Source organism: Rhizobium jaguaris (genome assembly GCF_003627755.1).
Taxonomy (GTDB): Bacteria; Pseudomonadota; Alphaproteobacteria; order Rhizobiales; family Rhizobiaceae; genus Rhizobium; species Rhizobium jaguaris.
Map to the genome: position 1 here is coordinate 130,172 of NZ_CP032694.1, position 42,329 is coordinate 172,500.

The 42,329-nt window shown below is 60.4% G+C and carries 42 protein-coding genes, 1 other RNA gene and 3 pseudogenes (1 of these 46 cut by a window edge); 18 read left to right on the forward strand and 28 right to left on the reverse strand.

Annotation, left to right across the window (positions count from 1 at the left end; genetic code table 11):
* A protein-coding gene (locus tag CCGE525_RS00605) for a trimethylamine methyltransferase family protein (RefSeq protein WP_120702592.1) crosses the window boundary here: on the forward strand, positions 1 to 96 show its 3' portion. 1,473 nt of this gene lie to the left of the window's left edge; the window shows 96 of its 1,569 coding nt (coding positions 1,474–1,569); the start codon falls outside the window, past its left edge; the stop codon is at positions 94 to 96.
* A gap of 130 nt (positions 97 to 226) precedes the next feature.
* On the opposite strand, the pseudogene CCGE525_RS00610 reads toward CCGE525_RS00605, so the two are convergent.
* Both CCGE525_RS00610 and recR read right to left on the reverse strand, forming a co-directional pair.
* Positions 227 to 1,487, reverse strand: a pseudogene (locus CCGE525_RS00610) (lytic murein transglycosylase).
* Between the two features lie 14 nt (positions 1,488 to 1,501).
* Positions 1,502 to 2,107 carry a recombination mediator RecR gene (gene recR / locus CCGE525_RS00615; protein ID WP_120702593.1) on the reverse strand — a complete coding sequence of 202 codons (606 nt, stop codon included), beginning with the start codon at positions 2,105 to 2,107 and terminating at the stop codon, positions 1,502 to 1,504.
* Between the two features lie 57 nt (positions 2,108 to 2,164).
* On the opposite strand from recR, the gene CCGE525_RS00620 reads away from it, so the two are divergent.
* The gene (locus tag CCGE525_RS00620) at positions 2,165 to 2,791 is read left to right on the forward strand and encodes an MOSC domain-containing protein (protein ID WP_245472066.1); all 627 of its coding nucleotides are present in this window, start codon (positions 2,165 to 2,167) and stop codon (positions 2,789 to 2,791) included.
* Between the two features lie 2 nt (positions 2,792 to 2,793).
* On the opposite strand, the gene CCGE525_RS00625 is transcribed toward CCGE525_RS00620, so the two are convergent.
* Both CCGE525_RS00625 and CCGE525_RS00630 read right to left on the reverse strand, forming a co-directional pair.
* Positions 2,794 to 3,405: a LysE family translocator gene (locus CCGE525_RS00625; protein WP_120702595.1), complete on the reverse strand. Its 612-nt coding sequence runs from the start codon at positions 3,403 to 3,405 to the stop codon at positions 2,794 to 2,796.
* 99 nt (positions 3,406 to 3,504) lie between these two features.
* A complete protein-coding gene (locus CCGE525_RS00630) occupies positions 3,505 to 4,041 on the reverse strand; it encodes an RBBP9/YdeN family alpha/beta hydrolase (protein ID WP_120702596.1) in 537 nt (178 codons plus the stop codon).
* Positions 4,042 to 4,153: 112 nt separating this feature from the next.
* Between CCGE525_RS00630 and CCGE525_RS00635 the strand changes: the two genes are divergently transcribed.
* Positions 4,154 to 4,630 (forward strand): Lrp/AsnC family transcriptional regulator, encoded by a 477-nt coding sequence (locus tag CCGE525_RS00635; RefSeq protein WP_120702597.1) that lies wholly within the window; start codon positions 4,154 to 4,156, stop codon positions 4,628 to 4,630.
* Between the two features lie 23 nt (positions 4,631 to 4,653).
* Here the strand turns inward: CCGE525_RS00635 and CCGE525_RS00640 are convergent, their stop codons facing one another.
* From CCGE525_RS00640 to ffs, 3 genes are all read right to left on the reverse strand, one after another.
* A complete protein-coding gene (locus CCGE525_RS00640) occupies positions 4,654 to 4,977 on the reverse strand; it encodes a YbaB/EbfC family nucleoid-associated protein (protein ID WP_120702598.1) in 324 nt (107 codons plus the stop codon).
* Positions 4,978 to 5,080: 103 nt separating this feature from the next.
* On the reverse strand, positions 5,081 to 6,964 hold the full coding sequence (locus CCGE525_RS00645) for a DNA polymerase III subunit gamma/tau (protein WP_120702599.1): 1,884 nt from the start codon (positions 6,962 to 6,964) through the stop codon (positions 5,081 to 5,083).
* Between the two features lie 47 nt (positions 6,965 to 7,011).
* Positions 7,012 to 7,108: signal recognition particle sRNA small type (ffs, locus tag CCGE525_RS00650), an RNA gene on the reverse strand.
* Between the two features lie 91 nt (positions 7,109 to 7,199).
* Here ffs and CCGE525_RS00655 point away from each other — a divergent pair.
* From CCGE525_RS00655 to CCGE525_RS00675, 5 genes are all read left to right on the forward strand, one after another.
* Positions 7,200 to 7,610 carry an HIT family protein gene (locus tag CCGE525_RS00655; RefSeq protein ID WP_120702600.1) on the forward strand — a complete coding sequence of 137 codons (411 nt, stop codon included), beginning with the start codon at positions 7,200 to 7,202 and terminating at the stop codon, positions 7,608 to 7,610.
* Positions 7,607 to 8,566 (forward strand): NAD(+) diphosphatase, encoded by a 960-nt coding sequence (gene nudC / locus CCGE525_RS00660; protein WP_120702601.1) that lies wholly within the window; start codon positions 7,607 to 7,609, stop codon positions 8,564 to 8,566. The genes CCGE525_RS00655 and nudC overlap by 4 nt, the downstream gene beginning before the upstream one ends.
* Positions 8,567 to 8,575: 9 nt before the next feature.
* On the forward strand, positions 8,576 to 9,262 hold the full coding sequence (locus tag CCGE525_RS00665; protein WP_120702602.1) for a helix-turn-helix transcriptional regulator: 687 nt from the start codon (positions 8,576 to 8,578) through the stop codon (positions 9,260 to 9,262).
* Positions 9,263 to 9,346: 84 nt separating this feature from the next.
* On the forward strand, positions 9,347 to 9,583 hold the full coding sequence (locus tag CCGE525_RS00670; protein WP_120702603.1) for a hypothetical protein: 237 nt from the start codon (positions 9,347 to 9,349) through the stop codon (positions 9,581 to 9,583).
* A 120-nt stretch (positions 9,584 to 9,703) separates the two neighbouring features.
* Positions 9,704 to 10,072, forward strand: a complete 369-nt coding sequence (locus CCGE525_RS00675) for a VOC family protein (RefSeq protein WP_120702604.1) — start codon at positions 9,704 to 9,706, stop codon at positions 10,070 to 10,072.
* Between the two features lie 177 nt (positions 10,073 to 10,249).
* Here the strand turns inward: CCGE525_RS00675 and CCGE525_RS00680 are convergent, their stop codons facing one another.
* Both CCGE525_RS00680 and CCGE525_RS00685 read right to left on the reverse strand, forming a co-directional pair.
* Complete coding sequence (locus CCGE525_RS00680) at positions 10,250 to 11,104, reverse strand: prephenate dehydratase (RefSeq protein WP_120702605.1); 855 nt, start codon at positions 11,102 to 11,104, stop codon at positions 10,250 to 10,252.
* Between the two features lie 27 nt (positions 11,105 to 11,131).
* On the reverse strand, positions 11,132 to 11,887 hold the full coding sequence (locus tag CCGE525_RS00685; RefSeq protein WP_120702606.1) for a 3-deoxy-manno-octulosonate cytidylyltransferase: 756 nt from the start codon (positions 11,885 to 11,887) through the stop codon (positions 11,132 to 11,134).
* A gap of 151 nt (positions 11,888 to 12,038) precedes the next feature.
* Here CCGE525_RS00685 and CCGE525_RS00690 point away from each other — a divergent pair, with 151 nt between their 5' ends.
* On the forward strand, positions 12,039 to 12,620 hold the full coding sequence (locus tag CCGE525_RS00690; RefSeq protein WP_120702607.1) for a c-type cytochrome: 582 nt from the start codon (positions 12,039 to 12,041) through the stop codon (positions 12,618 to 12,620).
* A gap of 68 nt (positions 12,621 to 12,688) precedes the next feature.
* Here CCGE525_RS00690 and CCGE525_RS00695 read toward each other — a convergent pair whose 3' ends face one another.
* Together CCGE525_RS00695 and CCGE525_RS00700 are read right to left on the reverse strand one after the other, a co-directional pair.
* Positions 12,689 to 13,852 carry a patatin-like phospholipase family protein gene (locus CCGE525_RS00695; RefSeq protein WP_120702608.1) on the reverse strand — a complete coding sequence of 388 codons (1,164 nt, stop codon included), beginning with the start codon at positions 13,850 to 13,852 and terminating at the stop codon, positions 12,689 to 12,691.
* 129 nt (positions 13,853 to 13,981) lie between these two features.
* Positions 13,982 to 14,926, reverse strand: coding sequence for an AEC family transporter (locus CCGE525_RS00700; RefSeq protein ID WP_120706178.1), 945 nt, complete (start codon positions 14,924 to 14,926; stop codon positions 13,982 to 13,984).
* Positions 14,927 to 15,338: 412 nt separating this feature from the next.
* Between CCGE525_RS00700 and CCGE525_RS00705 the strand changes: the two genes are divergently transcribed.
* Entirely contained in the window at positions 15,339 to 16,331 is a 993-nt protein-coding gene (locus tag CCGE525_RS00705) for an adenosine kinase (RefSeq protein WP_120702609.1), read from the forward strand.
* A gap of 63 nt (positions 16,332 to 16,394) precedes the next feature.
* Here CCGE525_RS00705 and CCGE525_RS00710 read toward each other — a convergent pair whose 3' ends face one another.
* Together CCGE525_RS00710 and CCGE525_RS00715 are read right to left on the reverse strand one after the other, a co-directional pair.
* Entirely contained in the window at positions 16,395 to 17,009 is a 615-nt protein-coding gene (locus CCGE525_RS00710) for a cadmium resistance transporter (RefSeq protein ID WP_425375880.1), read from the reverse strand.
* A 93-nt stretch (positions 17,010 to 17,102) separates the two neighbouring features.
* Positions 17,103 to 17,642, reverse strand: a complete 540-nt coding sequence (locus CCGE525_RS00715; protein ID WP_120702610.1) for an SH3 domain-containing protein — start codon at positions 17,640 to 17,642, stop codon at positions 17,103 to 17,105.
* 181 nt (positions 17,643 to 17,823) lie between these two features.
* Here CCGE525_RS00715 and CCGE525_RS00720 point away from each other — a divergent pair, with 181 nt between their 5' ends.
* Entirely contained in the window at positions 17,824 to 18,825 is a 1,002-nt protein-coding gene (locus tag CCGE525_RS00720) for a 2-hydroxyacid dehydrogenase (RefSeq protein WP_120702611.1), read from the forward strand.
* A 102-nt stretch (positions 18,826 to 18,927) separates the two neighbouring features.
* On the opposite strand, the gene CCGE525_RS00725 is transcribed toward CCGE525_RS00720, so the two are convergent.
* The 4 genes and pseudogenes from CCGE525_RS00725 to CCGE525_RS00740 all read right to left on the reverse strand — a co-directional run bounded on the left by CCGE525_RS00725 (position 18,928) and on the right by CCGE525_RS00740 (position 21,943).
* A complete protein-coding gene (locus tag CCGE525_RS00725) occupies positions 18,928 to 19,407 on the reverse strand; it encodes a GNAT family N-acetyltransferase (protein ID WP_120702612.1) in 480 nt (159 codons plus the stop codon).
* Positions 19,404 to 20,233: pseudogene (locus CCGE525_RS00730) on the reverse strand (molybdopterin-synthase adenylyltransferase MoeB). The gene CCGE525_RS00725 and the pseudogene CCGE525_RS00730 overlap by 4 nt, the downstream one beginning before the upstream one ends.
* On the reverse strand, positions 20,211 to 21,338 hold the full coding sequence (recF, locus tag CCGE525_RS00735) for a DNA replication/repair protein RecF (RefSeq protein WP_120702613.1): 1,128 nt from the start codon (positions 21,336 to 21,338) through the stop codon (positions 20,211 to 20,213). The pseudogene CCGE525_RS00730 and the gene recF overlap by 23 nt, the downstream one beginning before the upstream one ends.
* Before the next feature lie 128 nt (positions 21,339 to 21,466).
* Positions 21,467 to 21,943, reverse strand: a complete 477-nt coding sequence (locus tag CCGE525_RS00740) for a MarR family winged helix-turn-helix transcriptional regulator (RefSeq protein ID WP_120702614.1) — start codon at positions 21,941 to 21,943, stop codon at positions 21,467 to 21,469.
* A 210-nt stretch (positions 21,944 to 22,153) separates the two neighbouring features.
* Between CCGE525_RS00740 and CCGE525_RS00745 the strand changes: the two genes are divergently transcribed.
* Entirely contained in the window at positions 22,154 to 22,837 is a 684-nt protein-coding gene (locus tag CCGE525_RS00745; RefSeq protein ID WP_120702615.1) for a glutathione S-transferase family protein, read from the forward strand.
* 113 nt (positions 22,838 to 22,950) lie between these two features.
* Here the strand turns inward: CCGE525_RS00745 and dnaJ are convergent, their stop codons facing one another.
* The 3 genes from dnaJ to CCGE525_RS00760 all read right to left on the reverse strand — a co-directional run bounded on the left by dnaJ (position 22,951) and on the right by CCGE525_RS00760 (position 28,765).
* Complete coding sequence (dnaJ, locus tag CCGE525_RS00750) at positions 22,951 to 24,099, reverse strand: molecular chaperone DnaJ (protein ID WP_120702616.1); 1,149 nt, start codon at positions 24,097 to 24,099, stop codon at positions 22,951 to 22,953.
* Positions 24,100 to 24,183: 84 nt separating this feature from the next.
* Positions 24,184 to 26,100, reverse strand: coding sequence for a molecular chaperone DnaK (dnaK, locus tag CCGE525_RS00755; RefSeq protein ID WP_120702617.1), 1,917 nt, complete (start codon positions 26,098 to 26,100; stop codon positions 24,184 to 24,186).
* Between the two features lie 292 nt (positions 26,101 to 26,392).
* Complete coding sequence (locus CCGE525_RS00760) at positions 26,393 to 28,765, reverse strand: transglycosylase domain-containing protein (protein ID WP_120702618.1); 2,373 nt, start codon at positions 28,763 to 28,765, stop codon at positions 26,393 to 26,395.
* A 441-nt stretch (positions 28,766 to 29,206) separates the two neighbouring features.
* Here CCGE525_RS00760 and CCGE525_RS00765 point away from each other — a divergent pair, with 441 nt between their 5' ends.
* Complete coding sequence (locus CCGE525_RS00765; protein ID WP_162950099.1) at positions 29,207 to 29,467, forward strand: DUF982 domain-containing protein; 261 nt, start codon at positions 29,207 to 29,209, stop codon at positions 29,465 to 29,467.
* Here CCGE525_RS00765 and CCGE525_RS00770 read toward each other — a convergent pair.
* Complete coding sequence (locus tag CCGE525_RS00770) at positions 29,449 to 29,685, reverse strand: hypothetical protein (RefSeq protein ID WP_120702620.1); 237 nt, start codon at positions 29,683 to 29,685, stop codon at positions 29,449 to 29,451. The genes CCGE525_RS00765 and CCGE525_RS00770 overlap by 19 nt on opposite strands.
* A gap of 706 nt (positions 29,686 to 30,391) precedes the next feature.
* Between CCGE525_RS00770 and CCGE525_RS00780 the strand changes: the two genes are divergently transcribed.
* The 3 genes from CCGE525_RS00780 (at position 30,392) to CCGE525_RS00785 (ending at position 31,486) form a co-directional block, all read left to right on the forward strand.
* On the forward strand, positions 30,392 to 30,580 hold the full coding sequence (locus CCGE525_RS00780) for a hypothetical protein (RefSeq protein ID WP_120702622.1): 189 nt from the start codon (positions 30,392 to 30,394) through the stop codon (positions 30,578 to 30,580).
* A gap of 78 nt (positions 30,581 to 30,658) precedes the next feature.
* Positions 30,659 to 30,781 carry a hypothetical protein gene (locus CCGE525_RS39505; RefSeq protein ID WP_281024639.1) on the forward strand — a complete coding sequence of 41 codons (123 nt, stop codon included), beginning with the start codon at positions 30,659 to 30,661 and terminating at the stop codon, positions 30,779 to 30,781.
* A gap of 462 nt (positions 30,782 to 31,243) precedes the next feature.
* The gene (locus CCGE525_RS00785) at positions 31,244 to 31,486 is read left to right on the forward strand and encodes a DUF982 domain-containing protein (RefSeq protein ID WP_120702623.1); all 243 of its coding nucleotides are present in this window, start codon (positions 31,244 to 31,246) and stop codon (positions 31,484 to 31,486) included.
* Between the two features lie 221 nt (positions 31,487 to 31,707).
* Here CCGE525_RS00785 and CCGE525_RS00790 read toward each other — a convergent pair whose 3' ends face one another.
* The 6 genes from CCGE525_RS00790 to CCGE525_RS00815 form a co-directional block, all read right to left on the reverse strand.
* The gene (locus tag CCGE525_RS00790; RefSeq protein WP_120702624.1) at positions 31,708 to 32,562 is read right to left on the reverse strand and encodes an SH3 domain-containing protein; all 855 of its coding nucleotides are present in this window, start codon (positions 32,560 to 32,562) and stop codon (positions 31,708 to 31,710) included.
* Between the two features lie 747 nt (positions 32,563 to 33,309).
* Positions 33,310 to 34,764, reverse strand: a complete 1,455-nt coding sequence (locus tag CCGE525_RS00795) for an efflux transporter outer membrane subunit (RefSeq protein ID WP_120702625.1) — start codon at positions 34,762 to 34,764, stop codon at positions 33,310 to 33,312.
* 355 nt (positions 34,765 to 35,119) lie between these two features.
* The gene (locus CCGE525_RS00800) at positions 35,120 to 36,064 is read right to left on the reverse strand and encodes a phosphoribosylaminoimidazolesuccinocarboxamide synthase (protein ID WP_120706180.1); all 945 of its coding nucleotides are present in this window, start codon (positions 36,062 to 36,064) and stop codon (positions 35,120 to 35,122) included.
* 130 nt (positions 36,065 to 36,194) lie between these two features.
* Positions 36,195 to 37,940, reverse strand: a complete 1,746-nt coding sequence (locus CCGE525_RS00805; protein ID WP_120702626.1) for an SLC13 family permease — start codon at positions 37,938 to 37,940, stop codon at positions 36,195 to 36,197.
* A gap of 78 nt (positions 37,941 to 38,018) precedes the next feature.
* Entirely contained in the window at positions 38,019 to 38,702 is a 684-nt protein-coding gene (locus tag CCGE525_RS00810; protein WP_120702627.1) for a phosphoribosyltransferase, read from the reverse strand.
* Positions 38,689 to 39,525 carry a pseudouridine synthase gene (locus CCGE525_RS00815; protein ID WP_120706181.1) on the reverse strand — a complete coding sequence of 279 codons (837 nt, stop codon included), beginning with the start codon at positions 39,523 to 39,525 and terminating at the stop codon, positions 38,689 to 38,691. The genes CCGE525_RS00810 and CCGE525_RS00815 overlap by 14 nt, the downstream gene beginning before the upstream one ends.
* 336 nt (positions 39,526 to 39,861) lie before the next feature.
* Here CCGE525_RS00815 and CCGE525_RS00820 point away from each other — a divergent pair.
* A pseudogene (locus tag CCGE525_RS00820) lies at positions 39,862 to 40,580 on the forward strand (response regulator).
* A 3-nt stretch (positions 40,581 to 40,583) separates the two neighbouring features.
* Positions 40,584 to 41,936 carry an ATP-binding protein gene (locus CCGE525_RS00825; RefSeq protein WP_120702628.1) on the forward strand — a complete coding sequence of 451 codons (1,353 nt, stop codon included), beginning with the start codon at positions 40,584 to 40,586 and terminating at the stop codon, positions 41,934 to 41,936.
* A 62-nt stretch (positions 41,937 to 41,998) separates the two neighbouring features.
* Here the strand turns inward: CCGE525_RS00825 and CCGE525_RS00830 are convergent, their stop codons facing one another.
* On the reverse strand, positions 41,999 to 42,205 hold the full coding sequence (locus tag CCGE525_RS00830) for a hypothetical protein (RefSeq protein ID WP_120702629.1): 207 nt from the start codon (positions 42,203 to 42,205) through the stop codon (positions 41,999 to 42,001).
* Positions 42,206 to 42,329 lie beyond the last annotated feature (124 nt).

The window sequence follows — 42,329 nt, forward strand, 5'->3', positions numbered from 1 at the left end:
AATTATGAAGCACCGCCGTTGGACAACGCTGCCGATGAAGCCCTGTGCGATTTCATGGCAAGACGCAAAGCGTCGATGGCGGACGGCTGGTATTGAATTACGTGATCATATCGCCCGACGTCGGGGGTTACGGCTTTTGGATAAGATCCGAGCCCTTTACGCATACCTTTGACGGCGAGTAGCCGTATGTCCGCTTCGGCCCGAAGCTACCACTACTGAATTCCGCCTATTTCAGCAGGCCGAGCATCGAGCTATCGGGATAGCAGGTGGGCTTGCGGCCGCTCTTTTCCTGCCATTGGCCGATGGATCGCCGGGTCTTGTAGCCCGGCAATCCGTCGGTGCCGCCGACGTCGTATCCCTTGCGCTCCAAGGTCACCTGCATGCCGGCGACGTCGGAGCGCAGCATCTTGCCGACATCGCCCCATTGGCCCTGGAAGGCGCCGGAACCATAGGCGATGCGGTCGGCGAGATTGCCGATAAAGAGGCCGTAGAGGTCGGAATTATTGTATTCCTTGATGACGTAGAAATTCGGCGTGACGATAAATTCCGGCCCGTCGCGGCCGGCCGGCACCACATCATACCGCCGGCCTTGAGTTCGTCGGACGGAAAAGCCTTGCCGGAAATCCTGACGATCCCAGCGAGTTCCATTGCGAAATCGGCTTGACGAGATCCGGTCCTTCCTGCGCGCAGGAAACGTTTTCCGGGATCGTGACTTCGTAGCCCCAGCCGCGGCCGCGCTGCCAGCCCTTCTGCGTCAGAAAATTGGCTATGGAGGCAAGGGTATCGGGCACCGAGGTCCAGATGTTGCGATGGCCGTCGCCGTCGAAATCGACCGCATATTTCAGATAGCTGGTCGGCATGAACTGTGGTTGGCCGAGCGCGCCCGCCACGGATCCCATGAACTGGCCGGGCGTGACATCGCCATGTTCGAGAATGCCGAGTGCGGCGATAAGTTCGGTGCGAAACATATCCTTGCGGGTCGACATGAAGGCTTTGGTCGCCAGCACCTGGACCGCCGAATTCGGCAGCTTCGCCGCTCCGTAGCCGGTCTCGCGACCCCAGATGGCAAGCAGGATCGGGCCGGGCACGCCGTAAACTTTTTCGATCTTTCTCAGCGTCGGCCCGTATTGCGACGCGAAACTGCGTCCGGTCGCTGCCAGCTTCTGCAGTCGTGCCTCGTTGAAATAGGGAGCGGGAGAAGAGAATTCCGCCTGCGTCTGCGGCTGCTCTTTGGGCTTCGGAAAACCCGGCGGCGCCAGATCCGGCAGATCCCAATTCAGTGTCACGCCCGCAAAGGCGGCCTGGAAAGTCTTGTCTGAAACGCCGTCCTTCTTCGCTTCCGGCCAAAGGTCCTGTTGCACCCAGGCCTGGAACTGCGCTTCGACATCGGCCTTTGAGGCAGCAAGGGCGGGAAGGGGAAGGAGGGCGAGGAGGAGGATAAGCAAGCGCAGAATGTTCCGCGCCACCGATATGTGCACTCTCCTCATACTCCTTCTCTCCCTCAAATCGCCGTCCGTGCCCGCAACGCCGCCGTTAGCGTGCCCTCGTCCAGATAGTCGAGTTCGCCGCCGACCGGTACTCCATGGGCGAGGCGGGTGATTTTCACCTCAAGGCCGGCAAGCTGGTCGGTTATATAGTGTGCTGTGGTTTGCCCCTCGACCGTCGCATTCACGGCGATGATGATTTCGCTGACGCCGCCTTCGCTGACGCGTTCGATCAGCCCGCGGATGTTGAGATCGTCAGGTCCGACACCGTCGAGCGGTGACAGTACGCCGCCAAGCACGTGATAGGCCGCGTTCATCGCGCCGGCGCGCTCCAGCGCCCAGAGATCGGCGACATCCTCGACAACGATGATGACAGATTGATCGCGGCGGTCGTCGGTGCAAACGGTGCAAGGGTCGACGGTATCGACATTGCCGCAGCGCGAGCAGATCTTCACCTTGTCATAGGCCTCGCCCATGGCATGGGACAGAGGGCCGAGCAACTGATCCTTCTTCTTGATCAGGTGCAATGCGGCGCGCCGCGCCGAGCGTGGGCCGAGGCCCGGCACCTTCGCCAGAAGCTGGATGAGTTTTTCAATTTCGGGACCGGTAACTCGCTTTGCCATGGGAGGCTTTTAGCTCATATGCTTGAGGAACGAAATCGCGGAAGGGATGATCGCCCCATGAAAATTCTGGCCGTCTGCATCGGCGACGCCGAAATATTGCCCGGCAAGAGCTACAGGACCGGCATCAACAAGCACGCGGTCGGCGGTACGGTCATGATCGACACCGAGGGCATCATCGGCGACGCCGTCTGCAATGGCGAACATCACGGTGGACGCGACCAAGCCGTTTATGTGGAAGGTTCGCTGACGCTGGATTGGTGGTCTAATGAACTGGGCCGCAGGCTGGAGCCCGGCACATTCGGCGAAAATATCGTTATCGAAGGGCTCGACAACCGTGAGGTCGCCGTCGGCGACAGATTCATAGCAGACGATTTAGTCCTCGAAGTGACCTCGGCCCGCATCCCCTGCTCGACGTTTTCCGCGAAGATGGGCGATCCGAAATTCGTCAAGCGTTATACGCAAGCAGGCCGGCCGGGCATCTATTGCCGTGTCATCCAAAACGGAACCGCCACCGCCGGAACGCCGGTGACCTACCTTCCCTATGCCGGCGCCAGGGTCACCATGCCGGAATTGATGGCGACTTTCGGCAGACGTTTGTCGCCTGAGGACCGGGCGCGCTATCTCTCCGCGCCTATTCACTACAAACTCAGAGCGCTTCTCGACGAGGAGTTCGTCGACCCTTGAGTTTATCGCATGGCGATGGCGACGGCCGCGCCTGCCATGGTACCGGCGCTGGCGCGGTTGGCCATCCGCACGGCGCGGCGGCTTTTCAAGAAACCGCGCGCCTTGGCGGCGAAAAAGGCCCAGCTCAGATCGATCACCGCCAGCACGACGAACATCGTCGCCACCAGCTCGACCCAGCCGACCAGTGTGACGGCATGGATATCGATGATTGACGGCAGCAGCGCCACATAGAACATCATGATCTTCGGATTGCCCATCGTGACGGTCAGGCCCGCGAAGAAGAGGCGGAGCGGCGATTGCGCATCCGGCAACTTTTCCTCCGTCGTATCGGCCGCGGCGAACCACATTTTCCAGGCGAGATAAAGCAGATAGGCGACACCCAGCCATTTGATGGCGACGAACGCCCAATGGAAGGTTTCGGCAATGGCCGCCAGTCCCGCGACCGCGCAGGTCAGCCAGATCGCTTCGCCGATCCACATGGCGGCCAGGAACGGCAACACGTCGTGCGCGCCCTTGGTCAGTACGCGCGCGACCAGCGCAGCAACGCTCGGCCCGGGCGAACCGGCAGCCACGAACAGCGCACCGGCAAAAACAAGCAATGTCGTTAGGCTCATGACGTTCTCTTAGATGTCAGGATGGTCTGGGCGAAAACGTTGCCCAATGTGTTTCCACATAGCATCCCATGGCACATTTTCCAATCAGGCCGCATTCCATCAGGCAAGAGTAGCGTGGAAGGATTCGAATAACGCGCGTCCTTCCGGCCAATCGCCGATTCCGGAATTCGCATTGATATGGCCAAATGGGCCGACATCAATCAACTTGCTGCCCCAGACCGCGGCGCTTTCCTTCGCATAGTCGAGCGAGCCGAAGGGATCATCGGTGCTGGCAACGAGGAGCGACGGAAACGGCAGTCGCCGGCGCGGCGGATTGGCGAAGCTCGGGGCCTCGGCCAAATAGATATCGCCTGTGGGATCGGGCGCCGAGACGAGGAAGCCACCGCGGATTCTTGTCGGCGTCAACGCCGCCCAATGCGCGACCAACTGGCAGGCGAGGCTATGGACGACGAGGACCGGCGGCGTCTTGGAGCGGCCGATCTCCCGGCTGAGCGCGGCGATCCAATCCGCTAATTCCGGCCTGTCCCAGCTCGCCGGCTGAAAGCGGCGCATCTCGGGATTCTGCCGTTCCCACAGGGTTTGCCAATGACCTTCCCCCGAGCCGCCAAGGCCGGGCAGGACGATGATATCGCGCATGTCTTTCCCTTCGTGCTGTGTTGACGGAGGGAGATTGGCACGCTGCATCGCAGGTTGACATCGCAATCCATCGGATAAAACTTGCGTCGGCCGATGAATTCAAGGTGCGAGAATGGAAAGCTTTGAGAAGGACCTGGACCCGACGGATCTGTCGATGATCGAGATCCTGCAGGAGAATGGGCGGATCTCCGTCTCTGAACTTGGTCGCCGGGTAGGGCTTTCGCAGCCTGCCGCGTCCGAACGTCTCAAGCGGCTTGAGGAGCGCGGCATCATCGCCGGCTACCGAGCCGTCATTGATCCCACCGCGGTCGGCCTGGGCATGATGGCCATCGTCCGGCTGCGGACGACCCATGAGCATATACGCCCCTGCCTTAAACAATTTTCGGAAATGCCGCAGATCATCGAGGTCCTGCGGTTGACCGGCGAGGATTGCTTCCTGCTCAAGGTCCTGGTGCCGACACCATCAGACCTTGAAACCATCGTCGATTCCATCGCCCGCCATGGCGCGGTGACCACATCGCTGGTGTTGCGGAACCAGCCGGCGAAACCGATCGGCCGCGAGCTCATCCGCAAGACGATGGTGCGTTGACCGCCCGCTTGTGGAAGCGCTTCTCAAAAAGGCAGCTTGAAGCCCGGCGGGATCGGCAGGCCGGCGGTCAGTTCCCGGGTCTTTTCGGCGGCCAATGCCTCGGCCTTTTCCTGCGCGTCCTTGTTTGCAGCGACGATCAGGTCCTCGAGAATTTCGACGTCATCTTCCTTGAAGAGCGACGGATCGATCTTGATGGCTAGCATCTGGCTCTTGCCGTTCACAGTGACGGAGACGAGGCCGCCGCCGGCTTTGCCTTCGGCCCGGATGTCGGCGATTTCCGCCTGCATCTTTTCCATCTTGGCCTGCATTTCTTTCACTTTGCCCATCATGCCCATGATGTCGCGCATCGTCGTTCGTCCTTCTTCTCGTCTCTTTGTCTTGCTGGATATAATCTACTTCGAAAACCGCTTGCGTCTTTTACCATGCGGCCTGTCGATCGGTATCATATCCCTAGAATTCGATATCATCGCCCGGCAGGATGTCGCCATCATCGGATTCGGCGGTGGCCGGGGCGGCAGTTTGTTCCTCTTCTTCCGCATCCGGCGCTCGCACGCGAACGTCGATGATCTTGGCGCCCGGAAATTGCGATAGGATTGCCGCCACATCCGGGTCTTGGCGGGCATCGGCGACCCGCTGCTGCTGCGCGTTTGCTTCCGCCTCCACGAGCGTCGGCTCGCCTTCGTCGCGGCTGAGGCTGACGATCCAATGGATACCGGTCCATTCCTTCAGTTTGACGGCGAGTTCGTTCAACAGCGTTCCCGGCGCACCTGGCGTCAGGTTGACGTCGAGCCGGCCGGGCTCCAGCCGCACCGGGCGAACGAAACTGCGCACCAGCGCCTTCAGTTTCGGATCGCGCTTCTGGCCGGCGAGTTCCGCGATATCCGCCATCGAATTGACGGGAACCAGCGGCTTCGGCGCTTCGGCGGGTTTTGGTTCGATGCGGCCGACCGCGGGGGTGGTTTGCGGCTGCGTATTCGGAACCGACCGCAGCATGGCGACCGGCGCCGGCGGCGTGGGTGCGGGCCGCGATGGTGCCGTTTCGACTGCGCGGGCCATCACGCTGCCCTGATAGGAGACCGGCGTTCCGACGCCGTTGCCGGCTGACGGGGCGAGCGACGGACGCATGCCGCCATTTCCGTCTGAAAACTCGGCAAGCCGCCGCGCCGCATCCTCCGGCGCCGGCAGATGGGCGGCGTGGGCCAGACGGATCAGTACCATCTCGGCGGCGCCGGCCGTGCGGGCAGCGCTTTCAGTCTCCGGAATGCCCTTCAGGAGCATCTGCCAGAAGCGCGACAGCGTGGTAACCGCCACGCCCTGCGCGAATTCGGCCGCCTTGGTGCGCTCGACCTCGCTCAGCGACGGATCGTTGGCGGCATCCGGCACATATTTCAGGCGGGTGACGAGATGGGTGAAATCGGCGAGGTCGGTCAGCACGACGACGGGGTTGGCGCCGGCTTCGTACTGGCTGTTGAATTCCGCCAGCGCGGCGGCGACGTCGCCCTTGATGATATGGTGAAAGAGATCGACGATACGGGCGCGGTCGGCGAGCCCCAGCATCGAGCGGACGGCTTCCGCCGCAACCACACCGCTGCCGTGGGCGATGGCCTGGTCGAGCAGCGACAGCCCATCGCGAGCCGAACCTTCGGCGGCACGGGCGATCATGGCAAGCGCTTCCGGCTCCGCCTCGATGCCTTCCTTGGCGGCGATGGTGGTGAACAGGCCGACGAGATCGGAGGCGCTGATGCGACGCAGGTCGAAGCGCTGGCAGCGCGACAGTACCGTGATCGGCACCTTCCGGATTTCAGTGGTGGCGAAGATGAACTTCACATGCTCCGGTGGCTCTTCCAGCGTCTTCAGCAGCCCGTTGAAAGCGGCCGTCGACAGCATGTGCACTTCGTCGATGATGTAGACCTTGTAGCGCGCCGAAACCGGGCGATAGCGCACCTGCTCGATGATCTCGCGGATATCGTCGATGCCGGTATGTGAGGCGGCGTCCATCTCGATGACGTCGACATGCCGGCCTTCCATGATCGCCTGGCAATGTTCGCCGGGTTCACGCAGGTCGATGGTCGCGCGGTCGACCTCGGCGGTCTTGTAGTTGAGTGCGCGCGCCAGGATACGGGCCGTCGTCGTCTTACCGACGCCGCGCACGCCGGTCAGCATGTAGGCCTGGGCAATGCGGCCGGTCTCGAACGCATTGGTCAGCGTCCGGACCATCGGCTCCTGGCCGACCATCAGGTCGGTGAAATCCTTAGGCCGGTATTTGCGGGCCAGCACCCGGTAACCGGTGCCGGTCGAAGCGGCATCTTTTGCTTGTCGCTCGGTGTCGCTCATCGCCCTGCTTATTGCCCGCAGAAAGCCGGGCCTTGCTTTCGGAAAGGGTGGGAGGCTGGCACGATGACCCGTGCCGGGCTCGTTAGGGCTGCTTCCTTCCGGACCTGACCCGGTTGGCGAGTGGCTCGTCCACCACCAACCTCCCGGATGCACATATCGGCAATATCGGCATCAAAAGCAAGCCAAGGTCAAAAAAAACTGCTAAACATTTGATAAAACACTGGAGGACACCTCATTGCAGGATTTTGCGCTCGACGATCGTCTGGCGAATGACAGCGTTTCCGTCACGATTATCGGCCTTTGCGACGTGCGACTGATGAAGGATCGCCGCTGGCCGTGGCTGTTGCTGGTGCCCCGTCGGCCCGGCATATCGGAAATATTCGAGCTGACGCCGCTCGACCAGGTTCTGCTGAACTTCGAGACCATCAAGGTCGGCGCCGCCTTGAAGACGGTGACGGGAGCGACAAAAATCAACATTGGGGCTCTTGGAAATATCGTCCGTCAGCTTCATGTTCATGTCATTGCGCGGTTCGAAGGGGACACGAACTGGCCCGGCCCGATCTGGGGCTACGGCAAGGCGGAACCCTATGCGGACGAAGACATGAACAGCTTCATAGCCAAGTTGCGGGATACGCTTTCACAATGAACCATTCCATCTTCTCTTCGGATGCTCCTCACCCGGAAGCCAGCAGCCTCACCGCCTTTGCCGAAAACCAGCTTGATCGGGATGCAGAGCACCGCGACGAGGAATCGATCAAGCATGCGCTCGCCAAGGAAGGCACGCATATCCTGGCTTTTGCCAAGGACAAGCTGGTCTTGAAACATGACGGCCAGGTGCTCGACCCACTGTTTGCGCGCTACGAGTTGCAGGAGCTCGATCCGGACTGGGAGGCGGCGGTGCTGCTCGGCTATCGCAGGACCGGCGAGCCGCGGCTGGCTGTTCCGGTGCGCATCAATGCCGACGATCTCGCCAGCCACTATAAGCCTTCCGACATGCGCTCGCTCTGGCGCGATCTCCTGCTCGAAGGCGAAATCCTCGGCGAAGCGGCGCAAGGCATGAGCCTTATCCGCTGGAACAACGACAACCGCTTCTGCGGCCGGTGCGGCTCGGTCATGGAACTCCGCATCGGCGGCTATAAGCGGGTCTGCACCGCCTGCGAACACGTGATTTTCCCGCGCACCGATCCGGTCGTCATTATGCTGACGATCGACGAGGAGAAAAATCTCTGCCTGCTCGGCCGCAGCCATCATTTCGCACCGGGCATGTATTCCTGCCTTGCCGGCTTCGTCGAACCTGGCGAAACCATCGAGAATGCCGTGCGCCGCGAAACGCATGAGGAGTCCGGCATCCACATCGGCCGCGTGCGCTATCATGCTTCGCAGCCCTGGCCGATGCCGCATTCCCTGATGATCGGCTGCTATGCCGAGGCGAAGTCGAGGGAGATCCATATGGATACTGCCGAACTCGATGATTGCCGCTGGTTTACCCCGGAAGAGACGCTCGCCATGCTCGATCATGTCTCGGCTTCCGGCAACACTTCTCCACCCAAGGGCGCCATCGCCCATCGCCTGATGCGCGACTGGGTGGAATGGGAGCGATAGGCGCTTGTCATGGCGCGCTCGGAACGGCTGCTGACCCTGCTGCAGACGCTGAGGCGCTACCGTCGCCCAGTCAGTGGCGCGACCCTCGCTGAAGAGACTGGCGTCAGTCTGCGCACTCTCTACCGCGATATTGCCAGCCTACAGACGCAGGGCGCCATGATCGAAGGCGAGCCCGGCATCGGCTATGTTCTGAAGCCCGGCTTCATGCTGCCGCCGATGATGTTTTCGCAGGACGAGATCGAGGCGCTGGTGCTGGGGTCGAGATGGGTCGCCCGCGCAACCGATTCGCGACTGGCAGCAGCCGGAGCCGACGCTCTTGCCAAGATCGCTGCCGTGCTGCCGGCCGAAATGCGCGAGGCGGTCGATCAAGCGGCGGTGGTCGTCGCCACGCGCCGCATAATGGAGGATAAGGCCGATCTTTCCCTCATGCGCAAGGCGATCCGTGCGGAGCGCATGGTGCAATTGACCTATGGCGACGTCAACGGCGCCATTTCGACCAGGCGTATCTGGCCTTTCGCGCTCGGTTATTTCGACAATGCACGCATCATCATGGCCTGGTGCGAGCTGCGCCAGGATTTTCGCCATTTCCGCGCCGACCGAATCATCGATTTCGCGGTGCTGGAGGCACGCTACCCACGCCGCCGTATCGCGCTCGCAAGGGAATGGCACGCCCAGCAGGGCATGGCCAACGATTGATCTCCAGATACAAGGCTACTGCCAGAAACTGTCAGTAGGTAAGACTATGATGGCCACCATCCCAAGCAGGAAGGAGGACCGATCATGGCAAGCCACGCTTTCATCGTCACGGAACAAACGCCTCGCGGCGTCGAAGAGGCGCGTAAAGGCAAGGATCTTTCCATGCCGATATGGCCAGTCCGCTTCATGTGGGCTGCGCTTGGCTATTTCGCCCGTAGCCGGAATCGCCTCGATATCGAGGGTGCACCGGATTCCATGAAGCGCGATCTGGGCTTTCTCGATGGCTGTGCCCCGTATCGTGAGGAAGAGCGGATGCGCTAAAGACGCGTCTCCGTAAACATCCGACCATCCGCTGACAAATTCACCACCGGCAGGCTTTGCCTCGCCTGCCGGACCGCATCCTCATGCCCTCATATCCCCCGAAACAAAAGGAATATGCAAATGACAAGTCCGAACCTCATCATCTTCTACGTCAAGGATCCGGCCGAAAGTGTGCCTTTCTATCGCGACCTGCTCGGCCGTGAACCAGCTGTCGCTGCGCCGAATTTCGTTGCCTTCCCGCTCGACAATGGTTTCACTCTTGGCCTGTGGCGCCGCAGCAGCGTCGAGCCGCAACCTTCCGCCATCGGCAGCCGTGGTGAACTCGCCTTCATGGTCGATGGCGAAGGCGCGGTCGCGGAGCATTACAAGGACTGGAAAGCCCGCGGCCTGCCGATCGCGCAGGAATTGACGACGATGGATTTCGGTCCGACCTTCGTCGTGCTCGATCCGGACGGTCATCGGCTCAGAGTTTGTGAGCCGGATAAATAATCTGCGGCCTAGCCAACCGCCCTCGTGGTTCGAGGCTGCAGCCCGATGGGCTTTCGCACCTCACCATGAGGGCTAATCTTTTGTGCCGAACCGCATAGCTTACTCCGCCTCATCCTGAGGTGCGGAGCTCGAAAAGCGAAGCCTCGAAGGACGAGGTGGCCTCCGAGACGGCCAGACTCAGAGCTGCCCGCGCATCGGATGCCCTTTGTAGACACCCAGAATGCGGACCTTCTCGGAAAAGAACCGCAATTCCTCAAGAGCCCGGCGCACATGCGGATCGGAGGGGTGGCCCTCGATATCTGCATAGAACTGCGTCGCTACAAAACGGCCGCCGAGCTGATAGCTTTCGAGCTTCGTCATGTTGATGCCGTTGGTCGCGAAACCGCCAAGCGCCTTGTAGAGCGAGGCCGGAATGTTGCGGACGTTGAAGACGAAGGTGGTGACGATTTTTTCCTCTGGCGAGCCGCGCTGCGCCCAGTCTTCGTCGCGCGATAGCACGACGAAGCGCGTCATGTTGTTTTCGGTGTCCTCGACGTTCTCGGCGATGATTTCCAGCCCGTAGAGGTCGGCTGCCAGCCGCGGCGCCAGCGCCGCCATGCTGCGGTCGCCGGTTTCCTTGACCAGCTTGGCAGCGCCTGCCGTATCGCCGGCGATGATCGGCTTCCAGCCGTGGGCGCGCACGATGTTGCGGCATTGCCCCAGCGCATGGATGTGGCTGTGCACCGTGTGAATCTCTTCCTTCTCCACACCGGGCAGCACCATTAACTGGAAGCGGATCGGCATGAAATACTCGCCGACGATATGCAGGCGCGATTCCGGCAGCAGGTGATGGATGTCGGCGACACGCCCCGCGATCGTGTTTTCGATCGGGATCATGCCGAGATCGGCCTCGCCATTGTCGATCGCGGAAAAGGCATCCTCAAAGGTCTGGCAAGGCAGCGGCTCCATCGTCGGGAACATATCGCGGCAGGCCATATCGGAATTGGCGCCATAGTCGCCCTGAAAAGAGATTTTGTTGGTCTTGGTGATCATTGGGACTGGCCTTTGGGGGAAATTCCGTCAGAGAGAGGCGCCGGAAAGGATGCGGCGGGCCTTTTCGAGGTCGGCGGGAGTATCGACACCGAGCGGTATCGTGTCAACGATCTCCACATCGATGCGCATGCACGCTTCGAGCGCCCGCAACTGCTCAAGTGATTCGCGCTTTTCCAGCGGCGAAGGACCGAGACTGACGAATTTTTCCAGCGCCGCGCGGCGATAGGTGTAAAGGCCGATGTGATGATAAAGCGGCCCCGCGCCGTAAGGCGCCGTAGCGCGGGTGAAATAAAGCGCGCGCAGGCGGCTGTCCGAAAGAGCGGAGCCAACCACCTTGACGACGCTTGGCTTGGTCTTCTCTTCCTCATCGGTGATTTCGACGGCAAGTGTCGCAATGTCGACGGCAGGGTTTTCGAGCGGGCGCAACGACGCGCGAATGGTCTCGGGATCGATGGTCGGCAGATCGCCCTGGACATTGATGACGATCTCGGCGTGACCGTCGGGATCGACGGCTTTCAGCGCCTCGTAGATGCGGTCGGAGCCGGATTGATGGTCCTGGCTGGTCATGACGACTTCGAACCCGGCTTTGGCGACGGCAGTAAAAGTATCATCGTGGTCGACGGCAACAACGATGCGACCGATCGCCGCCTCGCGTGCGCGTTTGGCAACCTGTACGATCATCGGCAGACCGCAGATATCGGCGAGCGGTTTGCCTGGAAGGCGGGTGGAGGCCATCCGGGCAGGAATGAGCACCAGCGCCTTGTCTAAGTTTGGATCAGTCATTGTTGGGCCTTCTATTCCCGCCGGATAAGTGTCAAAAAGTCTCACGGTGGAGACTGTTTACAGAGTTGCAAGAAACAGCCAAAAGACATAGGTTTCGCGCGAATTCAAGATGGGCCGGCAGCCGCTGCCGGAGGCGAGGGGAGCATAGCAGATGAATTCATCCTACGTGAACATGGGTGTCGGGGCACTTCTGGCCACACTTTTTGTGCTGAAGTCCGTGTCGCTCGCGTCGGGATTTATTTTCCATTCAGAGGCGCCGGAAAAGCCGGGCTTCGCAATTGTCGCCGCTGAAGATACCTCTGCCGGAGCCGGCGGTAAGGCAGCCGCCGCCAAACAGGAAACGCCGATCGCGCAATTGCTGCAAAAGGCCGACGCCAAGGCCGGCGAATCGATCTTCAAGAAGTGTCAGGCCTGTCATGACGGCACCAAGGGCGGGCCGAACAAGGTTGGTCCGAACCTCTTTGGTGTTGTCGATCGTCCGATCGCCTCGCATGAAGGTTTTGGCTATTCGTCCGCCATGAAGGATTTTTCCAAGGGCAGCAGCGAGAAGTGGACCTACGATCATCTCTACCATTTCCTCGAAGCTCCGAAGAAATTCATTGCTGGGACGGCGATGGGCTTTGCCGGCCTGCCGAAAGAAGAAGATCGTGCCAATGTCATCGCCTATCTGCGCACGCTGGCCGACACGCCTGAGCCGCTGCCCGACGTGAACGCTCCGGCAGCAACGAACTAAGCAGCTTCAAGCGTATAAATGCAAAAGCCCGGTCGCCTCGGCCGGGCTTTTTCGTGCCGGTAAGCCACTCAAACAACGTGCTTGCGCGTCCGCATCTTCTGATCGAGGTCGAAGACTTTGAGCCCATCCTCAACGCTCGGCGGCATGCGCCAATCTTCTGAGATCAGCGCTTTGCGGCAGTCACGCAGGCCCGCCTGCCAATGCTCGTGCATCGATAATGCTGAAAATTCGTAGTCCTTCGAATGGGAGCGGAACTGCTTGTTGCGGTAGATCAGGTGAATGATCGTGACGCCGTAGTCGGAGCAGTTTTCCTTCAGCTTCTGGATTGCCGGGTCGGCCTTTGCCTCCTCGGGCAGGCGCGCGTAGAGTTCCGAGATGGTGCGGCGAAGCTGGTGCCGTTCGAGAAAAAGATCGGTATTGAGTCGGGTGCGGCTGGAATAGGTAATGTCCTTGCGCCGCTCCTCCACCTCTTCGAGGTCCTGCGGCAGCGGGCCGGTAGCGCTGAAGAGGTCGACCTGGAAGACGACGGTGTCGATACCGGCGCCGTTCCTCAGCACATAAGTCAGTGGTGTGTTCGAGACCAGGCCGCCGTCCCAGTAGTATTCGTTGCCGATCTTGATCGCCGGAAAGCCGGGCGGCAGCGCACCGCTTGCCATGACGTGCTCCGGCTTGATCTTGATATCCTTGTTGTCGAAGAAGGCGAAATTGCCGGTTCGGACATTGACGGCGCCGAGGCTCAGCCGCACCGGGCCGTGGTTGATGCGGTCGAAATCGACATGATCGAGCAGGGTCTGGCGCAGTTGCTCTGTGTCGTAGATGCTGGTCGCGCCCGCCGAACCCCGCGCCTGAAACCAGGAAGGGATCTGCCACGGAGAAAAGAAGCCGGGCACGCCGAAGGTCGACACCCACCAACTGCTGACCGTGCGATAGAAATGGCTGGTCTGGCGCTGCCGCTCCAACAGGAGGTCGACCGGCAACTGCACGCTGACCTTGTTCCAGAAGGAACGCAGTTTCTCCAGCCGCTGGCCCGGCACGTTGCCCGCCATGATCGAGGCATTGATCGCGCCGATCGAAATGCCGGCGATCCAATCCGGCTCGATGTTGACTTCCCTCAGCGCTTCGAAAGCGCCCGCCTGATAGGAGCCGAGAGCGCCGCCGCCCTGCAGGACGAAGACCTTTTGCGCATAGGCCGAAGCGGGATTGGTGGTGACTGCTGGAGCTGCAATATTCATGGTTCCATCCTTTGCTGCGCTCCACCCTTAAGGGCGGGACTGCGCGAATATATGACCATTTTCCTGCCTGCTTCTCCGAAAGCGGAGATATATCGTCGCGGTGCCCGGGCAAAACTGCTTGAGCCTGCTTCAGCCGAGCATATAGGCCCAAAGTGACACTGTGAGTGCACCGAGCGCTGTCGTCAGCGTAATCGTCGATGCCGCGAGACTGTGACCGACGCCGAAGCGATTGGCAATGAGCCAGGCGTTCACACCAGTTGGAACCGAAGAGGTGAGCACGAGCGCCTTTCGCCATTCCGGGCTGAGGCCCAAAAGATAGCCGGCCACAAGCACGCAGGCCGGCAGCAACAGAAGCTTGAAGGCCGACGTCACGCTGGCGATGCCGAGATTGCCGGAAAGTCCATATTGCCGCAGCGCCATGCCGAGTGAAATCAACGCAGCCGGACCTGCGATATTGGCGATGTCGTCAACCACCGTGCTGAGGGTCGTCGGCAAGGAAATGCCGGTGATGTGCGCGACAAGGCCGGCGAAAAGCCCGACGACCAGTGGATTGCGGACCAGGTTTCTGCCGACCTGCTGCAAGACTTCCCCTATGCTGCGCCCGGAACCGCCGTTCTGCTTGCGCTCGGCCCGCTCCATCAGCATCGTGCCGGCGATCATCATGACCGGCAGATGCACGGCAAGCAGGATCGACATCGCCACGATGCCGTCGGGACCGACAGCGCGGCCCACCAGCGGCAGGCCGATGAAAATATTGTTGGCGAAGGCAGACGAGACACCGGCGAGTACACCGATTCGCGCGTCTCGCCCGAACAGCCGTGTCGCCGCCAGATGGCCGGCTGTCCAGGCGACGGTGACGCCGGCAAAATAGGCGATCCACAGCCGGAACGGCGAGGCTCCATGAAAATCCGCTTCAGCAATGGTTTGGAACAACAGGAGCGGCACCGCGATCTTGAAGACGAACTCGCTCATCGCCTCGCCGACGCTGGCTGACAATATGCCGGCGCGCACGATCGCCCAGCCGATGAGGATCAGCACGAAAATTGGCAGGACATCGGAAAGGATTTCGGACATGCCGGGTGAGGGAGCTGCAAAATGGCGGGATATTGAGACGTGATCCCAAACTTGTAGCAGCTTGCCGCAACGTGAGAAGCCGAAAAGCAGTCGGAAACAAAAAAAGCGGGCCACGCCCGCTTTTCCGCACCCGGCGCCGCCAGGATCCTCCCGGTCCACAAGCCGCCAGTTCATCCGTGGTCGGCGCGCGTACCGGTGAGGCGGAAGGTATCATACCTTCCCAGAGCTGGCGGTGAATGCCTTGTCCGCATCCCATGCCAGTTCACTTGATAAGTGTTTACAGATGGGAAGTGACAGCCAAATGACTGGTTGAGATTTAGTTACCTTATGAGACACCGATTTTCCTTCCAAACTTCGGAAAAACCGCTAATACCGGATACCGGCTATCACCAATACCGGGACCCCCTTTTTGATGACTCGTTTCGATGTACTGACCGTTGGCAATGCTATCGTCGACATTATCTCCCGCTGCAATGATCAATTCCTGATCGATAACAAGATCACCAAGGCCGCGATGAATCTCATCGACGCCGAGCGGGCCGAGTTGCTCTATTCGCGCATGGGTCCGGCGCTCGAAGCCTCCGGCGGCAGTGCCGGCAATACCGCGGCAGGTGTTGCGAATTTCGGCGGCAGGTCGGCCTATTTCGGCAAGGTCGCGGAAGACCAGTTGGGGGAAATCTTCGCTCACGACATCCGCGCCCAGGGCGTCCACTATGAAACCAAGCCGAAGGGCACATTCCCGCCGACCGCCCGTTCCATGATCTTCGTTACCGAGGACGGCGAGCGTTCGATGAACACCTATCTCGGTGCCTGCGTTGAGCTTGGTCCGGAAGACGTCGAAGCCGATATCGTTGCCGACGCCAAGGTCACCTATTTCGAAGGTTATCTCTGGGACCCGCCGCGTGCCAAGGAAGCGATTCGCGAATGCGCCCGCATTTCCCACGCCAATGGCCGGGAAATGTCGATGACGCTGTCCGACAGCTTTTGCGTCGGCCGTTATCGCGACGAATTCCTCGATCTCATGCGCTCTGGCACCGTCGATATCGTCTTTGCCAATCGCGACGAGGCATTGTCCCTCTATGAGACCGATGATTTCGAGAAGGCGTTGAAGCTGATTGCAGCCGATTGCAAGATCGCCGCCGTGACCACTGGCAAGGATGGCGCCGTGATCGTGCGCGGCAACGAACGCTATGTCGTCGACGCCCATCCGATCGAGGAGCGCGTCGATACCACCGGTGCCGGCGATCTTTTTGCCGCCGGCTTCCTGTTCGGCTATACGCAGGGTCGCACCCTTGAAGACTGCGGCAAGCTCGGCAATCTCGCTGCGGCTATTGTCATCGAGCAGATCGGACCGCGGCCGATGCGGTCGCTGTCGGAAGCCGCGAAGGAATTTGGGCTTCTTTAAGCCCACCTGCTGGCTGATACTGGTGTAGAAAGCCGTTCGCAGCAGACCGTTGCGAGCGGCTTATCAAAGGCGGCTAAGGAGATCTATGGTTCCGGCCCCATGGAGAATGAGTATTCCAAGGCCCACGAGGACGAACGGCACCACCAGATGTCCGAAACGTCTGATCGGTGCGCCTATCGTACGGTGATTGACCAGGAAGTGTGCTGCACCGAGCGATAAAGCTGTCAACAGGGCGAACACGACGCCGAAGATGGCAATCTGATCGATCGTTCGCGTGGCGAATAATGGCGTGTAGATGCTGATGTTATCGCCGCCATTCGCAATCGTCACCGCAGCGACGGCTGCGATATTGCCGTGCCCGGCTGACGCCTTTTCATGATCTTCAAGATCATCATCGGCTTCACAGCCCTTCAGCAATGTCCATAGCTTCTTCAGGCCGAGAAAGATCGGCGCCAGGCCAAGAAGACCCATGTAGGCAGCGGGAATGATGAGAGAGATCAAAGAGGCCAGGACGCTCGCGCCGTAAAGAGCCGTAACGCCCAGATACTGGCCGATGACAACCTCTCCGGCGCGGAATTTGGGATCCGCGAAAAATCCGAGCAGGACAAAGAGGTCATCCACGTTCGTCGATACGAACAGGACGATGGCGACGCCGAGGATTCCGAAGAAATATTCCAAGATCACCGCTTCCCGCTTTTGATGCTCGGATGCATCGTCGCGTCGCAAAAGTCACGCGGTCGCGGCTACCATAGAATTTTGAGACTGTCTTTTTTATTTGAAAGCTTCACCGGGGTAAGCGCCCCAGATTTCGGATTGCGCCACCCAGCCCTCTGTACCGTCGGCGGTCGCCAGGCACCAGTCGCCGGTGCATTCGCGGATGTTCATCATCACGCCTGGCTGGAGCTTGGCGATGACGGTGCTCGACGGCTGCGCGTCGCGGCGCATGTTGACGAAGACCGCTTTGCCTTTGCCCTTCATCCACGGCGCGGCGATGGCCGAGCGCTGGCCGGAGAGCAACGACTGGTTGACCCAGCCCTCTGTGCCGTCGGCATCACGTACGCGGCGCCAATTGTCGTATTCCTGGATGATCTCGACCGGCAATCCCTGCTTGAGATAGAGCCATGACACCGCGTAGTCGGCGCTCGGGCCGACGCGCAGGTTGACGCGCTTCGACTTCAGGGTCACGAATCGCGGCAGCGGCAACCCGCTCGGGCCCTTGGCGGCCTGGGCCGCGGCAAGATTGGCGGTGGCGCCGGCCATCATCAGGCCGATCGCCAAAACAGCGCAGGACTTCAGTACTTTGCCACGCATAGGGATTTCCGTTCGCTCATCATGACCAAGGCGGCCTAACGTTCCGGTTTATCGGCAAATCCCTGCGCCGCGCCCACGAGTTTTATTTGTCTTCGCCTGCGGGTCTGGTAGAAATGCTCGGAACGGGAAAATTATCCTGCTTCTTGGTTAAGAACATCTGAACAAGGCATCGCCGGTCGCCATGACGACGAAGAAAAAACCGAAGGTCTATATCACGCGTAAACTGCCGGATGCAGTGGAGACGCGGATGCGCGAACTCTTCGATGCCGAACTCAACATTGACGATACGCCGCGCACGCATGCCGAGCTTGTCGAAGCCATCCGGTCCGCCGACGTGCTGGTGCCGACCGTCACTGATCGCATCGATGCGGCGTTGATCGAGGAAGCCGGGCCGCAGATGAAGCTGATTGCCAGCTTTTCGAACGGGACGGACCATATCGACGTCGAAGCCGCCGCCCGCCGGGGCATTACCGTCACCAACACGCCGAACGTTCTGACCGAGGACACGGCCGACATGACCATGGCGCTGATTCTCGCGGTGCCTCGCCGTCTCGCCGAAGGTGCGCGGGTGCTGACGGACAAGCCCGGCGAATGGGCCGGCTGGTCGCCCACCTGGATGCTCGGCCGCCGCATTCACGGCAAGCGTATCGGCATCGTCGGGATGGGTCGCATCGGCACCGCCGTCGCCCGCCGCGCCAAGGCTTTTGGCCTGTCCATCCACTATCACAATCGCAAGCGCGTCAGCATGACGACTGAAGACGAGCTGGAGGCGACCTATTGGGACAGCCTCGATCAGATGCTTGCCCGGGTCGACATCGTCTCGGTCAACTGCCCGTCAACGCCGGCGACCTTTCATCTGATCTCGGCGCGCCGGCTCGCTCTGCTGCAGCCGACCAGCTACATCGTCAACACGGCGCGTGGTGACGTCATCGACGAGACGGCGCTGATCAAGATTTTGCGCGAAGGCAAGATCGCCGGCGCCGGCCTAGACGTCTTCGAGAACGAACCGGCCGTCAACCCGAAGCTGGTGAAACTTGCCAACGAGGGCAAGGTTGTGCTGCTGCCGCATATGAGCTCGGCTACCCTCGAAAGCCGCATCGATATGGGTGACAAGGTCATCATCAATATCCGCGCATTCATCGACGGCCACAGGCCGCCGAACCGGGTTCTGCCGTTTCGCTGAGCCAAAGCATGTCGCGCAAAAGTGTACAGCGGTTTTGCGATAACGACATGCGCAAACGAAGAGCCTAAAGCGCGGAGCGAATCCCAGAGATCGCGATGCGCTTTACGTCAGTAACTTGCGCATTTCGATCGACGTCGTGCGATCGAAGCCGGCATGGCTGTTCTCGGCGGTTTTCAGGAAACCCCAGCTTGCGAAGGTCGCGTGATTGCCGGTGAGCTCGATGCGTGTTTCCAGCCGCAGCACATTAAGTCCGTGCTCCCGCGCTGTCGCTTCCGCCAGCGCCAGCAGGCGCCGGCCAATCCCTTTGCCCTGTTCGGACGGCAGGATGGCAAGTTTGCCGATATAAAGGCTTGCGGTCTCCGGGCGGCAGAATATGCAGCCGGCTAATCGGTCGCCATCAAGTGCGATATAGGCGATTTCGTTCTTCGCCTTTTCCTTGAGCGATTGAGGCGTCAGCGACAGCGCCGAGGAGGGCGGATCGATCCCCCCGTTCATATAGGCGAAGGAGGCGAGAATGAGCTCCAGCAGTTCGTCCCAGCGGTCGAAGCTGTCGTCGAGACGCTGAAAGATGATATTGCTCATTCGGCCGCCGCTCTCGCGCGCTTGCGGCGGTAGCGGATGGTCTCGAAGCGGGCGGCAAGCCCGTCATAGAGCAGCAGGCGGCCGATCAGCGGTTCGCCGATGCCGGTGATGAGCTTGATCGCCTCCATCGTCATCAGCGTGCCGATGACGCCGGTCAGTGCGCCGATGATACCGGCCTCGGAGCACGCGGGAATAAGGCCTTTGGGCGGGGCGTCGGGAAGAGATCGCGATAGCCAGGGTTCGGCGTACCGTCGGCGTTGGTCTCGAAAGGCTTCAGCGTCGTCAGCGAGCCGTCGAACCGGCCGACCGCACCAGTTACCAACGGCAGCTGTGCCAGTTCGGCTGCGTCCGCTGCAGCGTAGCGCGTGTCGAAATTGTCGGAGCCGTCGACAATGAGATCGAACCCAGCGAGGTGGCGCGCGGCCGTCTCGACGGAAAAACGTTCCTCGAAGCGGATGGTCCGAACATGCGGATTCAGCCGCGCAATGGCGTCGGCCGCACTCTGGGTCTTCAGCTCGCCGATCGTGCCGGTATCGTGGATCACCTGCCGTTGCAGGTTGGAGAGCGAGACGCGGTCGTCATCGGCTATCCCGAGCGTACCGACGCCGGCGGCGGCGAGATATTGCAGCACCGGCGCACCAAGCCCGCCCGCGCCGATCACCAAAACCCGTGCCGCCTTCAATTTCTGCTGACCGGCGCCGCCCACTTCAGGCAGCAGGATGTGGCGCTTGTAACGGGCGATTTCGTCTGAAGTCAAAGGATCCATGGCCATGATATTATCACGCTCCGCTGAAAATTCTCCGCTATGATTTTGAAATGCCGCCATGGGCGACGGTAAAGAATTGGGCCCGTTCGCCGAGCGCGGAAAACATCGCTCTATCGGTGCCGGTCATGAAGGCCTGGCCACCGAGCCCGTCGATCAGGTCGAAGAGGGCTGCGCGCCGGCCTTCGTCCAGATGCGCGGCAATTTCGTCCAGCAGCAGGATCGGCGCGTGGCCGGTCAAGTTGCCCACCAGCCGGGCATGGGCGAGGATGAGGCCGACGAGCAGGGCCTTCTGTTCGCCCGTTGAGCAACGCTCCGCCTCCATATTTTTCTCACGATGACGCACCAGCAGATCGGCCCGGTGCGGGCCGTCAAGCGTGCGCCCGGCAGCCGCATCGCGATAGCGTCCCTCGCGTAGCATCTCGGCATAGCTGTCCTCGAGATCGACGGCCGGGCGGTCGAATTGCTCGTCGAGGAAGCCGGACAGCTCGAGCGCCGCAGATGGAAAGGGGGTTGCTTCACGCGATTCGGCGATCAGTCGGGTAAGAAGACCGAGCATCTCCTGCCGGGCGAGTGCCATGGCGATGCCGAGGCTCGCCATCTGCTCCTCGATGCCGGTAAGCCAGGACGGATCGAATCGGCCTTCGGCGAGCAGTTTGTTGCGGCTGCGCATGGCGCGCTCGAAATCGCTGGCGCGGCGGCCGTGTGCAGGATCCAGTGACAATACCAGTCTGTCGAGGAAGCGCCGCCGCTCGGAGGAGCCGCCGGTGAACAACCCGTCCATGGCCGGGGTCAGCCAAAGCACGCGCAAATGGTCGGTCAACTCGTCCACGGTCTTGGCCGGCGTGCCATTGATCCTGAGCTTGCGAGCCGTCGTCTCGTCACTCGCGTCGACGCCGGTTCCGATCTCGACCTCGCCATCCATGCCATCGAGCTCGGCGAAGATCGAAAAGCCGCCCGATGCATCGACGAGCGTGACATCCGCATAAGCCGCGCGCCGCAGACCGCGCCCGGGTGAAAGGAAGGAGACTGCCTCCATCAGATTGGTCTTACCGGCACCGTTGTCGCCGGTCAGCACCACATGCCGCTCGTCAAACGCAAGCGCCGCCGCCGCATAATTGCGGAAGTCGGTCAGCTTCAGGCGCGAGATGAAAACCTTGTGCGGCATCGGGCATCCGGATTCGTTCTGGCCAGAGAGCTATGCCGAACGATGCATAAGCGCAAGAGCCGCACGCCATGGCCATCCCGCCCTCCGACAGAGCGCGCCTATCGATCGTACGCATAGGTCGGCCGATTTTATCGTGAAGCATCGGGAATTCGCGACAACGCAGCCAGCAATTCAGTCAGTTGGCCGGCTCGGGCATCATCCAGCTTGTCGCCTAGATGGCGCTGGAGCGCCGAGGCATAGACGGTCCACATGCGGGCCTGCATGGCACGACCGGCGTCGGTAATAATGACCCACCGGCCCCGACCATCGTCAATAAATACCTTGCGCTGAACAAGGTTGGCCTTCTCCATTCTGTCGAGAAGTCGGGAAAGGTTGTGTTGCGCCAGGAGTGCGCGCTGCTCGATCTCATAAGGGCGCAACCGGCCATCTTCGGCTCGCGTCAGCTCGAGCAGAACGTCATACCAGCCGAGCGGCGGCAAGTCGGCAGTCTTCAAGTCCCGTTCGATTGCTGCAAGAACAAGCTGTTGCGTACGCATGAGGCGTACCCATGCCCGCGTGATCGCGGTTGATGGCCGTGAGGCTGTGGTATCTGAACAATCGGACATAGATGCAATTACATCTACATTGACCGATAAGGCAAGCTCTTATATAGATGCAATTACATCTATCTCGAGCGGAGACCTTTTCATGAACCAGCATCGCCTGACCGACTCCGGTGTCGTGCTGCTGTCCATTGCGCAATTCCTGTTCGGCGACGGGCCTTGCGCGCTCCGATCCTCACTTCCAATTCACTGATTCACAGAAGGAGCTATACGATGTCCGACGCCAAGCTGACCCTCATCAGCCATCACCTTTGCCCCTACGTCCAACGCGCCGCCATCGCGCTTGCCGAAAAAGGCGTACCGTTCGAGCGCCGCTATATCGATCTGGCGGCAAAACCCGACTGGTTTCTTGCAATTTCCCCTCTTGGCAAGCTGCCCCTGCTGATCATACGTCAGGACGATGGTACTGACGCGGTCCTCTTCGAGAGTGCCGTCATCTGCGAATACCTGGAGGAGACCCAACCTTGCAGTCCGCTACATCCCGCCGATCCGCTCACGCGTGCCCGGCATCGCGGGTGGATCGAATTTGGTTCCTCTATCCTCTCGGACTTATGGGGATTCGAGACCGCGAAGGATGCCCAAACCTATGAGGTCAAGCGTAAGGCGCTGGTCGACAAATTCGTGCGCGTGGAAGCACAATTGGGTGAGGGGCCGTTCTTCGCCGGCACTGCATTCAGCCTCGTCGATGCTGTGTTTGCACCGATTTTCCGCTATTTCGATGTGTTCGATATCATCGCTGCGACTGGCATATTCGATGAGCTGCCGCGCGTGAGGTTCTGGCGTGCGTCTCTCGCCGCCCGGCAAAGCGTCAAGAACGCTGTAATGGACGACTACGGAGATCGGCTCAAGATGTTCCTTCAGAACCGCGATGCGTGGCTGCTGAAACTCGCAAACTGAAAGATCGAGCGCGTCATCATCTGACGCGCGGCGATGCAACCTGCATAGAATGTGTGAGTTAGTGGCCGGCCGAATCATCGGCCGGATTCATGTGAAACATATTGATTCGCCGCTCAGTCGCTGAACGTGTCGAAGAAATCCTTCATGCGGGCGAAGAAGCCCGTTGATTCGGGATTGTTGTCCTTCGAGGAGATCTGTTCGAATTCCTGCAGCAGCTCGCGTTGGCGCTTTGTGAGCTTCTGCGGCGTTTCGATCTGGATCTGGATGTAGAGGTCCCCGACCTGGCTGGAGCGCAACACCGGCATACCCTTCGCCTTCAGGCGGAATTGCTTGCCGACCTGCGTGCCTTCGGGAACGGTGACGCGCGATTTCGTGCCATCGAGCGTCGCGACGTCGAAGGTACCCCCAAGGGCCGCCGTCGTCATCGAGATCGGTACCGCGCAATAGAGATCGGCCCCGTCGCGCTGGAAGAATTCATGCGGCTTGACGGAGAGGAAGATATAGAGATCGCCCGAGGGCCCGCCGCGCAAACCAGCTTCGCCTTCGCCCTGCAAGCGAATGCGCGTGCCGTCCTCGATGCCGGCGGGGATGCTGACCGAAAGCGAGCGCTCTTCGGTCACGCGGCCCTGGCCATGGCATTTGGTGCAGGGATCGGGAATGATCTGGCCGCGGCCATGGCAGGTCGGACAGGTGCGTTCGACCGAGAAAAAGCCCTGCGCGGCGCGCACCCGGCCCGAACCCTGGCAAGTGCCGCAGGTCTTCGGTTGCGTGCCCGGCTTCGCGCCGGAGCCGGAACAGGCGTCGCAGGTGATCGAGGTCGGCACGCGAATCTGCGCCGTCTTGCCGGTAAAGGCCTCTTCGAGCGAGATTTCCATGTTGTAGCGAAGATCGGCGCCGCGTTCGCGACCGCCGGAGGAGCGACCGCGCGAACGTCCGCCACCCATCATCTCGCCGAAAATATCCTCGAAGATATCGGAGAAGCCACCGCCGCCGAAGCCGCCGCCACCAAAACCGCCGCCACCGCCCATGCCGCCATGCTCGAAAGCAGCATGGCCATAGCGGTCATAGGCGGCGCGCTTCTGCGGATCCTTGAGCGTTTCGTAGGCTTCGTTGATTTCCTTGAACTTCCGCTCGGCGCTGCTGTCGTCCGGATTCTTGTCCGGATGATATTGCATCGCCAGCTTGCGAAAGGCGCTCTTCAGCTCTTTCTCGTCCGCCGTCTTGGAGACGCCCAACGTCTCGTAAAAATCCGCTTTTGCCATTAAGCATTAGACCCCGGAAATGGATTTCCGGCTGCCCGAAGGCAGCCGGATCTAAGTTTCCGCAAAACCAGTTAAGGCTTGCGATTATGCAGACCGCTTGCGGTCGTCCTCGTCCTTGATTTCCTCGTAGTCGGCATCGACAACATCGTCCTTGCCGCCCGCCGAGGCATCAGCGGCAGATGCTTCCGCCTGCTGGGACTCATAGATCGCCTGGCCGAGCTTCATGGATACTTCCATGAGCGTCTGGGTCTTGGCCTTGATGTCTTCGGCGTTCGGATCGGAAGCTTCGGTTGCAGTCTTCAGGGCTGCGATCGCTTCGGAGATCGCATTGCGGTCGGCTTCGGTTACCTTGTCGCCGTAATCCTTCAGCGACTTCTCGCTGGAGTGGATAAGGCTTTCGGCCTGGTTCTTGGCTTCCACGCCTTCGCGGCGCTTCTTATCCTCGGCAGCATGGGCCTCGGCATCCTTGACCATCTTTTCGATATCGGCGTCAGAGAGGCCGCCCGAAGCCTGGATACGGATCTGCTGTTCCTTGCCCGTGCCCTTGTCCTTGGCCGAAACCTGGACGATGCCGTTGGCGTCGATATCGAAGGTGACTTCGATCTGCGGTACGCCACGCGGAGCCGGCGGCAGGCCGACGAGGTCGAACTGGCCGAGCAGCTTGTTGTCGGCAGCCATTTCACGCTCGCCCTGCGAAACGCGGATGGTCACGGCCGACTGGTTGTCGTCGGCGGTCGAGAAGGTCTGCGACTTCTTCGTCGGGATCGTCGTGTTACGCTCGATCAGACGGGTGAAGACGCCGCCCAGCGTTTCGATGCCGAGAGACAGCGGGGTAACGTCGAGCAGCAGGACGTCCTTGACGTCGCCCTGCAGAACGCCGGCCTGGATGGCGGCGCCGAGAGCGACGACTTCATCCGGGTTGACGCCCTTGTGCGGCTCCTTGCCGAACAGTTGCTTGACGACTTCCTGAACCTTCGGCATGCGGCTCATGCCGCCGACGAGAACGACTTCATCGATCTCGGCAGCCGTGACGCCGGCATCCTTGAGCGCTGCCTTGCAGGGCGCGATGGTGCGCTGGACGAGGTCGTCGACCAGGCTTTCGAGTTTGGCGCGGGTCAGCTTCAGCGTCAGGTGCTTCGGACCGGTGGCGTCTGCCGTAATGAAGGGCAGGTTGATTTCGGTCTGCTGCGAAGAGGACAGTTCGATCTTGGCCTTTTCAGCGGCTTCCTTGAGACGCTGCAGAGCGAGCTTGTCGCCCTTGAGGTCGATGCCGTTGTCCTTCTTGAATTCGGCAACGAGATATTCGACGAGACGCATGTCGAAGTCTTCACCGCCAAGGAAGGTATCGCCGTTGGTCGACTTCACTTCGAAGACGCCGTCGCCGATTTCCAGGATCGAAATATCGAAAGTGCCGCCGCCAAGGTCATAGACGGCGATCGTCTTGCCGTCCTTCTTGTCGAGGCCATAGGCGAGCGCAGCAGCGGTCGGTTCGTTGATGATGCGCAGAACTTCAAGACCTGCGATCTTGCCGGCATCCTTGGTTGCCTGGCGCTGCGCGTCGTTGAAGTAGGCGGGAACGGTGATGACGGCCTTTTCGACCTTTTCGCCGAGATAGGATTCGGCAGTTTCCTTCATCTTCTGAAGGATCATTGCGGAAACTTGTGCGGGCGAATAGCCCTTGCCCTGTGCTTCCACCCAGGCGTCGCCATTGTCGCCGCGGACGATCTTGAAGGGAACGAGGTGCTTGTCCTTCTCGACGGTCGGATCTTCGTAGCGGCGGCCGATCAGGCGCTTGACAGCGAAGAGGGTATTGGTGGGGTTGGTGACCGCCTGGCGCTTGGCCGGCTGGCCGACGAGGCGTTCGCTGTCGTCAGTGAAGGCTACCATGGAAGGGGTGGTGCGGGCGCCTTCGGCATTCTCGATCACTTTCGCGTCCTTGCCGTCCATGACGGCGACGCAGGAATTCGTGGTTCCAAGGTCGATACCAATTACTTTTGCCATGTTATTCTCTCCTTGAAGCAAGCTATCGGAACCCCTGTCAGGCATTCCATTGACAGCCCCTTACGGGATGGTCTTGAGGATTGCGCAGCCATGACTGCGGTGATGCCGCGTATATAAGTAGCGGTTTTACTGACTGCAAGGCAGGAAATCACCCGGAATCCAGCAAAACGAATGGTTTGTCGCGCAAATTCCACAGTGTCACAATGAGGTTGTGAGCCTTTGGAATTTGCGCGACCATCTATCAGATCAGCCTTGCCTCGACCATGCAAGCGGCAATGCTAAGAATCGCTTCTTATTGCCCGAGAATGACGTCGAGAAGCGAGGAGCGGTGCCGCCGTACGGTCGCCGTCGTCGGACCGGGATCGCCGATGTCGGCAGGCGGAATATCGCCGGTATCGTAAGAGTTCGCGCTGTAGGGATTGCTGTTGTCGGCGAGGCCCGCGGGCGGCAGATCTTCAGGATCGTCGTTCGCCGCGGCCTGATTGACCGGTTGTTGCTGCTGGATCGGTTGCTGCGCCGGCCGTTGCTGGATTATCGGCTGGCCCTGCTGCTGCACCGCCTGCCCGTTGTTGCCGCCGCCGATCGCACCGGAGATGATGGCGCCGATCGTTGTCGGCTGTTCTGCATTCGGCGCGGATGCTGCCACCGGCACGCCATTGTCGATGATCTGGCCGCCGCCGAAGATCGGGGTCGGCGTCAGGCCCTTATGGGCGGCGACCATGAATTCCTTCCAAGCCTTGGCCGGCAGCCCGCCGCCGGTCACCTTCTTCATCGATTTGCCGTCGTCATTGCCGAACCAGACGCCGGTGGTCAGATGGCTGGTGAACCCAACGAACAGCGCATCACGGAAGGATTGCGTCGTACCGGTCTTGCCGGCGGCCTGCCAGCCGGGAATGCGCGCAGCCTTGCCGGTGCCGAAGTTGAGGGTTCCGGTCATCATTGCATTCATGTTGGTGACGACATCAGGGTTCAGTACCCGCGGCGGATTGTCGAAATTCGCCTGGTAGAGCACCTTGCCGGACGCGGTCGTCACTTTGGTGATGACGTGCGGCGTCGCCTTGTAGCCGCCGTTCATGAAGGAGGCATAGGCCGAGGTCAGCTCCAGCAGCGAGACCTCCGATGTGCCGAGCGCGATCGAGGCGTTGGCCTGCAGGTCGGATTCGATGCCGAGGCGATGCGCGACCTTGACTACCTGTTCCGGTCCGACTTCGGCCGCGAGCTGGGCGGCGATCGTGTTCAGCGAATGGGCCAAGGCTGTGGCGAGCGTCACCGGTCCGCTATATTTCTGCTCGTAGTTCTCCGGTGCCCAATTGCCGATCTTCACCGGCGCATCGTTGCGAATCGAGTTCGGCGTCAGGCCCGTCTCCAGAGCGGCGGTATAGACGAAAGGCTTGAAGGCAGAGCCCGGCTGGCGCTTGGCCGTGACGGCGCGGTTGAACTGGCTCTGCGCATAATCTCGGCCGCCGACCAGCGCGCGGATGGCGCCTGTCGCGTCTACGGAGACGAGCGAAGCCTGCGAAGCATTGAGTTTCTTGCCGTCCTTGGCGAGCACGTCATTCAGCGCCTGTTCGGCTTTCTGTTCCAGCGGCATGTCGATCGTGGTGTCGACGGTCAGATCTTCTTTGACGTCGCCGCCAATCAGGCCGGGAAGCTGGTCCATGACCATGTCCGCGACATAGTTCTGCGCGCCGCTCCAATAGCTCTTCGACCGCGTCGGCGGCTGCGACATCGCGGTCTTGATGTCGGCCTCGCTGATGAAGCCCTGGTCACGCATCGCCTGCAGCACGAGCTGGGCGCGAGCCTCGGCAGCGGCCGGATCGCGGGCCGGCGACAGCTTCGACGGCGCTTTGACGAGGCCGGCGAGCATCGCCGCTTCGCCAAGATTCACATCACGGGCCGATTTGTTGAAATAGCGCTGCGCCGCCGCCTCGACGCCGTAGGCGTTCGCGCCGAAGTAGACGCGGTTCAGGTACATCGCCAGGATCTGGTCCTTGGTGTACTTATGCTCCAGCCATATGGCGAGCAGCACTTCCTGCACCTTGCGCTCCAGCGTGCGCTCCGGCGACAGGAAGAGGTTCTTGGCGAGCTGCTGTGTCAGCGTCGAGCCGCCCTGAACGGCATGGCCAGTCAGCACGTTCGTCACGACCGCACGGCCGAGGCCGATCGGATCGAAGCCGAAATGGGAATAGAAGCGACGGTCCTCGATGGCGATGATCGCCTCGGGAATATAGGGAGACATGTCGTTCAACGTCAAAGCCTCGCCGCCGGTCGCGCCGCGATTGGCGATGACGCTGCCGTCGAGATCGGCGATCTTGACGTTCGGCGGCCGAGCGGGAATGGCCCAGGTGCTGGCATTCGGCATGCGCGATCCGTAATAGACCACGAGGCCTGCAGCGCCGATGCCAGCCCAGATGCAGAGCACGATGCTCCAATAGATCACCGAACGGACGAATCCGAAGAAGCCGCCGCCGCGCGCGCGCCGTGGCTGCTTGCGCCGGCTTTTGGAGCGGCGTGGTCTGTCCTGCTGGGGATCCTCGCCGCCGCGCCCGGAAGAGCGCCCGCCGCCGGCAATCCGTTCGCTGGCGCTGAATCCATCATCGCTGCGTTCCTTACCGCTTGAAAAGGAGGGCTCTATCCTCTGGGGAGATCTGCTTTTGCCTGCCATTGCGGACCGGTCGTACCCCCGATGGTTCCGTATTCCAATATCTGATGCCGGCCACCGCGCGCCCGCGCGCGTCGCCTGGGCGTCAAAGCCCCGGTGAACTGTAAATGCGGCGATTTAAGGAGGGATTAAATTTTAGTTTGCCCCCCGCTTGAAGGCGCTTTGAAGTCGTCTTGCGATGAACAAAAGAAGGAGAACTGATCTCCAGGGTGGAACGCCACGGGCGCGATGCTTAAACGGGAACCTAAAGGCGTATTTGGTGTTGTTCCTATCAAGTACGCTAAGCCACTGTCTTGGACGGATCGTCGCCCCATATAGGCTTAGTTCGCGGAGCGGCATTGTGGATCAAGTTTCCCGCCATCCAATCAGATGGCGGGCCTTTTTCACCTTCTCCGAAACCTGACCGGCCGCCCTTATTTTCGTTGCGTGACGGGAGGATTTAGCATGGCGCAGCAATGGTGGAGCGAGGATGTCACGATAGAGAGCCGGATTGTCGGCAGATACGTCACGATCAACAGCACCGAAAGAGCGGCCGAATACATGCTCGACGAGTGGCCGGCAGAGCAACGCGGCGAAGCTTTCGACGCTGCTAAACAAGCATTGATCGACGCTCACGAAGGAACGGTTTCAGTCGACTATGCGCTTCGCGCTTTTGTGGCCGCCGCCGAAGGGGCAGAGATATTTTTCTATAAAAGCCCGCGATAAAGACGGCCGCGTGCAGCGCTGACAAGGCCGGCTAGTTGGCGCTCATTGCGTATTCCCTGCTGAAACAGTCTAATGATGACTGCGGCCAATTGCTCGGCCTCTGCGCTATCTTTGTCGATATTCAACTGGAACAAACTGGTATCAAATGCGCGCTGACAGATATCCAGGTCCAATGAATCCAACGGCTGATTGTGCGTACTCACATATTTTCGGAGCATCGGCTTTTCCTCCTCCCAGGCAGCAACGACGGTGCAGGTCTGCGCCGTAACTTTGCGCGCGCTCGCAAGCCTGCAAATCACAGGCTGCGAGCGACAACCGGTGCATGCTTACGGATAAATGTCCGCCAGGACGTAGAAGGCTTGGCGATCGCGAAGGCCGCTGGCATAACCATCCAGCATCGGCTTCGCTAGTTCGTCGGCTGTGGAGCTGGTTTGTACGATTCCGCGACGTTCGCACGCCTCTTCAAAGATAATGCGTATCTCGGAAAGGGCCGACGGTATCGTTGTGGGGTGTCGGGGGGGCCTGATCATGACATGCCCCTTTCAGATTTGGGGCGAGAACAGATCATCGTCTCTCAGCCGTTGCCGCCCGTATAGAATGGGCAACGATCAGAAATGATACGCTTGCGGTAGGGCCTTAGCAAACCGATTCGCGGGTCGTTGCAACGACTGGATTTTTGAGTTGGATACTCTCGGTCGGCCATATCCAAAACCATCCGTTCACACCGATGCTCGAAATATCCGGCGGGCCTCTCATTTGCGTCAGCGACGGCTGGGCAAAAAATCAATCTTTTGGCGACAAGGATGGGCTTAAAACGCCGTTAACCGACCGCAGTGGCAACATTCGTCCATCCATGGTAGAGTTGTTGAAGGAACTTTTCTCCCTTTCGTGCATTGTCTCATCACAAAAATAAGGGGCGAGCAGATGAGTTCACATATTAACATCGAGAAAGTCGGTGAGAATAAGCTGCGGGAAGTCTGGAGTGTCGAGGATTTCGTGCGGCGCCATCGGATTTGCAAGGAGGAGGAAGCCCGGCTGAAAAAGCTGTTCGGCGACTTCGCCACCAAGCAGGAATTGTTATCGAACGCGCAGAGGCCGTCGCAGTTTCGCTAAGGCGAGGTGGCCAGGCCGGACGTGACGTTCATCGTAGGACCGCGGCGACCAGTTGGTGCGCCGCCGGGAGGCCTCGCCATGTGGAAGCGCTTTGAATTATGGCTGATCAATCAGCTTGATCGGATTTTCGGACTGGAAAGGCTCGCTCGCCGCGCCGGCTTCTCAGCCGATGATGCGAAGCGGATCGCGCGGGAGAAATAAGAGCTCTCGGTGACCTGCATAAGGAGTCTTCGAACGGCTCAAAAGATCTGTTGGCCATATTACCGCACATCTTTCTGAAACGCCGCGCGATCTCCATCGCAGAAGGCGTGCCGACCGGCCGCGGATCTGTCTTCCAGCTTCCGGTTATTAAGATCGCAGTCGGCGGACTGCTTCCTGGGCCATTTTTCCCAAGGTCAAATGTCCATATCCGCGAGAAAATGACATTTGCTGCAGCCCTGTCGGAACCTTACGACCACTGGAAACTTACTCCTTATGTGACTTTCAAACGCGCCGGCTGCCTCGTTCGGCCGGCGGTTTACCCTCTTTGGGTTGTTTCGGTTCTATGGGCGGTCTCTGCAATGTTGCATATTTTCGAATGCTCTGATCGAGGTTATAGTGACGTTGTGTGATCGTCTTGGCGGACGGTCCCAAGCGGGTGGTAGCGCGTGAGGAGGAGTATTCATGCGACATATCAAATGGAGCAATCCGATCGAGATCGGTTTCGCTCATGGCAGTTCTCAGACGGTGACCGGCCCTTCCGAGGCGCTGAATTGCATGGCCAATCTCTGGCCCGATCGGCGCGGTCCACTTTACGTGGCTGCGAGAAGCGTTTGCCGAGCTGCGATCGACGGACGGAAATCCGCTGAAGAAGCCCGTGAAATGTTCATTTCGGCGACGCGCGAGGCGCATTTGAAAACCCATTGAGGCAGCGCGGCGCTTTGACGCCGCCTGATCGCCCAAGCCTGCCGAACCGGCGGATGCGGGGCGCCTTCGCGCAACCCCAAAAGGCGCGTTCCTCCCTATACTATTGATCCCGGTTTCGCGGCGGTATTCCTAATCGACAGCGGTTTCCAAGCATAAGTGCACAATGCAGAAGGCCAGCGACTTGGGTCGCTGGCCTAATCATTTGACTGCCGTGCAGTCGACTACCGGTTGAAGCCTCTAGGCGTCATACGGCAATCAGGTTGGGAATCCGGGCAGGGGTCGACATGGTCAGGGCTGTATGGCCCTGGCGAACCGGCATTCGGCCGTGGATTATTCTGCCCCTGTTGTAGTTGCGGCTGTGGTTGCCGCGGCTGTTGTTGTTGCTGCTGTGGCTGTTGTTGCTGGGGCGGCGGACGGCGTTGCTGATCACCCTGGCGGTTGTTGTCGCGCCGACGATCCTGACCGTTGCCCCAGTCCTGGTTATTGTCCTGTTGCCCGCCCCAGTCGCGATTGCGATCCCGTTGCCGGCGCCAGTCTTCGTTATTCTGCTGGTCGCCCCAGTCGCGGTTGCGGTACGGGCGGCGATCCCAGTTGCCATCCGGTTCGTTGTTCCAATAGGGGTCGCGATAGGGGCGTCGGTCCCAATTCGCATCCGGACGGTTGTAACCCCAGCCCGGCCCACGCCGCCAACGGTCGCGGTCGCGGTAAAAGTCACGGCCGCGATAATAACGATCCCAGTAGTCGTCGAGGTTGAAGGTGACGGTCGGAATGCCGAGCGGCCGGTAATATTGCGGGCCAACGTAGATGCGGCGCGATTGATAGGTTGCCTGGATGTACTGACCGGCAACCCAGCCGCGGCCACCAAAGAAGGAGACGTCGCACCAGGGCGTCTCGTTCAGGCAGCCATTGATCTGCAGCGGCGTGCCGATCGGGATCATGGTCACCGCCGGATATTGCGTGCTCGGGCCAGACCGCATGTTGACGTTGGCGGTGGCAAAACCCTCTGCGGCTTCCGCAATCGCCGGGATCGCAACGAATGCGGTCAGTATGATGGCGGCAAGAAGCTTACGTTTCATAAATGCTCTCCCTTTGCGCGCCGCCGGCATGACATGACGCCCGGCGGCTGCGCTGATTGCTGTCGCCCACTTACCTGACATATCCGGCAAGGGACGGGCGGTGCGGTTACAGGACCCGGCATACCGTTTCCAGTTTCGATAAGATGAAAAATAGCGCATCCGCGGGATTTGGTAGGATCCAGCGCCCATTCTTGCAATCTTTTCAGCAGTTTTACGAGAATTTGCATGAATGCAGGTTGAACGGATACCGGCAAAACCCTCAAAACTAGCCGAAATTTTTAGGAAGACTTGCTTATTATATTGGGGTTACTGCGGTTTTAGTGGGCGCACCCGCTATGAACTGGTTGAGGAAAAAACTGTGGCGGCCTTGAATTCGCCGTACTGCCTCCCGATATACACCGCAGTCATGCAGTCGGAGAATGATTGGCGCGCTTTATAGCGAGCCCTTTTTATTCCCAGGAGATTGCGGAAGTGGCGTTGACCAAGTGTTAACCTTTCGCGACCAATCTGGCTGCAGTATCCGCCTTGCCTTTGACCACGGATGTACTGGCACTGATGCGAGACGGATGACGAAAGGCCGGTTTACTCCGGCCTTTTTGTTTATCGACTGTCAGGTGGCGTGCTTTGCGGAAGCGGAGCGCGCCATTTTTAGTTTGACCCCGTTTTGTCCTGGCCAAAGAAAAACCGCCGCAGGTGACTGCGGCGGTTTCACAGGAAGAAGCGCCCGGCAGAGCCGGGCGGTGTCCTTTAGTTGGCGGCCTTCTTGGCGGCGACCTTGACGACCTTGGCCGGCTTTTCGGCGACTTTCGCCTTTTCGGCCGGAACGTAACCGGCGCCAATGTTGACGTTCAGAGAGATATAGTCGATAGCGCTCTGCGAGACGGCCTGGGCAAGGCTGTTCTGCGCATCCGAAACGTTGCGCTGTGCGTCGAGAACGTCGAGCAGCGAGGAGGCGCCGTCCTTGTAGCTTGCCGTCGAGAGTTCGAGGGCTTCCTGATAGGACTTTACCTGCGCGCGCAGTGCGGCAACCGTCTGAGCATCGCGGCTGACGGCCGACAGGGCGTTTTCGACCTGCTCGACACCGGACAGCACGGTCTGCTTCCAGGCGATATACTCTTCGCGGCTCGTGGATTCGGCGATCTTCACATTAGCCCGCAGCGTGCCACCGTCGAAGATCGGCAGTGACAAGGCCGGACCGAACGACCAGGTCGTCAGGCTGCCGCTAATGGAGTTCGTGTGTATGTAGGACGGCGAGATCGCACCGCTGAGCGTGATCGTCGGGAAGAGCTTCGCTTCTGCTACACCGATCTGAGCAGTCGCAGCAGCGAGGTTACGTTCCGCGACACGAATGTCGGGTCGGTTGCGGATGAGGTCGGCCGGGACGCCCGTGTCGACACGGCCCCGGAATACCGGCTGGGGACCGCCGCCCTGCAACTGAGCGATAATGGTCTGCGACGGCACGGCGAGCAGCGTTGCAATATGATGCACCGCCTGACGGTAGGCGATTTCGAGGCTCGGAATTGTCGAAAGCGTCTGGTTGACGAGACCTTCGGCCTGGACGACGTCGAGGCGGGAAGCAGCACCGGCATCGAGCTGGAACTTGGTCAACGCAAGCGTCTCGCGGCGAGACTTCAGGTTGTCCTGCGCGATAGAAATGCGGGCCTGATAGAGGCGGACATTGACATAGCTGGTGGCCAGATCCTGCAGGAAGGCCAGGCGCTGGACGTCGACGGTGGAGTAGGCCGCGTCAAGCGATGCATTGGCGCTTTCCGTTGCACGGCGGTATTGGCCCCAGAGGTCGAGCAGCCATGACGCCGTGAGATCGCCGCTGGTGGTGTTTCGCGTTTCGGTTTCCGTGCGTAGCTTACCCTTCTCGCCGCTGGTCGTATTAGCGCCTGAGGCAAGGAGGCTCGGCAATCCGCCGGCGCCAGCCGTGACGACTTGGGCCTGCGCCTGATTGATGCGCTCCAGCGACTGCTGGATAGTAAGGTTTTCAGCAAGTCCTTGCACAGCCAACGCGTTCAGCTTTTTGTCGCCGAAAGCGGTCCACCATTGCGAACCGGAGACGTCGCCGTTGACCTTCGTACCGCCCTCCGAGAACTTGGCCGCGAGCGGCATTTCCGGTGGCTTATGATCGGGGCCGCTGACGCAACCTGCCAAAAGAAGCAGCAGGGCGGGGGCGGCAGTACGAATGGATACCATCACATTATCCCACAATTCAATTTACATGATCACTATCTTATGGGGTCAACGTGACCCCATATGTGTCGGTGCTCCTGTCTACGCATTACCAACTAACGACCCGAAGCAGTCGGCGCCAATCTAGCAACGAGTTTTGCAATAGCACAGTGCCTTTTGCGATTTCTCGCGGCAGAACACGTGTGGGATCATGACAAATAGAGGGGTTTCAGTAAAAAAATTATAAAGTGTTGCAAAAAACATACCCTCCCTCATGCTACTTAAAGCAGTAGGTGCCCAACGATTCGAAATCCGGCGCAACTTGAGAGCGGTCATCCAGCACAGTAGCATGAGCTGAATGAACCAATCGGACGGTTTCCTATGGGAAATAGTGGGAGAGGCTTGCGCGAACCCGGTCGCGCGGTGTTGCACCGCGGTCGTCGGGAACGAAAGGCGTAGCGGTGATCGCTTCGTAAGCGCGGATGTACACCTTCGAGGTCTGTTCGATCAGATCGAGCGGAATTTCGGGTATCTCGTCCTTATAAGGATCGCACCGCTCGGTCACCCAGGCGCGGACGAAATCCTTGTCGAAACTTGCGGGGCGCGCGCCCTTTTCGAAGCTGTCTTGGTAACTGTCAGCCAACCAGTAGCGGCTGCTGTCCGGGGTGTGAATTTCGTCGGCGAGGATGATAGCGCCGTTTTCATCGGTGCCGAACTCATATTTGGTGTCGACGAGGATCAATCCCCGTGTGCGGGCAATCTCCTGGCCACGCGCGAACAAAGCCAGCGCATAATCCGACAATGTCTGCCATTGCTCCTTCGTCAACAGCCGGCGCTCGATGATCTCAGCCGGCGTCAGCGGTTCGTCGTGGCCGCCATCGAATTCCTTGCTGGTCGGGGTGATGATCGGCGTCGGTAGGATCTGGTTGTCGCGCATGCCGTCCGGCAGCGTGATGCCGTACATCTCGCGTTGACCCTTCTTATAAAGTGTCAGGATCGATGTGCCCGTCGTGCCGGCGAGATAGCCGCGCACCACAATTTCGACCGGCAGGATGTTCAGCCGCTTGCCGACGACGACATTTGGATCGGGATAGGCGATGACGTGATTTGGGCAGATGTCCTTCGTCGCCTCGAACCAGTAACGCGCCGTCTGCGTCAGTACCTGGCCCTTGTAGGGAATGCAGGTGAGAATGCGATCGAAGGCGCTCAGCCGATCGGTGCTGATGATGATGCGGCTGCCATCCGGCAGGTCATAATTCTCGCGCACCTTGCCGCGGTAATAATTGGGCAGTTCCGGGAAATAGGCTTCGGAGAGAATTCGCAACATAGTCACCAGCAGGCTCGTGCACCCGCCCGACGGATGCTTCATGTTTGGACCCTTAGCGCATAACGCCGAAAATCGGAATCGATTTTCGGGCGGGCTTATGCGTCGTGCATTAAGAGCGGCTGCGCTCTTAAATCCAGAACCAGCCGATCAAGGCCAGCGCTACACCGTAGCTGACGGTGGTCAACAGCCAGCCGGCGCGCAGGAAATCGATGAAACGATAGCTGCCGATGCTCATGGTCAGCGTATTGTTGTGATGACCGAACGGGGTGATGAAGTCGAGCGACGCGCCGGCCGCCACGGCAATCAAATAGGCATTGGCGGAATGCCCGGCCTTGGCGGCCAGTTCGAAGGCGATCGGCGTCAGCACGATGGCGACAGTGGCGTTGTTGACGAAGGGAGTGATCGCCATCGCCAGGAACAGAATGAGCGCGACGCCGAAACCTGGTCGTTCGATCGGCACGATAGTGCCGAGCCCGCCCGCCAGCATCTCCGCCGTCCCGGATGTCGCCACTGCCGTGCCGAGCGGGATCATCGCCGCCAGCATGATGATGATCGGCCAGTTGAGATCGGCGATCGCGGCGCGGAGGTTGATGAAATTCAATAGCGCCATTGCCAGAATGACGCCGGCAAAAGCGATCTCGGGGCGAAGTAGGCCGGTGGCGGCGGCGAGCACGCCGCAGGCAAAAAGCAGCAGCGGCCAGAGAGAGCGCAATGGCGGCGTATGATCGTGACTTGCGGCCAGCGGCAGGCATTCGCATTCCTCCAGCGCCTCGGCGATCGCGTGCCTCGGCCCCTCCAGCTTGAGGATATCGCCGATCGAAAGAGCAAGATCGTCGAATCGGCCTTCGATGCGCGGCGAGCGCATGGAAAGCCCGATAATGGCGATCCCGCGTGAGCGAAAAACGTCGAGCGATTCGATGTGCGAACCGATCAGCGTGCTTTGCGGCATGACGACCGCTTCGCTGCGGATGAGATCGGATCCATAGGGGTCGGAATCGGATTCGAGTGTCAGCACGCCTTTTGCCGATAGCCTGTCGAACATCACGTCCGAACCTTCGGCTAGCAGAATATCGCCAGCCTCTATCACGACGCCTTTGGCGGCGGAGACGAAACGGCTACCGCGGATCAGGGCGTGCGGCTGGATGCCGAAAGCCCGGCGGCAATCCGCCAGTCCTTGACCGATCAATGGCGAGCCATGTGGTACCCGGCGTTCCGCAATCATCTGCCGGTCCATGACCAGTCCCGGTGCCGCATCCTCCTCCCCTGATCTGGGAAACAGCCGCCGGACGGTTGCGGCGATCAGAATCACGCCGACCACGGCGACCGGCAAGCCGACATAGGCGAAATCGAAGAAATGGAAGCCGCGTCCGGTAGCTCTGAGCAGGGCGTCGCTGACCAGAAGGTTGGCCGGCGTGCCGATCAGCGATACCAATCCGCCGAGAAGAGCCGAAAAGGAAATCGGGATCAGCAGCTGACGCCGCGGAATGGCGGTGACATCGGCGATGCGCAGCGCCACCGGCAGCGCAATGGCATAGGCGCCAATATTGTTCATGAAGATAGAGATGAAGGCCGTCAGCCCGGAAAGCGCTCCGATGATGACAAAGGACGGCGGGTCTGCGGCAAGCAGGCGGTCCACCAGCGCGCCGAAAAGCTGCGCCCGCGCCAGGACCTGCACGATCAGCAGGATTTCGATGACGGTGATCACCACCGGGCTCGCGAGGCCGGAAAAGACTCCCTCCGCCGGATAAAGACCAAGCACGTATCCGGCGAGCACTCCGGCGATCGAAACGACCTCGATCCGGAAGCGGCCAAGACAAAACAGCGCCAGCATCAGGCCCAGAAGGATCAGCAGGGATGCTTGTTCGAACGTCATGGGCGGGTCCCGGAGATTCGCCAGGACCTAGAATGAACCAGCCTGCCGGTCCTGTACAGCCCCGGCGCCGAACTGCCGTCAGCCAGGCCTGTGCCAGCGGCCGTTTTCGCCTCTTTCGAGAATCGGCGTCGAAAACACGCCGACGATCCGCTCGCTCCATGGCTTGCCGGTGGCATCGACCCGCTGCCGCCATCGTTCGGATTGCAGCATCGCCGCCCCGATCACCACAGGTTCGATGCCGCATGCGGTCAAAAGCTCCAGGCCGGAGACGATCGAGGCGCCGCTCGAGATCACGTCGTCGATCAGCGCCACCCGTTTTCCTTGCAGGAGCGGCAGCATGCGCGGATCGACATAGAGCCTTTTTTCCTGGTTCGGCGTGGTGATGGAGGAAAGCGAAACCGACAGATCCTCGCGATACCAGAATTTGCGCGAGGTGCCGAGCGGAACATAACGCTGGTGGCCCAGCACTCGGGCGACCACACTTGCCAGCGTCAATCCAAGCGTCGGCAATCCGGCGACGACATCGACGTCATACGCGGCGATGCGCGCGGCCAGCGCTTCGGCCAATGCCTCCTGCACGGAAAAACTTGCCTGATTGATGATCAGTGACGCTAGCGCTTGGTCGCCATCGGCCAGCACGCGGATCGGCAGGCGCAATTGCCGCCCGTCTGGCAGTTCCGCTACATAGAAATCGCCGAACTCGCCTGTTGTGCAGAAGCTTTGCGGCGGATGAACCTCCTGCCAGAAATCATGAGGCTGCATTGCGTCCCGCCTTTAGTCCATTTCGTCCATTCTTTTCCATTCCCGCGCGGCGGTTAAGCCCGAGGATCTCAGCCTCCGTCAGCGCCCGGACCGCACCTTTCGGAAGATCGCCGAGTGTGATGCTGCCGAAGGCGATGCGCACCAGCCGCAGGCATTCGATGTCGAGCACCTCCAGCATCCGCCGGATTTGCCGGTTGCGCCCTTCCTTGAGCTCGACTTCGATCCAGCCGTTGCGGTCGCCGCTGCGCAGCAGGCGGGCGGAGGTCGCTGTCAGAAGCTCGCCGTCGTCGACGATCCCGCGTTCCATGCGATGCAGGAGTTCCTGGTCCATGATACGGTTGACCTGGACGTGATAGATCTTGCCGACATGTGTAACCGGATCGAGCAGCGCCTGCGCCATTACCGTGTCATTGGTGAAGAGAAGCAGCCCTTCGCTTGCCTTGTCCAGCCGCCCGACCGGCGCCAGATGCCGGGCGTCGATATCCCTCAGACAATCGTAGACCGTCGGCCGGCCCTCGGGATCGTCGCGCGTCGTCACCAGCCCACGCGGCTTGTTCAGCATGAACCATAGCTTCTTTTCCGCTGATATCTCGGTGCCATCGACGGCAATCTGCGCCCGGTCGAGATCGATCCAGGCGGCCGGATCGGTGATCTTGCGGCCATCGACCGCAACACGGCCGCTAGCAATCAGCGCTTCGGCCTGGGTGCGCGAGCAATATCCGAGCTTCGACAGCGCCCGCGGCAGCGTCACACGTTTGCCCTCCGTCTCCTGCCGGCCTTTTGTGCCCTTGCTCGATCTCTGCGGTGGATGCCTTTGGCTCACCTGCTGCCTCATCCTTATTCTGACGATGCCAATCCTTTCGCATGAGGAAGGTTGCGAGGCAAATCGCGGCAAAGGGAAACACACAGGACAGACAGGGCCCGCGCTTGTTGACGCGAGCCCTGCCGGCAGTCCGGAGCAGCGATGGGGGTCGGGTGCGGCGACGACGCGGTGGTTGCGGCCGCTCGCTCCGGAGCGGCACCGTAGGGGGCGCCGTCGCGGCAAACCTGCATCGCTTCTGTTGCGGGGATTTTTCAGAACTGCGGAAATTTGTTACAATTTGTAACGCCAGCCGTTTCCCTGTTGTCAAAATTGCCCTTCGCCTCGCATGGATGAGCCATGGTTTCTGCATCGCTTCTTCTGGTCGAGGACGACCGCGAAATTAGAGCGCTCCTGGAGGAGTTTCTGAGCCGCGAGGGTTTTGCCGTCGAGGCCGTCGAAAGTGCGGCCGCCATGGATCGTGCGCTCGCCAGGGTTTTCCTGATCTCATCATTCTCGATCTGATGCTGCCGGGTGAGGATGGTCTTTCGGCCTGCCGCCGTATCCGGGCGCGCAACCAGGTTCCAATATTAATGCTGACGGCGAAGTCGGATGATATCGACCGCATCCTCGGCCTGGAGATGGGCGCTGACGATTATCTCGGCAAACCCTTCAATCCGCGCGAGCTCTTGGCGCGCATCCGCGCCATCCTACGCCGTTCCGGTCCCGAACGCTCCGAGGAGGGCGGCGGTCCGCGGCGGCGCAAGAGTTTTGCGGGCCTGATCGTCGATCTTGACGGACGGGCGATCGAGATCGAAGGCGAGGGCTCGGTGCGCCTGACGACGGCGGAGTTCGATCTGCTCGTCTGCTTTCTCGAGCGGCCGCGCCGTGTGCTGTCGCGCGACCAATTGCTCGACTGGACGCGCGGGCGCGGTGCAGACCCCTTCGATCGCACCATCGATGTCACCGTCTCGCGCCTGCGCACCAAGCTTGCGCATTATTTGCCGGATGGCGCTCAGGTCATCACCACCGTGCGCAATGCCGGCTATCTCCTGACCGTTGACGTAAGGGATGTCTGAGCCATGCTGAAACTCGGTCTCGTTTCCCGCATCATCATGATCGTCGCCGTTGCGCTGTTCATCATCCAGCTTGCCGCCTTTGTTGCTGCCAGCCTGAAACCGGATTTGCCGCTCGGCCATCAGCTGTCGCCGACGATGCAGGTCAAGTCGGCTGTGCGCCTCCTCGATGCCATCCCGTCAGAAGCGCAGGAGAAGGCCGTGCGTGCCTTGAATGCGACCGGTCTGGATCTGCGCCTGGTCGATGCAACGCTGCCGGCGCAAAACGACGATGCGGCCGACCCGGATCTTGGTCGCAGGCTTGCCCATGAGTTTGCCAGCATCGCGCTCGGTGACCGCTATTTCAGCCTGCGCTCGCTCCCCGAACGTCCGCAGGGCTGGTTTTCGGTCGGCGCTCCCGACCGGACGATCGAAGTGTCGATCGGCCTTGCCGGCGGCAAGGTTGCCGTCTTTAGCCTGGCCGATACACCGACGGTGCGGCTGCGTGGTGTCCCCGTCGGCTTCATGGCCGGGCTTCTCGGCGTGCTGGTAGCGGTGATCGCGGTCTGCGCGGTGGCGCGAGAGACCAGGCCGTTGACGCGGTTGTCCCGCACGGTCAATTCTATCGGCAAGGGTCTGCAGCCGATCGAAATTCCGGAACGGGGCGCTTGCGAACTGCGCATGCTGATCCGCGCCATCAACGGCATGCAGTTGCGTATCGCCGCCTTGATCAACAACCGCACCCTGATACTCGGGGCGATCTCCCATGATCTCAGGACCTATCTCACCCGTTTCCGCCTGCGCATGGAGATGATGCCGGATACACCGCATCGCGAGCGGGCGATCGCCGATATCGAGGCGATGCAGCACCTCGTCGAGGAGGCGCTGGGCTTTGCACGCAGCACTGTCGTTTCCGGAGGACGGGATATCGCCGATCTCAATGCCGCTGTTTGCGCGCTTGTCGCCGAGCGCCATGATGGACCGGACGTCATCACGCTTTCGCCGCTGGGAAGAGAATTGGCGGTGACGATTCCGCAGACGGCGCTGGCTCGGGTGCTTGACAATCTGATCGACAATGCACTGCGCTATGGCGGCCGGGCCGATATTTGCATCGAGCGCCGCGGCGATCATGCCGCCGTCATCATCGGTGATCGCGGCCCGGGCATTCCGATGGAGCGGCGCAAGGATGTGCTCGAACCTTTCGTCCGTCTGGAGGAATCGCGCAATCGCGATCTTGGGGGGAGTGGATTAGGATTGACGATCGTCCGGCAGATCCTCGACGCGCATAACGGCGCGCTTTGCCTGGAGGATCGAGACGGTGGTGGGCTCAACGCGATCGTGCTTTTGCCGCTCGCGACGAGCAGTCGGGCTGCCGCCTGACATAGGGCACACCAAAGGGTTCGCGCTGAATGCGCGCCCAGTGCCATCTGTCGCGTTGCCGCTCAATGACGGGTCAGGAAGCGCTTTAATTCCTCCCGGCTCACGACGATGCCCGCGGCGGCCTTTTGCGGGTCCGGATGCGTATAGGTGAAGCTCGGCAGGTCAGGCAGATCCAATGCCTGGCGCATGTTCATGATGCCGAGTGCCCTCCGTCCGGTGGCGCTGTCGACGCTGACTTCGATGATGCTCTCTGGTCTTGTTGTATTCATGCTGTCCTCCCAGCCTTTTTATATAACAGAAATCTAATATAAAGTATTGGCTTTTATGAGATCTCGCCTAGATAAAAAGGTTAGGGACGAGTGCATGCCGAAGCGATTTATTAACCATGAATTG

What these genes read in the sequence shown, in the direction of transcription:
- recR (WP_120702593.1), bottom strand. Translation starts at nt 2,107, where the DNA reads ATGGCAAAGCGAGTTACCGGTCCCGAAATTGAAAAACTCATCCAGCTT.
- dnaK (WP_120702617.1), bottom strand. Translation starts at nt 26,100, where the DNA reads ATGGCAAAAGTAATTGGTATCGACCTTGGAACCACGAATTCCTGCGTC.
- CCGE525_RS00680 (WP_120702605.1), bottom strand. Translation starts at nt 11,104, where the DNA reads ATGATCACCAAGACCAACAAAATCTCTTTTCAGGGCGACTATGGCGCC.
- dnaJ (WP_120702616.1), bottom strand. Translation starts at nt 24,099, where the DNA reads ATGGCAAAAGCGGATTTTTACGAGACGTTGGGCGTCTCCAAGACGGCG.
- CCGE525_RS00790 (WP_120702624.1), bottom strand. Translation starts at nt 32,562, where the DNA reads ATGAAACGTAAGCTTCTTGCCGCCATCATACTGACCGCATTCGTTGCG.
- CCGE525_RS00760 (WP_120702618.1), bottom strand. Translation starts at nt 28,765, where the DNA reads ATGGCAGGCAAAAGCAGATCTCCCCAGAGGATAGAGCCCTCCTTTTCA.
- CCGE525_RS00635 (WP_120702597.1), top strand. Translation starts at nt 4,154, where the DNA reads ATGGAAAGCTTTGAGAAGGACCTGGACCCGACGGATCTGTCGATGATC.
- CCGE525_RS00740 (WP_120702614.1), bottom strand. Translation starts at nt 21,943, where the DNA reads ATGTCCGATTGTTCAGATACCACAGCCTCACGGCCATCAACCGCGATC.
- CCGE525_RS00745 (WP_120702615.1), top strand. Translation starts at nt 22,154, where the DNA reads ATGTCCGACGCCAAGCTGACCCTCATCAGCCATCACCTTTGCCCCTAC.
- CCGE525_RS00795 (WP_120702625.1), bottom strand. Translation starts at nt 34,764, where the DNA reads ATGGTATCCATTCGTACTGCCGCCCCCGCCCTGCTGCTTCTTTTGGCA.
- CCGE525_RS00725 (WP_120702612.1), bottom strand. Translation starts at nt 19,407, where the DNA reads ATGAGCAATATCATCTTTCAGCGTCTCGACGACAGCTTCGACCGCTGG.
- CCGE525_RS00780 (WP_120702622.1), top strand. Translation starts at nt 30,392, where the DNA reads ATGAGTTCACATATTAACATCGAGAAAGTCGGTGAGAATAAGCTGCGG.
- CCGE525_RS00690 (WP_120702607.1), top strand. Translation starts at nt 12,039, where the DNA reads ATGAATTCATCCTACGTGAACATGGGTGTCGGGGCACTTCTGGCCACA.
- CCGE525_RS00765 (WP_162950099.1), top strand. Translation starts at nt 29,207, where the DNA reads ATGGCGCAGCAATGGTGGAGCGAGGATGTCACGATAGAGAGCCGGATT.
- CCGE525_RS00705 (WP_120702609.1), top strand. Translation starts at nt 15,339, where the DNA reads ATGACTCGTTTCGATGTACTGACCGTTGGCAATGCTATCGTCGACATT.
- recF (WP_120702613.1), bottom strand. Translation starts at nt 21,338, where the DNA reads ATGCCGCACAAGGTTTTCATCTCGCGCCTGAAGCTGACCGACTTCCGC.
- CCGE525_RS00625 (WP_120702595.1), bottom strand. Translation starts at nt 3,405, where the DNA reads ATGAGCCTAACGACATTGCTTGTTTTTGCCGGTGCGCTGTTCGTGGCT.
- CCGE525_RS00675 (WP_120702604.1), top strand. Translation starts at nt 9,704, where the DNA reads ATGACAAGTCCGAACCTCATCATCTTCTACGTCAAGGATCCGGCCGAA.
- CCGE525_RS39505 (WP_281024639.1), top strand. Translation starts at nt 30,659, where the DNA reads ATGTGGAAGCGCTTTGAATTATGGCTGATCAATCAGCTTGATCGGATT.
- CCGE525_RS00810 (WP_120702627.1), bottom strand. Translation starts at nt 38,702, where the DNA reads ATGCAGCCTCATGATTTCTGGCAGGAGGTTCATCCGCCGCAAAGCTTC.
- nudC (WP_120702601.1), top strand. Translation starts at nt 7,607, where the DNA reads ATGAACCATTCCATCTTCTCTTCGGATGCTCCTCACCCGGAAGCCAGC.
- CCGE525_RS00620 (WP_245472066.1), top strand. Translation starts at nt 2,165, where the DNA reads ATGAAAATTCTGGCCGTCTGCATCGGCGACGCCGAAATATTGCCCGGC.
- CCGE525_RS00770 (WP_120702620.1), bottom strand. Translation starts at nt 29,685, where the DNA reads ATGCTCCGAAAATATGTGAGTACGCACAATCAGCCGTTGGATTCATTG.
- CCGE525_RS00805 (WP_120702626.1), bottom strand. Translation starts at nt 37,940, where the DNA reads ATGACGTTCGAACAAGCATCCCTGCTGATCCTTCTGGGCCTGATGCTG.
- CCGE525_RS00670 (WP_120702603.1), top strand. Translation starts at nt 9,347, where the DNA reads ATGGCAAGCCACGCTTTCATCGTCACGGAACAAACGCCTCGCGGCGTC.
- CCGE525_RS00695 (WP_120702608.1), bottom strand. Translation starts at nt 13,852, where the DNA reads ATGAATATTGCAGCTCCAGCAGTCACCACCAATCCCGCTTCGGCCTAT.
- CCGE525_RS00685 (WP_120702606.1), bottom strand. Translation starts at nt 11,887, where the DNA reads ATGACTGATCCAAACTTAGACAAGGCGCTGGTGCTCATTCCTGCCCGG.
- CCGE525_RS00785 (WP_120702623.1), top strand. Translation starts at nt 31,244, where the DNA reads ATGCGACATATCAAATGGAGCAATCCGATCGAGATCGGTTTCGCTCAT.
- CCGE525_RS00630 (WP_120702596.1), bottom strand. Translation starts at nt 4,041, where the DNA reads ATGCGCGATATCATCGTCCTGCCCGGCCTTGGCGGCTCGGGGGAAGGT.
- CCGE525_RS00645 (WP_120702599.1), bottom strand. Translation starts at nt 6,964, where the DNA reads ATGAGCGACACCGAGCGACAAGCAAAAGATGCCGCTTCGACCGGCACC.
- CCGE525_RS00720 (WP_120702611.1), top strand. Translation starts at nt 17,824, where the DNA reads ATGACGACGAAGAAAAAACCGAAGGTCTATATCACGCGTAAACTGCCG.
- CCGE525_RS00715 (WP_120702610.1), bottom strand. Translation starts at nt 17,642, where the DNA reads ATGCGTGGCAAAGTACTGAAGTCCTGCGCTGTTTTGGCGATCGGCCTG.
- CCGE525_RS00830 (WP_120702629.1), bottom strand. Translation starts at nt 42,205, where the DNA reads ATGAATACAACAAGACCAGAGAGCATCATCGAAGTCAGCGTCGACAGC.
- CCGE525_RS00825 (WP_120702628.1), top strand. Translation starts at nt 40,584, where the DNA reads ATGCTGAAACTCGGTCTCGTTTCCCGCATCATCATGATCGTCGCCGTT.
- CCGE525_RS00665 (WP_120702602.1), top strand. Translation starts at nt 8,576, where the DNA reads ATGGCGCGCTCGGAACGGCTGCTGACCCTGCTGCAGACGCTGAGGCGC.
- CCGE525_RS00640 (WP_120702598.1), bottom strand. Translation starts at nt 4,977, where the DNA reads ATGCGCGACATCATGGGCATGATGGGCAAAGTGAAAGAAATGCAGGCC.
- CCGE525_RS00700 (WP_120706178.1), bottom strand. Translation starts at nt 14,926, where the DNA reads ATGTCCGAAATCCTTTCCGATGTCCTGCCAATTTTCGTGCTGATCCTC.